Origin of the sequence: uncultured Schumannella sp. (assembly GCF_905479755.1) — a bacterium.
GTDB lineage: Bacteria > Actinomycetota > Actinomycetes > Actinomycetales > Microbacteriaceae > DCRR01.
This window is the reverse complement of the sequence record NZ_CAJQNT010000022.1, coordinates 55,468-99,536: the sequence shown is the minus strand read 5'-3', so window position 1 is coordinate 99,536 and position 44,069 is coordinate 55,468. Positions and strand designations below refer to the sequence as shown.

Below are 44,069 nucleotides of genomic sequence, written 5' to 3'. Positions count from 1 at the left end.
CCCTTCGCCGGACCGCCGCCGAGCGAGCCGTTGGCCCCCGATCTGCGCGCGCCGAGCCCGTTCATCGAGACCGAGCCGACGCAGCCCTTCACGCCCGGCTTCGATGATGTGCCGACGCAGGCATATACCCCGCCCGGGGCGGGCGCGAACACGCCCGGCTCGGCTACCGACCCCACCGAGGTCTTCGCGGTTGCCGGCGGGCCGTCGGGCGATGCGCTCGAGACACTGTTCGCCGAGGAGCAGTTCCGTGAGGTGCCGGTCGGTCCCGATCCGAACGAGGCGCCGTTTGCGCGCCGGGCGTCGAAGTCGTCGCGCGGCGCATCCGCCGACGGTGGTTCCGGCGGCGATGGCGGAGACGGCGGCGAGGCGCCGCCGGTCGCGGGTTTCGGTCGCACGCAGAAAATTCTGATGGCCGTCGCGGGCGCCCTGATCGGCATCCTCGCGCTCATCGTCTTGTTCTTCCTCGGCACGCGTCTGCCCGACCTGCTGGGGCCCGCGCCGGTGATCACGGCGAGCCCGACCCCGAGCGCGAGCGCGGACGTCGAGGAGGCGATCGGGCCGGTCGAGCCCGGCGAGTACCTCTGGAGCGAGCTGCTCGGCGGCGAGTGCCTCGAGCCGTACACCGACGCCTGGCAGACCCAGTACACGGTCGTCGACTGCGCCGAGCCGCACACCGGCCAGCTCGTGTTCCGTGGCAGCTACCAGCCGGAACCGGAGGAGGGCGACGAAGACTCCCCGGCGACGACGGCACCGCTCATTCCGTTCCCCGGCGTCGAGACGCTGCAGGCGGAGATCGACGGGCTGTGCGCCGCCAATGGCGTCGTCAACGTGGAGGCGTTCAACAACCTGCGCGACGTCACCATGCAGGGCAGCTACCCGGCGACCGCAGAGCAGTGGGCCGCAGACCCGAGCTACCGCTGCTTCGTCACGCGCAGCTCGGGGGAGCCGCTCGACGGCGACGCCGCGATTCCGATCGACACCGCCGACGAGGGTTAGGTCAGGTGCGTCAGAGTTCCGTCTCGGCGGGCATCGGGGCGACCAGTTCGTGGACGCCCGCGAGGATCTCATCGGGGCGGAACGGGTAGCGGTCGATCTCGGCCTGGTCGCTGATTCCGGTCATCACGAGCACGGTGTGCAGGCCCGCCTCGATGCCGGCCACGATGTCGGTGTCCATGCGGTCGCCGATCATCGCCGTCACCTCCGAGTGCGCGCCGATCTTGTTCATCGCGGAGCGGAACATCATGGGGTTCGGCTTGCCCACGACGTAGGGCTCGCGGCCGGTCGCCTTCGTGATGAGGGCCGAAATCGCACCCGTGGCCGGCAGGGCACCCTCGGCGGAGGGGCCGGTGGCATCCGGGTTGGTGGCGATGAAGCGGGCGCCGTTGTTGATGAAGCGGATCGCCTTGGTGATCGCCTCGAAGGAGTAGTTGCGGGTCTCGCCGACGACCACGTAGTCGGGGTTGGTCTCGGTGAGGATGAATCCGACCTCGTGGAGGGCGTTCGTCATGCCGGACTCGCCGATCACGAACGCCGTGCCGCCGGGCATCTGCTGGGCGCAGAAGTCCGCGGTGGCGAGGGCGCTCGTCCAGATCGCTTCCTCCGGAACCGAGAGCCCCGAGGCGCGGAGGCGCGCGGCCAGGTCACGCGGCGTGAAGATCGAGTTGTTGGTCAGCACCAGGAACGGTGTGCCCGCGTTCGTCCACTGTTCGATGAGTTCTTGCGCGCCGGGGAGCGCGGTGTTCTCGTGGACGAGAACCCCGTCCATGTCGGTGAGCCAGCATTCGACGTCAGCGCGATTACCCATGGCTCCAGCCTACTGAGCACCCGAGTGTGACGTTTCTCCGGAGAAAGCGTCGCGCGCGCGAGTCATGCGCAGTGAAACAGTGGGCGGCGGCGTGAAACCTCCGGAAAAACGACACACTCACTGGGCGGGCGGGAGGGGGTGGATGCGGGCATGCGGCAGGCGTGCGCGCATCACCTCGACCGCATCCGGGCTCTCATCCACGAGTAGGAACCGTCGCCCGAGCGCGTGCGCGACCGCGCCCGTCGTGCCCGAGCCGGCGAAGAAGTCGAGCACCAGATCCCCCGGCGCGCTCGAGGCCTGCACGATCCGGCGCAGGATGCCTTCCGGCTTCTGCGTCGGGTACCCGGTGCGCTCGCGCGCGTTGGTGCCGACGATGGTGTGCCACCACACGTCCGTCGGCAGCTTGCCGCGCGCCACCTTCTCGGGTGTGACGAGGCCCGGCGCCATGTACGGCTCACGGTCGACGCTCGCGTTGTCGAAAAAGTAGCGTGCCGGGTCTTTCACGTAGACGAGGATCGTGTCGTGCTTGGCCGGCCAGCGCCGGTTCGACTTCGCCCCGTAGTCGTAGGCCCAGATCAGCTCGTTGAGGAAGCACTCGCGGCCGAACAACTCGTCGAGCGCGACCTTCGCGTAGTGCGCCTCTCGGAAGTCGAGGTGCAGGTAGAGGGTGCCCTGCGCATCCAACAGCCGGTGCGCCTCGCGCAGTCGCGGCTCCAGAAACGCCCAGTAGTCGTCGAAACTGTCGCCGTAGCTGCGGCGCTCGCCGCGGGTGCTCGCGTAGCCGTTTCCCGCAAAACCGACCCGGTCGCTGCCCTCGGCCGCGCGCTCGGTGCGAATCGGCGTGTGGTGCTGCGTGCGACCGGTGTTGAACGGCGGGTCGAGGTAGATCAACCGAACGGAGGCGTCGGGAAGCAGCGCCGTCGCCGCGAGATTGTCGCCGAGCACGATCGTGTCGGGCGCGCCCGGCCCGAGAAGGGGCGGATCACCCGGCGCGGTCATGCGCTGACCTTAACAGGCGCGGGGCCTCCCGCCGATACCCTCGCAGAGTGGACGACGCGCGACCGAGTGAAGACCAGATGCCGGTGGGCGTCGGTCCGTGGCCGGGCGGGCGCGCATCCTGGCCGGAGGATCCGCGACTCGACCCGGAACTGCTCGAGCACGGCGACCGCCGCAACGTCGTCGACGAGTTCCGCTACTGGCGCATGGAGGCGATCGTCGCCGAACTCGACACGCGCCGGCACGGCTTCCACGTCGCCATCGAGAACTGGCAGCACGACCTCAACATCGGGTCGATCGTGCGGTCGGCGAACGCGTTCGGCGCCGCGGCCGTGCACATCGTCGGCAAGCGGCGCTGGAACAAGCGCGGCGCGATGGTCACCGACCGCTACCAGAGGGTCCTCCACCACGAGACGGTGGAGGCGCTCGTCGCCTGGGCAGCCGAGCACGAGGTGCCGATCATCGCCGTCGACAACGTGCCGGGTTCGGTTGATGTGATCGGCGCCGACCTGCCGATGAACGCCGTCCTGCTCTTCGGCCAGGAGGGGCCCGGCTTGAGCGCCGAGGCGCTCGCGGCGGCCGACACCACGGTGTACATCCGGCAATACGGGTCGACACGGTCGATCAACGCCGCTGCCGCGGCCGCAATCGTCATGTACGAATGGATTCGTCAGCACGGCGGTTAGCCCTCCGGGTGCTCTCGGGGCCCCGGGCGAGTACGGAGGCGAGCAGGACGGCCATCACGGCGGCGCCCGTCCACATGGCGAGCTGCCAGGCATCGACGAACGACTCCTGTGCGGCACGGACCAGAGCGTCCGCGCGCGGGCCGGCCCCGTCGGCGGCGGCGACCGCGTTCGCAAGTCCTTCACGGGCGGTGGTCGCGACGTCGCTCGGAAGTCCGTCGAGTCGGCCGTCGATGGCGCTCGCGTAGCCGGCCGAGAGGATGGCCCCGAGCAGGGCGACTCCCAGGGCCGTGCCGAATTCTCGGGTGACGTCGTTGAGCGCCGATGCGACGCCTTGGCGCTCGCGGGGCAGGGAGCTCGTGATCGCCTCGGTGGAGGGCGGCATGGCGAGACCCATGCCGAGGCCCATGGCGAGCATGCCCGGCAGGACCGCGAGGTAGCCGTCGTCGACGGATACGAGGCTCGCCATGAGGGCAAGGCCGACGCCGCCGAGAGCGATGCCGGTGGCCATAGTGCCTCGCGCTCCGATCCGCGAGGCGACCTGCGCCGCGAGCACGGAGGCGAGCATCATCAGCACGGCCATCGGCATCATGCCGAGGGTCGCCTGGAGCGCCGACCAGCCGAGGACGATCTGGAGGAAGGGGAAGAGCACCACGAAGATCCCGCCCTGCACCCCGAAGACAACCAGAAGCGACAGCGATCCGCTGGCCATGCCCCGCCCGCGGAAGAGGCGCACATCGAGCAGGGGCGCCGCCTGGCGTAGCTCCCACGCGGCGAAGACGATCACGGCACCCACCCCGCTGATCAGAGCGGCCAGGGTTGCGGGCTGGGTCCAGCCGTGGACGGGTCCCTCGTGCAGGGCGAAGACGAGCCCCGCGACGGCAATGCCGGAGGTTGCCGATCCGACGAGGTCGAACCGGTGCGCCGTGCGCTCGCGGGAGTTCGGCACCGACCGCACGATCATCACGAGCGCGACCAGAACGAGCACGACCGGAAGGGCGAAGAGCCAGCGCCAGGTGGCGACGTCGACGAGTAGCGCCGACAGGTACATGCCCACGATGCCGCCACCGCCGGCGACCCCCGTCCACACACCGATTCCCTTGGCTCGCTTGCCCTCCGGGAAGGTCGAGGTGATCACCGCCAGCGTGACCGGCATGATCATGGCGGCGCCCACGCCGGAGGCGAACCGGGAGGCGAGCATCAGCTCCGTGGAGGTGGCCAGTCCGGCCGCCGCGTTCGCGACCCCGAACACGATCAAGCCCACCAGCAGCACGGGCTTGCGGCCGATCCGATCTCCGAGCGCTCCCAGCGGCAGGAGCAGCGCGGCGAGGCTGAGGGTGTAAAGGTTGATGAACCACAGCACCGTGCTCTGCGAGGCATCGAACTCGACGGCGAGCTCGGGCTGGGCGACGTTGAGGCCGGACACTGAGGCGATGACGGCCATCAGCGCGATGCAGACCGCGATCAGGATCGCGCGACGCTGCCGGGCGTCATGAATGATCGGGTCGCCGAGGTCGACCGGCTCGTCGATGCCGTCGGCGGCGGGCATGGGGGTCGTGCTCACGTCAGTTCCTTTCGTGACCTGCGCAACGGCAGGATGATGTGGAGCCGGAGCCTGAGGGCTCCGGCGTGCTCGAGGGGCGACTCAGATCAGACGGGTCGCTCGGACGACGACGTCGTGGAGCGAGGCCGGTCCGCCTCCGCGGGCAGAGACGGTTCGCTGCGACTCCTCGGCGGTCACGACCTGCCACACCGCCGGGTTGAGTCGTCTCGTGATGGCGGCGCCGGTCACCGAGGCCGAGGCGGGCGGCTCGTCTGTGCCGTTCCCGTGGTGGAGGTGGCCCACGATCAGGAGGGTGCCGCCCGGCGAGACCCACGATGCGATCCGGTCATAGAACTCCAGCTGCGGCATCGCGGGGTGGGCGTAGTGGGTGGTCACCAGGTCGTAGGTCGCTGCGGGCTCCCACGTCGTCAGGTCGGCCTGCACCCAGCGCACCCGATCCGCGACGCCGCTGGCGCGTGCGCGCTCCGCCGCCGCCGACAAGGCCTCGTTCGAGATGTCGGCGCCGGTGACGTGCCAGCCGTGCGAGGCGAGCCAGATCGCCTCCGCTCCCGCACCGCATCCCGCGTCGAGCGCTGTGCCCGGCGCCAGGTCGGCGACCTCGCGGGTCAGGTGCGGATGGGGAGGCGCGGCCGCCATCGCCAATGGTGCGGCGTTCGGGCCGCCCCGCCAGCGCCGGGCCCAATAGTCCTGATCGAATGTGTGTGTCACCGGTCTGCTCCTCCCGCTGGCGGGCGCTCGTCGTCGCTCGGAGCAATCGTGCAGCCAGTGCGGCGAATAGGCAAAGCCTGTTGCCGAATGGCAAACTGGAGCGTATGGACGACTCCACGGATCGCACTCTCGACGCGGTGGGGCCCCGGCTCAAGCGGCTGCGGCACCGCCGACGCGTCACGCTCACCGACCTCGCCGAAGAGACGGGGATCTCGACCAGCACCTTGTCGCGCCTCGAGGCCGGGCTGCGCCGCCCCACCCTGGAACAGCTGCTTCCGCTGGCACGCGCCTACGGCGTCACGCTCGACCAGCTCGTCGATGCGCCACCGACCGGCAACCCGCGCATCAGCCTGCGGCCAGTCGCCTGCGCGGACGGCTCCACGATCCTGCCCCTGACCCGCCGGCCGGGCGGCATCCAGGCCTACAAGTTCGTCCTGCCCACCGGTCGCCACGATGCCGCGCCCGACCTTCGCACCCACGAGGGCTTCGACTGGGTGTACGTCCTCAACGGACGACTGCGGCTCGTGCTCGGCGAGCACGACCTCATCCTCGAACCGGGGGAGGCCGCGGAGTTCGATACGCGCACGCCGCACTGGTTCGCCGCCACCAGCTCGGGCCCCGTGGAGTACCTCAGCCTGATCGGCAAGCAGGGCGAGCGGGCGCACGTCCGGGTCGCCCCCCACGCCGCCAGTGCGAGATAGCGCCCGCGGTCGGCGTCGACGACCCGCCTCCCCGCAACAGATAGACTGGGGTGTAATCCCGCCCGACCGTGAGGGAGAAAAGCATGCCCGCGATCGTTCTCGTTGGCGCCCAATGGGGCGATGAAGGCAAGGGCAAGGCGACCGACCTGCTCGGCAGCCGCGTCGACTACGTCGTCAAGTTCAACGGCGGCAACAACGCCGGCCACACCGTCGTGATCGGCGACAAGAAGTACGCGCTGCACCTGCTGCCGTCGGGCATTCTGACGCCCGGCGTCACGCCCGTCATCTCCAACGGTGTCGTCGTCGACGTCGAGGTGCTCTTCGACGAACTCGGCGCGCTCTCGGCGCGCGGCGTCGACGTGTCGAAGCTGCTGGTGAGCGCCAACGCGCACGTCATCACCGGCTACCACCGCACCCTCGACAAGGTCACCGAGCGCTTCCTCGGCAAGCGCCAGATCGGCACCACGGGCCGCGGCATCGGCCCCGCCTACGCCGACAAGATCAACCGGGTCGGCATCCGCATTCAGGACCTGTTCGACGAGAACATCCTGCGCCAGAAGGTCGAGGGCGCGCTCGACCAGAAGAACCACCTGCTGGTCAAGATCTACAACCGTCGCGCGATCGGCGCGGACGAGATCGTCGACGAACTGCTGAGCTACGCCGACCGGCTGCGCCCGATGGTCGCCGACACCAGCCTGGTGCTGAATCAGGCGCTGGATGCGGGCAAGACCGTGCTGTTCGAGGGCGGCCAGGCGACGATGCTCGATGTCGACCACGGCACCTACCCCTTTGTGACGAGCTCCAACGCGACGAGCGGCGGCGCGGCCACCGGCTCGGGCGTCGCGCCCAACCGCATCGACCGCGTGATCGCGGTCGTCAAGGCGTACACGACGCGCGTCGGCGCCGGTCCGTTCCCGACTGAGCTGTTCGACGAGTCGGGCGAATTCCTGCGCGCGGCCGGCTTCGAGTTCGGCACCACCACCGGGCGCCCGCGGCGCACCGGCTGGTACGACGCGCCCATCGCGCGCTACTCGGCGCGCATCAACGGTGTCACCGACTTCGTGCTCACCAAACTCGATGTGCTGACGGGCCTGGAGACCATCCCGGTCTGTGTCGCCTACGACGTCGACGGGGTGCGCTTCGACGAGGTGCCGGTCAACCAGAGCGACTTCCACCACGCGACCCCGATCTACGAAGAGTTCCCGGGGTGGAGCGAAGACATCACCGGCGCGCGTGAGTTCTCGGACCTGCCGAAGAACGCGCAAGACTACGTGCTCGCCGTCGAGGCGATGAGCGGCTCGCGCATGTCAGCGATCGGCGTCGGCCCCGGCCGCGAAGCGATCGTCGTGCGCCACGATCTGCTCTGAATTGTTTAGCGCGCCGGCGCTCCTCCGGCGCGCACCGCTCCGCGGGCCGAGCGCGGTCGCCCCGCTTCGCTGGGTCTGTTAGCGCGCGCGTCAGTTGACGAGCGAGAAGCCGTGGAACAGCACGTCGCTGTAGCTCTTCTGCGAGAACCCGGGGTGGGCCGCGGCCATCGCGGCGACCAGGGCGGGCCCCGACTCGCCGTCGACGACATGACGGCGCCCGAACTCCTCGGCCGAGCGCACCAGCGCGAGCGCGGCGCGCATCCAGGCGACCAGGTTGCTCGGATCCGTCTCGGGCACGAAGTCGGCGATCGCGAGGTTCGCCTGGCCGACCGGCGTCGGGTGGCGCTCTTCCATCAGCACGAGAGCGACGACCGCATCCGGCAGTCCGAGGCCCTCGACCGCGTCCTCGGCGGCGACGCGCCGGCTGCGCGGATCGAACCAGTCGGTCATGTCGGGGCGCGAGCCATCCGGCGCGGCTCGTCGAGCCGTCGCCGTCGTCTCACCGTTCAGATCCCAGACCCCCATCGCTCAACGATGGTAACTCCTGGCGCGCGCAGTTCACGACGCCAGGCCGGGGGTGCAAGGATCGCCTCGTGACTGCACGTCGGCCTGAGTCCGCCCCGCTCGCGGGTCGATTCGTCGAGCTCGAGCCGATGGTGGGGGAGCATGCGCCCGAATTGTGGCGCGCTCTCGGCTCGCCCGCGGTGTTCGCGGGCGGCTACGGCGGCGGCTCGGCGGGGCTCCCCGCCAGCGAGGCCGCGTTCGCCGCGTGGAGCGCCGCGTATTACGCGGGGCCGGCGCGGCGGAACTTCGTCGTCCGCATCGCGAGCGGGCCGCACCGCGGCGAGCTGGTCGGCGCCACGACACTCGGCGACTTCGATGAGGCATCGGGCTCCGCCCACGTGGGCTGGACGGCGTACGACCCGCGCGTGTGGGCAACCCAGGTGAACCCGGAGACCAAACTCCTCTTGCTCGGGCTCGCCTTCGATCACGGCTTTGAGCGCATACGACTCCAAGCGGATGCGGTCAACGCCCGATCGCGCGCGGCGATTGAACGCCTCGGCGCCGTCTTCGAGGGCGTGGCTCGTCACGAGCGTCCCCGCGCCGACGGCACGTGGCGCGACACCGCGATCTACTCGATCCTGTCGGACGAGTGGCCAGCGGTGCGGCGGGGGCTGGAGGCGCGTCTGGCCGAGTGGGGCGAGCGTCCGGTCCTGTTCCGCACGCCGCCGACCGCGCCGACCGCGCTGCCGGGTGAGCGCGGCCCGGGCGCTTAGGCTCAAGGCATGACGCAGAACGGTGACATCGACCCGGAGGTGGTGGCCGAGCTCGCCGGGCTGCGCCAGAGCATTGACAACATCGACGCGGCCCTCGTGCATCTTCTCGCCGAACGATTCAAGGCGACGCAACAGGTCGGGCAACTGAAGGCCGAGAAGGGCCTCCCGCCCTCGGACCCGGATCGCGAACGCCGTCAGGTGGCGCGCCTGCGCGCGCTCGCCGTGGATGCCCAGCTCGATCCGGAGTTCGCCGAGAAGTGGTTCACCTTCGTGGTCGCCGAGGTCATCCACCACCACGAGCGCATCGCCTCGGCGAACGGGTCCGACGCGTCGTGACCTGGAACCCTCGCGCCCTGCCGCGGCAGGACGGGCGCACCGTCGTGGTGACCGGCGGCAACGCCGGGATCGGCTACTTCACGAGCGAGCAGCTGGCGCGAGCGGGTGCGCGGGTGGTGATCGCATCGCGCTCGCGCGAGAAGACCGAGCGGGCGATGGCCGCGCTACGTGGCCGCGTGCCGGGCGCCGAGGTCTCGTTCGTCGAGCTCGACATCGCCTCGTTCGCCTCGATCCGCCGGGCCGCGGCCGAGCTGCGTCAGCTCGGCCCGATCGCCGCGCTCATCAACAACGCCGGTCAGGTGATTCCGCCCGGGCGGCGCCGTGAGACCGCCGACGGGCTCGAACTTCTGGTCGGCGGCAACGCGATCGGGCACTTCCTGCTGACGGCCCTCGTGTTTCCGGCGCTCGAGCCGACCGGCCGCGTCGTCGGGCTCGGTAGCCTGTCGACCCGGCTCGTGAAACTCGCACCGGATGACCTGCTGTCGACGCGCACCTACCGCGGCTTCCGCGCCTACGCGTTCTCCAAGCACGCGGTGCACGGTTTCGCCTTCGAGCTCGATCGGCGACTGCGCGCGGCGGGCGATTCCCGCGCGTCGTTGCTCGCGCATCCGGGCTACGCGGTGAGCGAGTTGGCCGAGCGGGTGCCGGGCGTCAACGACCGGCAGAGCACGCCGCACCGCCTGGTCGGATTCTTGTCGGCACCGTTTGCCCAGGGCAAGGATCGCGGGGCCTGGCCGAGCGTTCGGGCGGCAATCGATCCGGATGCCCAGTCGGGCGAGTTCTACGGCCCGGGCGGAATGTCCGAGTTGAAGGGGGCGCCGCGAATCGTCGCGCCGGTGACCTCCAGCGCGTCGCCCGAGTTCGGTGCGCGCCTCTGGGCGCTCGCCGAGGAGGCGACCGGGGAGTCGTTCTCGATCTGAGCCCGAACGCCCGCGACGCGGCCCGCTAGAAACGCGCGAGCGCGCTCGTGTGAGCCTCGCGCAGCTCGTCCACCGACACCGTGAACTGGCCCTGGATCTCCAGGGTCGGTTCACTGTCGGTGACGCCGATGCGCAGCACCGGGTAGCCCCGGCCTTCGCACAGGCGCGTGAACTTGACGTCCTCTTCGCGCGGCACGGCGACGAGCACGCGGCCGGTCGACTCGCTGAACAGGGCGGTCGCCGCATCCACCTCGTCGCGCGCGATCAGGTCGTCAAGCCAGACGCGCGCGCCGACGCCGAAGCGCAGCACGCCCTCCGCGAGCGCGGTCGCGAGGCCGCCATCGCTGAGGTCGTGCGCGGCGTTGAAGAGCCCTTCGTGCGCGCCCGCGGCGAGCAACTCGCCGAGGTCTTTCTCGCGGGCGAGGTCGACCTTCGGCGGGCGCCCGCCGAGGTGGTCGTGCACGACGCCGGCCCACGCCGAGCCGTCGAGTTCGAGCGCGGTGGTGCCGAGCAGGTAGAGGTTGTCGCCGGCATCCTGCCAACCCGAGGGCACGCGGCGGGCGACGTTGTCGATCGTGCCGAGCACCGCCACGACCGGGGTCGGGTGGATCGGCACGTCCCCGGTTTGGTTGTAGAAGCTGACGTTGCCGCCGGTGACGGGGATGCCGAGCTCCAGGCATCCGTCGGCGAGGCCTTCGACCGCCTTCGAGAACTGCCACATCACTTCGGGGTTCTCGGGGCTGCCGAAGTTGAGGCAGTCGGAGACGGCGGCCGGGGTGGCGCCGGTGACGGCGACGTTGCGATACGCCTCGGCGAGGGCGAGCTGGGCGCCCTGGTACGGGTCGAGGTAGCAGTAGCGCCCGTTCGCGTCGGTGGCGACGGCGAATCCGAGCCCGGAGGTCTCGTCGACGCGGACCATGCCTGCGTCGTCGGGGTAGCTGAGCGCCGTGTTGCCCATGACGTATTTGTCGTATTGGTTCGTGATGGCGCTCGCGTCGCCCAGGTTGGCGCTGCCGAGCAGCCGCATCACCTGCGCGCGCAGCGCGTCGCCGTCGGTGGGGCGCTCAAGCCCGGAGGCGCTGTCGGCCTGCACGGCGTCGATCCAGCTCGGGTACTCGATCGGGCGGTTGTAGACAGGTCCGTCTACTGCGACCGTGCGGGGGTCAACATCGACGATGGTCTCGCCGCGCCAGGTGATGATCAGGCGGCCGGTATCGGTGACCTCGCCGAGCACGCTGGTCTCCACATCCCACTTGCTCGTCACCGCCAGAAAGCCTTCCAGCTTCTCCGGCTTCACGATCGCCATCATGCGCTCCTGGCTCTCCGACATGAGGATCTCCTCCGCCGTGAGCGACGGGTCGCGCAGCAGCACGTCGTCGAGCGAGACCTGCATGCCGCCGTCGCCGTTGCTGGCGAGCTCGCTCGTGGCGCACGAGATTCCCGCCGCCCCCAGGTCCTGGATGCCCTCCACCAGATCCTGCTGGAACAGCTCCAGGCAGCACTCGATGAGCACCTTCTCGGCGAACGGGTCGCCCACCTGCACGGCCGGGCGCTTCGTCGGGCCGCCCTCACTGAACGTGTCGGAGGCGAGGATCGAGGCTCCGCCGATGCCATCGCCGCCGGTGCGGGCCCCGAACAGCACGACCTTGTTGCCCGCGCCGCGCGCGTTCGCGAGGTGCAGGTCTTCGTGACGCAGCACGCCCACCGCGAGCGCGTTGACGAGCGGGTTCGCCTGATACACCGGGTCGAACCAGGTCTCGCCGCCGATGTTCGGCAGGCCGAGGCAGTTGGCGTAGAAGCTGATGCCGTTCACGACGCCGGGCACGACCCGCGCGGTGTCCGGGTGGTCCACGGCGCCGAAGCGCAACGCATCCATGACCGCCACCGGGCGTGCACCCATCGAGATGATGTCGCGCACGATGCCGCCGACGCCGGTCGCGGCACCCTGGAACGGCTCGATGTAGCTCGGGTGGTTGTGGCTCTCGATCTTGAAGGTGACCGCCCAGCCCTCGCCGATGTCGATGACGCCGGCGTTCTCGCCCATCCCGACCATGAGGTTCTTCGTCATCTCGGGGCTGACCTTCTGCCCGAACTGACGCAGCCACACCTTGCTCGACTTGTAGGAGCAGTGCTCGCTCCACATCACCGAATACATCGCGAGTTCGCCGCTCGTGGGGCGGCGGCCGAGGATCTGCTTGATCTCGGCGTACTCGTCGGGCTTCAGTCCGAGCGCGGCGTAGGGCTGTTCCTTCTCCGGCGTCGCCCGCGCATTGTCGACCGAGTCGACGACGGGGGATGCGGGGGTGGTCGCAGCGGTGGTGTCAGTCACGCGGCCTGGGCTCCGTTCACGGGGGAAGTTCACGCCCATCCTACCGAGCACGCGCGAAGCCGCCGCGGCTCCGACTACCGTGGAAGGACCGCCCGAAGTCTGGAGGACTATGCCCGCCGAGTGGGACCCCTGGTTGACCTTCGCGATCGTCGTCGTCGGCGTCGCGATTCTCGTCGTGATCGTGACCGCGCTGGTCACGCTGCCGTTCCGTTTCATCGGCAGGCGCGCCGGGTGGGATCCCAAGAACCTCGGGCGCATCCGGCGGCCCTTCCGGGCACTACTGCTCGCCGTCGCGCTGCTCATCATGGCGGCGTTCATGCCGCTCAGCGAAGACTGGGAGGCGTTGCGCACCTGGATCGAGCACGGGCTCCAGATCGCGATCATCGCGTGCGGCGGCTGGCTGATCGCGGGCGTCATCGGGTTCCTGTTCGCGTGGACGCTCGCGCGCTACCCCACGGATGTGCCGGACAACCGGGCGGCCCGCCGCGTGCACACCCAGGTGGCGATCCTGCGTCGCGTCGCGTTCGTGCTCATCGCGGTCGTCACCGTCGGCGCGATTCTGCTCACCTTCGACGGCGTCGAGGCCTACGGCGCGAGCCTGCTGGCCTCGGCCGGTCTCGTCAGCGTCGTCGCCGGTATCGCCGCGCAATCGGCACTGTCGAACGTGTTCGCCGGCCTTCAGCTGGCCTTCTCGGATGCGATCCGCGTCGACGACGTCGTCGTGGTCGAGGGCGAGTGGGGCCGCATCGAAGAGATCACGCTCACCTACATCGTCGTGCACATCTGGGATGACCGGCGCCTCGTGCTGCCCTCCACCTACTTCACCACGACCCCGTTCGAGAACTGGACCCGCGCCGGCACCCAGATTCTCGGCTCGGTCGAGTTCGATCTGGACTGGCGAGTGTCGCCGTCGGCGATGCGCGCCGAACTGCGGCGCATCGTCGACGCCGACCCGCTGTGGGATCAGCGCAGCGCGGTGCTGCAGATCACCGACGCGACGGCGGGCTTCGTGCGAGTCCGCATCACCGTCACGGCCGCGAACTCCGGGGCGCTCTGGGACCTGCGCTGCAACATCCGCGAGGCGATGGTGGAGTGGCTGCAGGCCAAGTCTCCGACGGGCGTTCCGCGCACGCGCGTGGAGATGGTCGAGGCGCCCAAGCGCACCACGCGCGCCAAGGCCGGGGAGGAGCACTCCGGCATGTTCAGTGGCAGCGTCGAGGGAGAGCAGCGCCAGCAGAGCTACACGCGGTCGCTGCCGGTCGTCACCGCCACCGATGCGGAAACCCCGCCGTCGAAGTAGGGTCCTGGCATGAGTCAGAAAGCGAACAAGACCCAGCCGACTGACGTGCCCCCGACCGAGTTCGTGGCCGGAGTCGCCGATGCGCGGCGCCGGGCCGATGCCGAAGAACTGCTCGAACTGTTCCACCGCGCGACCGGGGAGCACCCGGTCATGTGGGGCCCGTCGATCATCGGCTACGGCACGAAGCGGTACACGACCTCGCGCGGCCACGAAGACGACTGGATGGTTGTCGGCTTCTCACCGCGCAAGGCGGAGCTGTCGCTGTACGGCCTGCAGAACTCGTACGCCGAAACGCCGGACCCGCTCTTGGCCGAGCTCGGCCCGCACCGCACGGGCGTCGGATGCCTCTACATCAAGCGCCTGGAGCAGGTCGACCTCGACGTGCTCGAGCGCCTGGTGCGCGAGGCCTGGGCCGAGGGCGGCCGGTAGCGGCGGTTCCTCGCCCAACGCAAAGTCGGAGATCCGGCGAGTTCGTCCACGACTCGTGGATGAGGTGCGCGATTCTCCGACTTTCGGAGCCGGTGACCTAGTGCGAGCCGCCGGGCGGGCCGATCATCAGCAACGTGGTGAAGATCGCGATCAGCACCACCACGAAGATCACGACCAGCACCACGGGGCGCCGCACGAACCAGCGCACCAGACCGTCGAGGAACGTGCGGTCGCCCGAGGCATCCGGCTCGGTGCGCCACGCGCCGTCGAGCTTGCCGCGGCGATCGAGCCAGACATCCACCGGAATGGTGGCGTAGGGCACGATCGCGCTGACCACGGCGACGACGACGAGCCCCGGCTTCCAACGCCGGTCGATGCCGACCAGCAGCGAGATGCCCGCGTAGGTCAGAAACACGAAACCGTGGATGCCTCCGCCGATCGTGACCGCGATCGCCAGATCGGCGGTCGCCCGCAGGATCAGGCCGGTGATGAGCAGAGTCCAGGTAATGGCTTCCGCGATCGCGACGATGCGGAACAGCTTCTTGGGGGTCATGCGCGCGACAGGCTCGATTCGAGGACGGAGCGGAAGAAGGCGAGACCGTCGATGCCGGAGCGCATCGCGATGTCGGTATCGGGGCCGAAGCCGGGTTCGACGGCGTGCTCGGGGTGCGGCATCAGGCCGACCACGTTGCCGCGGGCATTGGTGAGACCGGCGATGTCGCGCAGCGACCCGTTGGGGTTGCCGTCGAGGTAGCGGAACGCCACCAGGCCCTCGCCCTCCAGCCGATCGAGCGTCTCGTCGTTGGCGATGTAGCCACCCTCGCCGTTCTTCAACGGGATGGTGATCTCTTGGCCGTCGGTGAACGCGTTCGTCCACGCGGTCGACGCGTTCTCCACGCGGAGCTTCTGGTCGCGGCAGATGAAGTTGCCGTGGTCGTTGTGGATCAGACCGCCCGGCAGCAGGTGTGACTCGACCAGAATCTGGAAGCCGTTGCAGATGCCGAGCACCGGCATCCCCGCGTTGGCGGCGTCGATGACCTCGGCCATGATCGGGCTGCGTGCGGCGATCGCACCGCAGCGCAGATAGTCGCCGTAGCTGAAGCCGCCGGGCAACACGATCGCGTCGACGCCGTGCAGGTCGTGCTCGCCGTGCCAGAGGGCCACCGGTTCGGCGCCGGCGAGGCGGATCGCGCGCTGCGCGTCCCGGTCGTCGAGCGAACCCGGGAAGGTGATGACGCCGACGCGCATCAGGCGGTGACCTCGTCGGCGACGGTGATCGAGACCACGTCTTCGATGACCGAGTTGGAGAGCAGCTCGTCGGCGAGTTCGCGGACGTCGGCGAGCACCGCATCCGTCACGTCGCCGTCGACGTGGAGCTCGATGCGCTTGCCGATGCGCACGCCGCTGAACTCGCCCTTGCCGAGACGGTTGAGCGTGCCCGCGACGGCCTTGCCTGCGGGGTCGAGCAGTTCGGGCTTGGGCATGACCTCGACGACGATGATGGGCACGAGCAGACTCCGGTCTCTCAGCGGGGGGAACGACCCCAGTCTACGAGGCGGTGCCCGCTCCGGGCACCGGCCAGCGCTGCTCGAGCGCCTCGAGCACCGCCGTGCGCGCCGCCGCCAGCCGGGCGAGCTCGTCGCGGGTGCGATCCGGGGTCTCGGCGGCGGCGAGCACCTCGGTCGCGCGTCGACGGATTCCGTTCACCAGCTCCGGGTGGATGCTGCGCCACGCCACCTCGCGCAGCAGCCGCAGGAGGCGCAGCGCCACCTCGAGGTCGCCCGCCCCGTATTGCCGCGGGCCGGTGATCGCGACGTCGAGCAGGGCATCCAGGTCGAGCTGCCGCCCGACCACCCGGATCACGCCGTCGTCGTCGCGCTCGACCGTGGAGGGGATCGGCCTCGACACCAGGTCGCCGAGGACGCTCGAGACGTGCCCGAGGGCGTGCACCGCCGTGGTCGGGTCGTTCACCCCCGGCGAGAGCGCCTTCACCGCCACATCGACGAGTTGGCGAAGCCCGAAACCGACATCCTGCACCGAGGTGCGCTCGTACTCGACCAGGTGTGCGCGCGCGATCGCGGCGTTGATGCGCTCGGTCGCCTCGGTGTCGTCGGGCCGGGGGCCTTCGAGGATGTCGCGCGGCCACCACGACGCGATCGGGACCCCCTCGATGAGATCCTCGCCGACGGCCGTGTCGACCGAGATCACCAAGTTCTCGCGCACCGCGAGCCCGCGAAGCGCCGTGCGATCGACGCCGACGAGGAACCCGGATCGGGTGGCGAGCGCGAGCCGGCGTCCGCGGGGTTCGATCGGCAGTTCGTGGGCGTCGTCGCCGGGGGGCTCCTCCGAAAACAGCGAGCGGATGCTGCGGGTCGTCTCCCCGTGCACGTCGCGCAGCATCGTCTCGACCCGCAGGCGCGTGGCGAGGTGCGCCAGGAACAGGGTGAGCGCGACGACCGCGACGAGCATCAGGATGAAGGTGAGGCTGACGGCGATGCGCGGGACGAATCCGGTGTCGTCGATCACGCTCTCGTCGGCGGAGCGCACCGACCGCAGCACCGTCATCGCGAACGCGAAAGTGCCGAGGAACATCGCGAGCGTCGCGTGCACACGGCGGTCGCTCGCGAACATCCGCAGGAGCCGCGGCGAGGCCTGGCTGCTCGCGAGCTGAAGGGCCACGACGGTGAGCGAGAAGGTGAGCGAGGTGACGGTGATGAGCGACCCGGAGATCGCGCTGAGCATCGCGCGCGCCGAGTCCGGGGCGCCCGCGAACAGGAGCGCGCCGAGCCATTCGGGGATGATCGGGTCGAGCACGCGGTCGAGTTCCGGGAGCGCGACCCCGAGGATCACGCCGCCGACGATCGCTGCGGTCGGGAGCGGCCAGACGCGGCTCTGGACCGCTTCGCGGAGTCGGTCCCAGCGTTGACGGAGTCGTCGGTCGCCCATGCCGCGTGAGTCTAGCCCGAGGTGCTATCCCCGACCCGGGGTCGTGACGCGAATCAGGTTCGCCCACGGGTCATCGAACTCGAGGGTGTGCCCGTCGTCGCGACCGCGCAGGCCGGCGTGCCGCATCCGCTCCTCCAGGCTGCCCAGGTCATCGGCGTCGGGGACGACGATCTCCACCCGGCCGAGTCCCAGTGTCGCTTGGCGGCGTCCGGCGCCCTTGCTGTTCCAGACGTTCATCGCCATGTGGTGGTGATAGCCGCCCGCGCTGACGAAGAGGGCGGACCCGGGCAGATCGAAGGTCTGCTCGAAGCCGAGCCGGTGCACGTAGAACTCGCGGGCGGTCTCGATGTCCCCCACCGAGAGGTGCACGTGGCCGACGACCGCCGGGGTGTCGTCCGGTCCGGCGAGGCCGCTCTCGGTCAGATGCTCCTGGAGGAATGCGTTCGGGTCGAGGAAGAGGGTGTTCATCTCGATCTGGCCGTGGACCCAGTTCCAGTCGTGGCGATCCCGATCCCAGTAGAGCTCGACGCCGTTCCCTTCGGGGTCGTTGAAGTAGAAGGCCTGGCTCACGAGGTGGTCGCTCGACCCGGTGAAGGAGCCCGGCGTCGCCCGCGCCACCGAATACACGGAGGCGGCGAGATCGGCCTGCGTCTCGAAGAGGATCGCCGTGTGGAACAGCCCCGCGTCGCGCGGGCCCGCGTGGCGCAGCTCGGGCGCATGTTCGAGGATCACGAGGGGTGTCGCCCCGCGGCCGAGCGTGGTTCGCGAGCCATGCTCGCGGAGCGTCGTCAGGCCCACGGCGTCGCGGTAGTACGTCGTCATCAGGTCGAGATTGGCGACCTTGAGGGTGACGGCACCCATGCTGGTTTCGGCGGCGAGAATGTCAGTCATGTCGGGTTCAACGTAGTTGAAGGTTCAACTATTCCGCTAGCCTGAGATCATGAGCGAAGACGACCCCCGTGCCACCGCGTGGCGCGCCCTGGTCGAGACGAGCCTGCTCCTGGGCGACGCGCTCGAACGTCAATCGCAGCGGGATGCGGGAATGCCGCACAGCTACTACGCCGCCCTCGTGGTGCTCTCCGAAGCGCCCGAGCGCACCCTGCGACTGAGCGTCCTCGCCGAGCAGGCGCGCATGAGCCGGTCCCGGCTGAGTCATGCCATTCGGAGCATGGAGAGCTCCGGATGGGTGGAACGGCGGGGCACCCCGGGCGACGGACGCGGCGCCAGCGCCCGCCTGACCGACGCCGGGGCGGGAGCGCTTCGACGAATCGGCACCCGGCAACGCGACGAGCTTCGACGGCCCGCGCTCGCCGGACTAAGCGTCGAGGAAGCCGCAGAACTGACGCGGTTGCTCTCACAGGTCAGGTCGCGCCTCTCCGGAATATGATTCCTTGTCGTCATTTCTCAAGGAGTCCGCATGGCTGAGAACGCGCCGCGACCGCGTCTGTCCCGTTTCCAACGCGCCTGGTTGGCGGTCTACTGGACCGGCTTCGGCAGCAGCAGCCTGTTCGCGCTCTGGGCCACCATCGGACTCCTGCTCGGCATCGTCGGACTCCCGCAGTGGCTGCCGACGATGTTCGGCTGGGCGGCGGCGCTGCTGGCGGCGCTCGCCGGCACCCGGCTCTCCGCGATCCGGGCGAGCGACCTCGCTTTCGTCATGGGCACCGGAACAGCTCGGGCCATCGCGCTCGGCTGGAGCTTCGTGGTCGCCGGCATCTTCTTCGGCTCGATCGTCGGCGTGCTCGCCGACATCGACAGCGACGAGCTGGTCGCGCCCATCACCGGCGTGATCGGCACGATCGGGGCGGTGGCGCTGCTGGCGATGTTCGGGCCCGGCTACAGCGAATACTGCGAGGCCCGCCACGTCACCCTCGGCTCCGAATGGTCGCGCGAGGCCCGCGGGCTCGCCCGGCGCGCCCGGCGCGCGGCCGCTCAGTCGGCGCGCAGCGACTTCTCGAAGCAGAGCGAAAAGGCCGAGTCGACGTAGTAGCCGAAGAGCGGGATCTCGCGGTAGCCGGCGCGGGCATAGAACTTCAGCGCGGCGCGCTGCTCGTGCCCGGTCTCCAGCACGACCCGGTTCCAGCCTCGCTCGCGCGCCGCCTGCTCCAACGCGGTCACGATCGCCTCGGCGATGCCCGCACCTCGCCGCTCGGGCACCACGAACATCCGCTTGATCTCGCCGTGCTCGGCGTCGATCGCGCGCAGGGCGCCGCAGCCGACCGGCTGGTCGCCCTCGAACGCGACAAGGAAGAGCGCGATGTCATCGCCGGTGGGCTTGGGACCCGGCTCGGTGTCGTTGCCGCCGTAGAGCGCGCGCACCTCCGCCTGCTGGCTTTCGCGCAGCGCATCGCCCGCGGGATCCGACCACGGCACCTCGCGAATCGTCAGCGAGGGCGCGGTCACCCCGTGATCCGGTCGGCGAGTTCGCGGTAGCGCGCCGCCGTGCGCTCGACGATGTCGCTCGGCAGCTCGGGCGGGGTGCCCGTCTTGTCCCAGTTCGCCGCGAGCCAGTCGCGCACGATCTGCTTGTCGAAGCTCTCCAGGCGCCGTTCGCCGCCCGCCGCGTAGACCTCGGCGTCCCAGTAGCGACTCGAGTCGCTCGTGAGCACCTCGTCGGCCAGCGTCAGGTCGCCGCCGTCCTCCGGGTCGAGTCCGAACTCGAACTTGGTGTCGGCGAGGATCAGGCCGTGCTGCGAGACGATCTCGGACGCGGTCGCGTAGATCTCGAGGCTGCGCGCGCGCAATTCCTCGGCCCGATCGGCGCCCACCAGCTCGACGGTCCGCTCGAAGGTGATGTTCTCATCGTGCTCGCCGAGCGGCGCCTTGAACGCCGGGGTGTAGATCGGCTCCGGCAGCCGGTCGCCCTCGGCGAGGCCCGCCGGCAGTTTCAGGCCGCACACGGTCTGCGTCTCGCGGTATTCGGCCCAGCCGCTGCCGACGAGATAACCGCGCACGACCGCCTCGATCGGCAGCATGTCGAGCTCATGCACGTGCATCGCGCGCTCGGCGATGCCCTCGGGGAGGTGCTCACCGAGCGCCGGATGCGCCGCCACCAGATGGTGCGGAACCCCCAGGCGGCGGAACCACCACATGCTGAGCTGCGTGAGCATGGCGCCCTTGCCGGGGATCGCCGGCTCCAGCACGTGATCGAAGGCGCTCACGCGGTCCGAGGCGACGACCAGGACGCGGCCGGGCTCGTCATCCTTCACGTACAGCTCGCGGACCTTGCCCGAGTAGACGTGCTTCCAGCCGAGTTCGAGCAGGCGAGGGTCGCCCGCCGCGTGGGCGCCGGGGCGCGGGTCGTCATGGGTGGGGAGTCCGGTCATGATGCGTCTTCCGATCCCGCGGGGCGCGTCACGCGCTCCGCAATGTCGCGGCGGTAGTGCCCGCCCTCGAGTCCGATTCGGCCGATCGCGTCGTAGGCGCGCTGGCGGGCCTCCACGAAACCGTGGCCGTGCGCGACGACGCCGAGCACCCGACCGCCGGTCGCGACGTGGCGCTCGTCGATGAGCGCCGTCGCGGCGTGCGCGAGGGTGACGCCCGGCACGGCCGCCGCCTCGTCGAGGCCGGTTAGCTCGCGCCCGGTGATCGGGTCTTCCGGGTAGCCCTCGCTCGCGAGCACCACGACGACCGCGGCATCGTTCGAGAACTCCGGGTAGCTCATGCCGCCCAGACCCCCGGTGGCGGCCGCGAGCAGCAGCGCCGAGAGCGGCGTCTGCAGGCGCGGCAGCACGACCTGGGTCTCCGGGTCGCCGAAGCGCGCGTTGAATTCGATCACCTTGACGCCGGAATCGGTGATGATCAGGCCGCAGTAGAGCAGCCCGACGAACGGCGTGCCCTCCGCCTCGAGCGCGCGCACGGTCGGCAGGGCGATCGTGCCGAGCACCTCGTCGACGAAGGCGGCCTCGCTACCCCAGCGATCGTTGAGCCACGGCAGCGGCGAGTACGCGCCCATGCCGCCCGTGTTCGGTCCCTCGTCGCCATCGAGCGCACGCTTGTAGTCCTGGGCGGGGCTCAGCGGCACGACATCGTGACCGTCGGAGAGGAAGAACAGCGAGACCTCGGGGCCGCTCAAGAACTCCTCGATCAGCACCGGCCCCTGTTGCAGGTAATGCAGCCCGTGGGCGAGCGCCGCCGAGTGATCGTTCGAGACGAGCACGCCCTTGCCGGCCGCGAGGCCGTCGGCCTTCACGACGTAGGGGGCGCCGAGATCGTCGAGCGAGGTCGCCAGCTCGTCGGGATCGGTCGTGCGGATCGCGCGACCGGTGGGCACCCCCGCCGCATCCATGATCCGCTTGGCGAAGGCCTTCGAGCCTTCCAGGGCCGCGGCGCGCTTGCCGGGACCGAAAACCGGAACATCGGCGGCGCGCAAAGCGTCGGCGACGCCCGCGACGAGCGGGGCCTCCGGGCCGATGATGACGAGGTCGACCTCGCTCTCGCGGGCGTACGAGGCGACGAGTTCGCCGTTCTCCGCATCGAGAGCGACGGTCTCCACCTCCGCGGCGATCCCCGCATTGCCGGGGGCCGCGATGATTTCGTGATTCGCACCTTCGCGAAGCAGAGCCGTGACGATCGCGTGTTCGCGGGCGCCCGAACCGAGGACCAGGATTCTCACCTGGCCAGGCTACCCGGCGTGCGCGATGCCTCTGAACCTGTCCAGCGAACCGGGAGATCTGGGCTGCGGTTGTTAGCGTGGAGGCATGGCGAAGGCGAAGATCGCGGCGATCGTGGGCGAAGCCTCGATCCGGAAAGAACTCCGAGGCGACGGCGACCGCGACTCGAGCGCGCTCGCGTCGCGCTATCTGCTGCAACTCCTGGCGGAGAAGGCGCCCGGGCATTCGGTCGAGGTGCGCGTGCCGCCGGTCGGTGCCGTGCAGGTGGTGGAGGGCCCCGGGCACACGCGCGGAACTCCCCCCAATGTGGTCGAAATGGATGCCGCCACCTGGATCGCGCTCGCCACCGGCGGGCTCGACTGGGATGCCGCGATCGCGGAGGCGCGTGTCGTCGCCTCGGGCACGCGCGCCGACCTGAGCGAGCTGCTGCCGATCACCTGGGAGAACCCGGCGCTCCCCGCGTGACCGAGAATGGAGGGGTGAATAGCCCCGAATTCGACAGCGCCGGTGACGAGCAGCAGGAGGTGCGCATCCGTCGCGCCCCGCGCATCGGGGTGTTCGTGTCCCTCGGAGTCGTGCTGGGCGTGATCGGGACGCTCATCGCCACGAGCCTTTTCGAGCCGGACCCGGCGATCGGCTTCACGGCGACCTTCGGGTACTTCCTGATCTACGGCGTGCCCGCGGGTGCGTTGCTCGGTTCCACCGTCGCCCTCATCCTCGACGCCGTCTCGCGCCGCCGCGCCCGTACTGCCACCGCCACCCGCACCGCGCCCCCCGCCGCCTAGCCCCTCAGCTCTCGCCGGCGAAGGCCGGGCTCTCGCCGGAGATGGCGGGGGCGGGGTTAGCTGAGCTGGTTGGCTTCGAGCCAGGCGAGGTATTCCTCGCTGACGTTGCCGGTGATGTAGTCGCCCGTGAAGCAGCTCATCTCGAGGCCCGCGATGTCGGACCCCTCGAGGATGGCCGACTGCATGTCTTCGACCTCTTGGTAGATCAGGTAGTCGGCGCCGAGCTCGGTCGCGATCTCGGGGATCTTGCGCCCGTGCGCGATCAGTTCGGCACGGGTCGGCATGTTGATGCCGTAAACGTGCGGAAAGCGCACCGGCGGCGCCGCGCTCGTGAAGGTGACCGAATTGGCGCCCGCGATGCGCGCCATGTCGACGATCTCCTTCGAGGTCGTGCCGCGCACGATCGAGTCGTCGACGATCAGCACGTTCTTGCCCTTGAATTCGGAGCTCATCGCGTTGAGCTTCTGCTTGACGCTCTTCGAGCGCTGCTCCTGCCCGGGCATGATGAAGGTGCGGCCGACGTAGCGATTCTTGTAGAAGCCTTCGCGGTATTCGATTCCGAGCTTCTGGGCGACCTGCATCGCGGCGGGGCGCGAGGAGTCCGGGATGGGCATGACGACGTCGATGTCGCCGGACGGCGTGTACTTGGCGATCGTGTCGGCGAGCCGGTCGCCGAGGCGAAGCCGCGCGTCGTAGACCGAGATGCCGTTCATGATCGAGTCGGGACGCGCGAGGTACACGTACTCGAACGAGCACGGAATCAGACGCGGATTCTTGGCGCACTGCCGCGAGAACAGTTCGCCCGAACGCGAGATGAAGATCGCCTCGCCGGGCAGCACGTCGCGCACAACCTCGTAGCCGCCGTTCTCGAGCACGAGCGACTCGCTCGCGACGACGTACTCGGTGCCGACGAGCCCGCTCGTGCGGCGCCCGAGAATGAGCGGACGGATGCCGTAGGGGTCACGAAATGCCAGCAGCCCGTGCCCGCCGATGAGTGCGATCGCGGCGTAGGAGCCTTCGACCCGCTCGTGCAGCGTCTCGATGGCGTCGAAGATCTGGTCGGGGTCGAGGTCGGTGCCGCGCACCTGCGACTGCAGCTCGTGGGCGAGCACGTTGACGAGCAGCTCGGTGTCGGAGCTGGTGTTGAGGTGCCGGCGGTCGACGCGGAACAGCTGGTCGCTGAGCTCACGCGTGTTGGTGAGGTTGCCGTTGTGCACGAGCACGATGCCGTAGGGCGCGTTCACGTAGAACGGCTGCGCCTCTTGCTCCTTCTCGGCGTCGCCGCGGGTCGCGTAGCGCACGTGCCCGAGGCCCATCGTGCCGAGCAGGGTGCGCATGTCGCGCGTGCGGTAGGCCTCACGCACCTGGCCTTTGGCCTTGTGCATGTGGATGATGCTGCCGTCGGCGGTCGCGATGCCGGTCGAGTCCTGACCGCGATGCTGCAACAGCGCAAGGCTGTCGTAGACCTGCTGGTTGACTGGGCTCGAAGAGACGATGCCGACAATGCCGCACATTCCGCGGAGTGCTCCCACTGCTGTTGGATGCCTACCCGCCACCGCGGGTGCGTCTCAGTCTCGCATAGCGCGACACGGTGTCGCGCGGCGGGGCGACTACCCTGGCTGTGTGACCGCCGCATCCACGTCGCATGGCGACGCCAGCTACGCCGCCGCCGGAGTCGACACCGCCGCGGGCGACCGTGCCGTCGAGCTGATGAAGGCGGCCGTCGGCGCCACCCATGGCCCCGAGGTGCTGGGCGGCGTCGGTGGATTCGCGGGCCTGTTCGATGTGAGCGCGCTGCGCGACTTCCGTCGCCCGCTGCTGGCGACGAGCACCGACGGCGTCGGCACGAAGATCGATATCGCGATCGCGCTCGACAAGCACGACACGATCGGGCAGGACCTGGTCGGCATGGTCGTCGATGACATCGTCGTGGTGGGCGCGAAGCCCCTGTTCATGACCGACTACATCGCCTGCGGCAAGGTCGACCCGCAGCGCATTGCGACCCTTGTCGAGGGCGTCGCGCGGGCGTGCGCCGAGACGGGCACGGCGCTGGTCGGCGGCGAGACCGCCGAACACCCGGGCCTGATGAAGCCGCACGAGTACGACATCGCGGGCGCGGCGGTGGGTGCCGTCGAGGCGGATGCGGTGCTCGGCCCGGAGCGCATCGAACACGGCGACCTGGTGGTCGCGATCGCCTCCAGCGGCCTGCACAGCAACGGCTTCTCGCTGGTGCGCCACATTCTCGCCAACGCCAAGATCGGCTACACCGACCACTCGGCCGAACTCGGCGGCACGGTCGGGGAGGTGCTCCTGGAGCCGACCCGCCTCTACACGAGCCCGCTGCTCGGAATCCTCGGCGACGTGCCGGGCGCCGTTCACGCGCTCAGTCATGTCACCGGCGGCGGGATCGCGGCCAACCTGGCCCGCGTGCTGCCGCGTGGCGCCTGGGTCGAGGTCGACCGTTCGACCTGGAGCCCCGACCCGGTGTTCCGCGTGCTCGCCGGGCTGGGTGGGCTGACGCTCGCCGAGACCGAGGGCACCTGGAATCTCGGCGTCGGCATGTTCGCGGTCGTCGCGGCGGACTCCGCCAGCTCGGTCACGCGTGCGCTGGAGGCCGCCGGGATGCCCGCCTGGGTGGCCGGTCGCGTCACGACCGGCGAGCGCGACCTCGCGGGCTTCGAGCAGGGGGCGAAGGGCGTCGACGGCGGTGCCGTGCGCCTCGTGGGCGACTTCACGAGCTAGGCATCACGGGACTTCCGCCCCTACCCGCCCGCCTCGCGGCATCCGTAGCGTCGCGGTGTGAGCAGCCGACTGGGAGACCTCGCGAACGCGGCGCTGGTCGCCGACCACGCGCACGATCGCCGCTCCGCGCACGCCGCGCACTACGCCGAGGGGTTTGCCACGCGCTGGATCTCGGTCGTGGCGGCAGCCGAGGTCATCGGGTTCTCGATTCCCGCGGTGGCGGGCACCCTGGTTGCCGCGTTCGCGGCTACGCCCTCGATCGCGCTGGCCGCGCTCGTCGCCGCCGGGGTGGCTGAGGGTGCGCTGCTCGGCACCGGCCAGATCCTGGGGTTCGGTCGCCGGGCCCGCATCCGCGCAGGGCGCTGGATCGGCGCAACGGCGGCGGGTGCCGCGATCGCCTGGGCGATCGGCATGTCGTTGAGCATCACGGGGGTGTTCGATGAGGCCCCGGGCCCGCTCACCATCGTGGTGCTGGTGCTCGGAGGGCTCGCCCTGGTGGCGACGATTCCGACGCTGCAGTGGCTGTTCGCGCTCCGCGACCGGCCCGGGAGTGCGCGCTGGATTCCGATCAGCATGGCCGCGTGGACGGCGGGCCTGATGTGGACGCTCGCGCCGTCGATCTTCATCGACGAGACCACCCCGCCGGTGGTGCTACTCGCGGCCTACCTGGGTGCGGGCACGATGATGGCGCTCACGAGCGCGATCCTCACCGCGCCCTGCGCCCGGAGCCTCGCCGAGCGCGCGCCGACGGTGTCGAGACCTACGCGGTCTTGAACTCGCCTTGGTCGTACTCGTCGTCGTCGGACGCCGAGTACTCCGGCCACTTCTCGAGGTCTTCTTCAAGCCGCGAGTTGCCGCCGAGTTCCTTTTCGAGCGCACCATAGTTGGTGTCGGGGCTGAAGTACTTCAGCTCGCGCGCCACCTTCGTGTGCTTCGCCTTTTGACGGCCGCGCCCCATGCGTGACCCCCTCTGATTCGAGTTGTGGCAATGGTGGAAAACTACCCAAAAGTCTAACACGTACCCCATTGCCCAACGTTGAGTGTCCGCCGACGCGGGCTAGTCTTGACCGCGTGACCGAGCCCACCTACGACACCTCTGTGGTCGTGATCGGCGGCGGTCAGGCGGGACTGTCGACGGCGTTCTACCTGCGCCGCCTCGGTCTCGACCCAGGGAACGACTTCGTGGTGCTCGACCGCGGCCCGGGTGCCGGTGGCGCCTGGCAGTTCCGGTGGGAGGCCCTGCGTCTCGGCTATGCGCACCGCGTCAACGACCTTCCGGGGATGGATGAGCTCGGGCTGAGTTTCGACACCGCCGATCGCCAGGCGCCCGCGAAGGACGTCGTTGCCGACTACTACGGCCGCTACGAGGAGCATTTCGGGCTCCAGGTCGTGCGGCCCGCGGATGTCACCTCGGTTACGCCCGAGCTCGACGGTCTCGCCGTGTCGTTCACGCTTCCCGGGGTGGACGGCGACGACGAGGTCGAGGAGAAGACCGTGCGTGCGCCGGTGGTGGTCAACGCGACGGGAACCTGGGGCGCGCCGTTCGTTCCCTACTACCCCGGCATGAACTCGTTCGCCGGCCGGCACCTGCACACCGCCGAGTACCGCGACGCGGAGGAGTTCCGCGACCAGGCGGTCGTGGTCGTCGGCGGCGGCACGAGTGCGATCGGATTCCTGATGGAGCTCGAGGGGATCGCCAAGTCGCTCGTCTGGGTCTCGCGTCGCCCGATCCAGTTCCTCGACTCGCAGGGCCTCGACTTGGAGGCGGGCGCCTCCGCGGTGGCGCTGCAGGATGCCGCCGCGCGCGAGGGTCGCGCCCTGCCGAGCATCGTGAGCACCACCGGGGTTCCGCGCAGCCGTCGCATTCAGGCCGGCATTGATCGCGGTCTGCTGGTGGCGCATCCGATGTTCGAGAAGATCGAACCGACGGGCGTGCGCTGGAGCAACGGCAGTTTCCGGCCGGCCGACGCGATCATCTGGTCGACCGGATTCCGCCCCGAGCTACGTCACCTCGCCCCGCTGAAGCTGCGCGAGAAGGAGGGCGGCGTGGTCGTCGGCGGCGGGGTCTCCTGGCGAAATCCGCGCGTGTTCTTCGCCGGCTACGGTCCGACGGCGAGCACGATCGGCGCGAACCGGGCCGGGCGCACGATCGCGCGGCAGGTCGTGGCGACGCTCAGCAAGCTCGGCGTCTGAGGCCCGCGCGCGCAGGCCACTGCTCGACGCGCCCGGCGCCCGCGCAGCACTACGCCAGCACGGCGAGGGTGAGCGCGAATCCCGCGCCCGCACTCGCCAACCCGAGCACGAGGTTGCCGGCAAGGCTCACGATCGCGGCGCGCACCCGGCGGCGGGAGGCCAGCTGAAGCGTCTCGACGCTCAGCGTGCTGAAGGTGGTGAGTCCGCCCGCGAAGCCGCCGAAGAGCACGAAGCGCAGCTCCGGGTCGATCTGGCCGGTCACCGCGAGCGCGAGCAGCACGCCGCCGAGGGCCGAGCCGACCACGTTGACGGTGAGCACCGCCCACGGGATGCGCGCACGCGGATGACTGAGCAGCACCGTGACCCCGTAGCGCGCGAGCGCTCCGAGCGCCCCGGCGCCGAGGGCCGCGGCGATCACCCAGGTGCTCATTCGGTCACCTGGAGGGGTGGCATCCGGCGTCGGGTTCCGATGCCCAGCCCGAGCGCGGCGGCGGCGAGGCCGAGCAGGAGCGTGGCGCCGAGGTAGGCGAGGGCGAGCCCCCACTGCGCGGTGTCGACGAGGGCGACGAAAGACACGGCGAGCGCGGAGAAGGTCGTGAAGGAGCCGAGCACTCCGGTGCGAAGCCCCGCGCGCGCCCAGACCGGGGTGGAGAACTCAAACCGGCCGACGAGCAGCCCGAGCAGGAAGGATCCGGCGACGTTCGCGAGCAGCGTCGACCACGGGAAACCGGCGTCGGCGTGCGGCAGGAGCGCGTCGAGCGCGAGGCGCAGCCCGGTGCCGAGCGCGCCCCCGAGCAGTACCGCGAGGATCGTCACGCGCGACAGCGTAGCCGCGTTGCTGTGCTCGACCCGGTCGCCCGGCCCGCGCGCTCGTATGATCGGGCCGTGCCCTCCAACGTCCGACGTCGCCGCTGGCCGTGGATTCTCGCGGCCGCGCTCGTGCTCGTCCTGGTTCCGACGGCGCTCATCGCGGTGCCGATCTTGACGCATTCGAACCAGGGGCTGGCGAACCAAGACCCCACCGAGGAGGAGTGGCCGACACGCGTCACGGCCTCGGGCGATGACGGTCGCGACCGCGCGCTCGAGGTGTCCGCGTTCGAGGCGACGGCGACCGTCGACACCTCCGCACTGGTCGCCGGCGACCGGGTGGTCGTGTCGGGCACCGGGTACGACCCGGCGCGCGGCATCTACGTGGCGATCTGTCGCATCCCGGATTCCGCGGGCGAGAAGCCGGGGCCGTGCTTGGGTGGGATTCCGACCCAGGAGCAGCAGGAGGTCGCCGAGGGCACCATCCAGTTCGCTGCGAGCAACTGGATCAACGACGACTGGGCGTGGCGGCTGTTCGGTGCGCGCTCGTTCGACGACACGACGGCGGGGAGTTTCACCGCCTACCTCGAGGTGCCGGATCCGGTGGGCGAGAACCTCGACTGCCGGGTGGAGGCGTGCGCGATCTACACCCGCAACGACCACACCGCCGCCGCGGATCGGGTGCAGGATCTGGCGATTCCGGTGGGCTTCGCCGGGTAGCGCGCCGCCTCGCCGCGCCGCGCTGGCGACACGCTTGACCTTGACGCAGCGTCAACTTGTACGGTCGACTCCATGACCACGACGACGCGCGACTGGAGCATCCAGGAGATCGCCCGACTGGCGGGCACGACGAGTCGCACCCTGCGTCACTACGACCAGGTGGGGCTCGTTCCGCCCAGCCGGATCGGGTCCAACGGCTACCGCTACTACGACGAGACCGCGCTCGTGCGGCTGCAGCGCGTGCTGCTGCTCCGCGAACTGGGCCTCGGCATTCCTGCAATCGCCGACGTGATCGCGGGACAGCGCGACGACCGCGAGGCGCTGCGCGAGCAGCTCGCCCAGCTCCGACGAGAGCAGGGGAGGCTCGCGCGGCAGATCTCAAGCGTCGAGTGGACGATCGACAACCTGGAAGGGGGTGAACAACTCATGGCAGAAGACATGTTCGATGGCTTCGACCACGCGCAGTACCGCGAAGAGGTCGAAGAGCGTTGGGGCGCCGACACCTGGGCCTCCAGCGATGCCTGGTGGCGCGGCCTCGGGGCCGAGGGCCAGGCCGTGTTTCGCGAGCAGGTGGCGACTCTGAACCGCGACTGGATCGCGGCCGCTGAGCGCGGGATCGGTTCGGACTCGGAGGAGGCGCGCGCGCTCGCCGAACGGCACGTGGAGTGGCTGGGAAGCATCCCGGGCACGCCGCGCGACGGCGACCAGGCGCCGGCGGAGTACGTGCTCGGCCTGGCCGAGATGTACGTGGCCGATCCGCGCTTCGCCGCCAACTACGGCGGCGAGAGCGGGGCGAGGTTCGTGCGCGACGCTCTCGTCGCCTACGCGGCAAACCGGCTGTCGTAGGCGGGGTCGTCCGGGATCGCGCGATAGCCGTCGTGCGCGACGACGACGATCGTGGCGATCATGCCCCACAGCGCGAGCGCGCCGAGAGCGAGGAGGAGCATCATGCGGGCACCTCCTCTCGGTGCGGCTCGAGCGGGCGGGGCAGCTCGGGCACGCGCAGCAGCGGCAGGGTGACTCCCACCATCGGGCCGATCAGCAGCGCGAAGGCGACCGTGCCGATGCCGAACTGGCCTCCGAGCATCCAGCCGACCGCCAGCACCGTCACCTCGATGCCGGTGCGCACCGCCCAGATGGGCCAGCCGGTGCGGGCGTGAACGCCCGTCATCAGGCCGTCGCGCGGGCCGGGTCCGAGGCGTGCCCCGATGTAGAGCCCGCTCGCCACGGCGAGCAGCGCGAGCCCGCCGGCGAACACGATCGCCTGCTGCCAGGGCACCGTCTGCTGCGGGACGAGCCAGAGGCCGAGCTCGGCGCTCGTGCCGATGAGGAGCACATTGAGAATCGTGCCGATACCCGGTCTCTGCCTGAGGGGGATCCAGAGCACCAGCACGAGCGCGCCGACGAGGTTCGTGACGAGCCCGAACGGCAACCCGGTCTGCCGGGCGATCCCCTGCCCGAGAACATCCCAGGGGGCGACGCCGATTCCGGCACGCGCCATGACCCCGAGCGCGACGCCGTAGAGCACGAGCCCGATGAGGAGCTGCGCCCAGCGTCGCGTCCAATTCGCGCCGTGGGCGGGGATGCGTGAGGTCATGTCGCCAGTCAAGGCCCGAATTGGACTGCAATCAAGATGCCAATTCCCGGCGACTGGCGTAAGGTGGCCGGGTGACTTCGCTTTCCGCCCGCGCGTTGGCCTCTCTCCTGCGCGGGTGGCGTGACGCCACCCGCGGCCCCGTCTATCAAGAGCTCGCCGACCGCATCCGCTTGCTCATCCTCGACGGGCGGATCCCGCTCGGCACGCGCCTGCCCGCCGAGCGCGAGCTCGCTCAGCAGCTCGCCCTCAGCCGGACGACCGTGTCGTCGGCGTACGCGAGCCTGCGCGAGGCCTCCTTCGTCGCCAGCACCCGCGGCTCGGGAAGCGTCGCGCGCCTCCCGCGGCACGACGACCTCGACGCCGACCCCGACATCCCCGTCGGCTTCGTCGACTTCGGCAAGGCGATGCTCCCGGCGGTCAACGGGGTGGCGGGCGCCGCCGAGCGCGCCGTGGCGCATCTGCCCCGCTTCCTCGGCGAATCCGGCTTCGATCCGCTCGGACTTCTCGTGGCACGGCAAGCGCTCGCCGAGCACTACACGGCGCGCGGCGTGCCGACCACCGCCGACCAGCTCATGATCACCGTCGGGGCGCAGCACGCGATCCACTTGATCGCGCGAACTCTCCTCGCGCGCGGCGACCGCGCGGTCGTCGAGGCGCCGACCTTCCCGCACGCCCTCGAGGCGATCCGCGCGGCGGGCGGTCGGCCGGTGCCGGTCCCGGTCACGACCGGCGACGGGTGGGACGCCACGACGCTGGAACAGGTGTTTCCGCGCACGAGCCCCGTGCTCGCCTACCTGCAGCCCGAGAACCACAACCCGACCGGCCGCACCATGGATGCCGACATGCGCGAGCGCGTCGCGCGCCTCGCGGCGCGACACGGCACCGTCATCGTCGCCGACGAGACGATCGCCGGACTCGGACTCGTCGGCCGCCCCACGCCTCCCCCCTTCGCCGCGACCGGTCCCGCCGTCTCGATCGGGTCGCTCGGCAAGTCGGTGTGGGGCGGGCTCCGGTTCGGCTGGATCCGCGCCGAGCGCGACTTCATTCAACGCGCCGCGCGCGAGCGCTTCACGGGCGACCTCGGCACGCCGATCCTCGATCAGCTCGTGCTGATCGAATTGCTCCCGCGCTACGAAGAGATCCTCGCCGAGCGTCGCGCCGCCCTCACCCGCGGCCGCGACCAGCTCTCGGCGCGACTGCGGGCCGCGATCCCCGAGTGGGAGGTGCCGCACACCGAGGGGGGCATCGCCAGCTGGATCAATCTCGGCGCCCCGATGAGCACGCCGCTGGCAATCGCGGCGCGGGCCGAGGGACTCATCCTCGCGGCCGGCCCGCGCTTCGGGGTCGAGGGAGGCGTGTTCGAGCGGTTCGTGCGCGTCCCGTTCACCTACCCGAGTGACGAGATCGAGCGCGGAGTCGACCGGCTCATCGCGGCGTGGTCGCGGGTGCGCCGTGCGCCCGCGCTCGCCGTCGAACCGGAGTACGCGCAGGTCGTCTGAGCACCTCCCGGCGTGAAATCATCCCCGGGGAGTACAGTGCGGGCGAACAGGCTTGTGATACTGGCTCACGTGCGCGCTGGCGTGCGCGAATGCCCGCGGTCTGCACCGCCGCGGGGACCACACACCTCAAGGAGTCCTCCCCGTGCATCTGCTTTCCGTCTTCAGCCTGCGCAACCGTGCGCTCATCGCGCTCGTCACGATCGTCATCGGACTGTTCGGCGGCATCGCGATCGCGCAGCTCAAGCAGGAACTGTTCCCCTCGATCAGCCTCCCGCAGGTCAGCATCTCGACCAGCTACCCGGGCGCGAGTCCCGCGGTCGTCGAGAACGACGTGTCGACGCCGGTTGAGGCGGCCCTGCAGGGCATCCGCGGTCTGAGCGGCACGAGCGCGACCTCCGGGTCGGGGCTCTCCCTGGTCACCGCGGAATTCGACTACGGCACCGACCTGACGACGGCCGAGCAGAAGGTGCAGCTCGCCCTCAATCGGATCGCGAACCAGCTGCCCGATGACGTCACCCCGACGGTGGCGACCTTCTCCTTCGATGACTTCCCGGTCATCCAACTCGCGGTCACGAGCGACCTCGATCAGAACCAGCTCACCAGCCGACTCGAGTCGATCGCGGTGCCCGAGTTCCAGTCCCTCGACGGGGTGAGCGAGGCCTCCGTGACCGGCGGTGCGGGCGAGCGCGTCGAAATCACCTACGACCCCGAGAAGCTCGACGACAACAACCTCACGACGCAGTCGATCGTCGACGCGCTGGGTTCGGCGGGTGTCCTGCTCGCGGTGGGTGAGATCGCCGAAGACGGCACCACCCTCACCGTCCAGTCCGGCAACCGCATCGGCTCGATCGACGAGATCCGCGCGCTCCCCGTCCTCGGCGGCTTCACCACCGAGACCGAAACAGTGCCCGGGTTCGGCGAGGTGACGACGCGCGAGGCGCAAGAGCTCACGATCGACGACCTCGCGAGCGTCGACCTCGTCGACAACCCCTCCGACTCGATCGCCCGCGTCAACGGCGAACCCTCGCTCGCGGTCGCGATCACCAAGACCGCGACCGGCAACACGGTCGACGTGTCGCACGCCGTTTCGGAGGCGCTCGAGGAGGTCGCGGCGAAGGTCGGATCGAACACCGAGTTCACCGTCGTCTTCGACCAGGCGCCGTCGATCGAGCGCTCGATCGAGACCCTCGCGACCGAGGGCATGTTGGGTCTTGCGGCCGCGATCATCGTCATCTTCGTGTTCCTGGTGTCGATCCGTTCGACCCTGGTGACCGCCATCTCGATCCCCGCCTCGCTGCTGGTGACCTTCATCGGGATGTGGGCGAGCGGCTATTCGCTCAACGTGCTCACCCTCGGCGCGATCACCATCTCGATCGGTCGCGTCGTCGACGACTCCATCGTCGTCATCGAGAACATCAAGCGGCACCTCGCCCTCGGCGACGACAAGCTGACCGCGATCAAGACCGGTGTGCGCGAGGTCGCCACGGCGATCACCGCCTCCACGATCACCACGATCGCCGTGTTCTTGCCGCTCGCCCTCGTCAGTGACATCACGGGCGAGCTGTTCCGGCCCTTCGCCGTCACCGTCACGATCGCGCTCGCCGCCTCGCTGTTCGTCGCCCTGACGATCGTGCCCGTGTTGGCCTACTGGTTCCTCGGTCGTAAGCCGCTCAGCGCGAAGGCGATCGCCAAGGCCGAGGCGGCGCAGGTGGCCGCGGCCTCCGGGGAGGACGAGCTCGAACGCCCGACTCGCCTTCAGCGCGTGTATCTGCCGGTCATCCGCTGGACGCTGCGTCGACCCGCGATCACGCTACTCGCCGCCGTGCTGGTGATGGGCGGCACGATCGCCACCGTGCCGCTGCTGCAGACCAACTTCATCGGATCCAGCGGCGCCAACACGATCACCGTCACCCAGACGATCGATGCCGGCGCCGACCTCGAGGCGAAGGATGCCGCCGCCACCACGGTGGAGCAGGCCCTGCTCGAGGTGGACGGCGTCGAGATCGTGCAGTCGGCGATCGGCGGATCCTCGGGGCTCTCGGCCTTCTTCGGCGGGGGCTCGGATGCGACCTTCTCGCTCACCACCGACGAGGACGGCGACCAGGATGAGATCACGGCCGCGGTGCGCGCCGCGATCGACGGCCTCAGCGATGTGGGCGAGGTCACGGTTGGCGGCGGCGAGAGCGCCGCGTTCGCCTCGAGCGACATCTCGATTCAGATCTCCGCCGGAGACGAGGAGGCGCTCATCGCGGCCACGACCGCGGTGCTCGACGCCGTGAACGACCTCGACGTGACCGCGGAGGCCACCAGCAACCTGGCGGCGAGCCGGCCGTTCATCTCGGTCGAGGTGGATCGGGAGGCGGCCGCCGAGTACAGCCTCAGCGAGTTCGCGGTCGGGCGCCTGGTGGCGCAGGCGATGCAGCCGGCCGCCTCGGGAGACTTCGAGCTCGACAACACGCAGGTCTCGATCTACCTCGTCGACCCCGACGAGCCCGAGACGCTCGAACAGCTGCGCGACTACGAACTGCAGACGCCGACCGGGGACACGGTGCGTCTGGACGAGATCGCCGACGTGGAGATCACCAACGGGCCGACCTCGATCACGACCGAGCGCGGGGTGCGCACCGCCGAGGTGACGGTCACCCCGAGCACGGCGGATCTCGGATCGGCGGGCGCCCTGATCACGGCCGCCGTGGCCGAGGCCGACCTGCCGGAGGGCGCCTCGGCGACCGTCGGCGGTGCCGTCGCCGACCAGCAGGAGGGCTTCGCCCAGCTGGGATTGGCCGCGTTGGCCTCCCTGTTGATCACCTACATCATCATGGTGGCGACCTTCCGCAGCCTGCGCCAGCCGCTGCTGCTGCTGGTCTCGGTGCCGTTCGCGGCGACCGGCGCGATCCTGTTGCAGCTCGCGAGTGGGGTGCCGTTCGGCATCGCCTCGATCATCGGCGTGATCATGCTGATCGGCATCGTGGTGACGAACGCCATCGTGCTCGTCGATCTCGTGAATCAGTATCGAGATCGCGGTATGAAGGTGAACGACGCGGTCGAGCACGGCTCCTCGCGTCGTCTGCGCCCGATTCTGATGACCGCGCTCGCGACGATCGTGGCGCTCATCCCGATGGCGCTCGGCATCACGGGCGAGGGTGGGTTCATCTCGCAACCGCTCGCGATCGTCGTGATCGGCGGTCTGCTGTCGTCGACGCTGCTCACCCTCGTCGTGCTGCCGACGCTCTACGCGCTCGTCGAGGGCGCCTCCGAGCGTCGCGCCGCGAAGCGCGAGGCGCGCGCGGCCGCGTCGGAGTCCGCGGGCGCGAGCTAACGGCGCTCAATCGGCGGCGAGGATCGCTTCGCCGCCGATCGTGCGCGCCAGGAAGTCGAGGATGCGCACCGAGATGTCGGCGTCGAGCAGCATGATCGCGTGGCGGTCGCCGGGCACGACGAGGAACTCGACGTCCACCCCCGCGGCGCCAAGCGCCGTCGCGAACAACTCGCCCTGCTCGGCCGGAACGAACTCGTCCTCCGAGTGCACGATGAAGACCGGTGGATCGCTGGCATCCACCGCGCTGATCGGCGAGGCGAGCGCCGCCGCCGCGCAGTCCGCGTCGGACACGCATCCCAGATAGTCGAGACGCCGCGGCGTCAGCCGCGCGTCTTCGGCGATGCCGCTCAGGTCGATGGGGGCGCTCAGTTCGACGACGGCCGCCACCCGGCCCTCCGCCGACCACGCGCCCTCGCCCGCGGTGCCGACCCAGGACGCGAGCGTGCCGCCGGCCGAGCTGCCGAACAGCGCGATCCGATCGGGGTCGAGGTCGAAGGCGGCAATCTGCGCGGGCTCGCGCACCCAGGCGAGCGCCGCGCGCACGTCGTCGGTGGCATCAGGGAAGTGCGCCGTCGGGGAGAGCCGGTAGCTGATCGAGAAGGTGGGGTATCCGGCGCCCGCCAGCCACTCGCAGGTCTCGCGGTACAGCGGCTCGTCGCGCGCGCCGCGGTACCAGCTACCTCCGTGAATGAAGACGATCGCGGGGCGCGATTCGGTCGTCACGGTCGCCGGGAGGCACGCATCCAGGGCGAGGTCCGTGCCGTCGGGCGAGGAGTAGACGAGGCCCTCCTGCACGGTGACACCGTCGACGAGGGGAAGGCCCAACGGGGCGGCGACGAGAGCCTCGGCGGTGTCGTCGGCGGGCTCGGACTCGCCCGCATCGGTGACGCATCCGGTCAGAACCGCACCGCACAGTGCCACGAGCGCGAAAGCTCTGATCGGCGGGGCGACTCGGGGCATGTTCAGGCGAGCATAGGCGAAATCCCCGTCGGTCCTGTAAGGTATCGAGGTCGGCTCTCGACAGCGGAACTCTCCGCAATGCTTCACTGTGTGTCGAATCGGGCCGGATCGTCAGCGCATCCGTTGACGAGGAATCCATTCAGGAAAACGGCCCCGGTCAGTATCGCCCGGGTTCTCACGCGGCTGCGTTCAGTCGTTGTGCACTCTGTGTGACTACAACCGGAAAAAGACATTCATGCCTCAGAAAAAGGGCGCTCCTGTGCGCGCGCCGAAATTCAAGTCCAACGCCCCCAAGTCGGGTAGCAAGAGCCCCAAGCACCGCGGCTACCGTGCCGAGGATGCCGCGGCCGGCTCCGCTCCGGCCGCCAAGAAGGCGCGCTGGAGTAGCGACGACCGCGTGGCTCGCGGCCGTGCCGCCGACCGCCCGCGTGGTGGTGAGTCCGCCCCGCGCGGCGAGCGCAGCGGTGAGCGCCCCAACTGGGAGCCCCGCCCCAAGCAGTCGCGCTTCGAGCGCGACGCCCAGCGCACCGGCCGCGGTGACCGCGATGCCCGTCCCGCCCGGGGCGACCGCGACGAGCGTCCGCGCTACGACCGCGATGAGCGTCCGGCTCGCGACGAGCGTCCGCGCTTCAACCGCGACGACCGTCCGGCGCGCAGTGACCGTGACGAGCGTCCGCGCTACAACCGTGACGACCGTCCGGCACGGAGTGACCGTGACGAGCGTCCCCGTTACAACCGCGATGACCGTCCGGCTCGGAGTGACCGTGACGAGCGTCCCCGTTACAACCGTGACGACCGTCCGGCCCGCAACGATCGTGACGAGCGTCCGCGCTACAACCGTGACGAGCGCCCCGCGCGCGATGACCGTCCGCGCCGCGACTTCGGCAACGACCGCCCGCGTCGCGACTTCAACGACGACCGTCCCCGTCGCGACTTCCGCGACGACCGCCCGGCGCGCGCCCCGCGTCAGGACGAGGCCGCGCGCTTCGTGCCGACCGACGACGTCGTGCTCGAGCGCCTCGAGGCGCAGGCCATCGTCGTCGGAGACTCCGAGGGTGTGAGCTTCGGCGACCTCGGCCTCGGCGACAACATCGTGCGCGCGCTCGCCGAACTGGGCGCGGCCTCGCCGTTCCCGATCCAGGCGGGCACGATCCCCGAGGTGCTCGCGGGTCGCGACGTGCTCGGCCGTGGCCGCACCGGCTCCGGCAAGACCATCGCCTTCGGCGCCCCGCTCGTCGAGCGCCTGCTGCGGATGCAGGCCGGCGACAGCAAGCGCCGTCAGCCGGGCCGCAAGCCCCGCGCCCTGATCCTCGCGCCGACGCGCGAGCTCGCCCTGCAGATCGACCGCACGGTGCAGCCGATCGCGCGTAGCGTCGGGCTCTTCACCACGCAGATCTACGGCGGCGTTCCGTACCAGCGTCAGCTCGGTGCCCTCGACCGCGGTGTTGACATCGTCGTGGGCACGCCCGGCCGCATCCAGGACCTGTCGTCGCAGGGTCGACTCGACCTGTCGCAGGTCGTGGTGACCGTGCTCGACGAGGCCGACCACATGTGCGAGCTCGGCTTCGCCGAGCCCGTGCAGGAGATTCTCGACCGCACGAGCGAGGGCGGCCAGAAGCTGCTGTTCTCCGCCACCCTCGACAAGGGTGTCGCCGACATCGTCGAGCGCTACCTCGTCAACCCGAGCGTCCACGAGGTCGCCGGGGAAGACCAGGCCAGCTCGACGATCGACCACCGCGTGCTCCTGCTCGACCAGCGCGACAAGCTCGCGGTGCTCGCCGAGCTCGCCGCCGGTCCCGGCAAGAAGCTCGTCTTCGCTCGCACCCGTGCGTTCGCCGAGCAGCTCGCCGACTTCCTCGACGAGGCCGGAATCGCCGCCGACGCGATCCACGGTGACCTCAACCAGTCGCGCCGTCAGCGCGCGCTGGAGAAGTTCAGCAAGGGTCGTCTGCAGGCGCTCGTCGCCACCGATGTCGCCGCGCGCGGCATCCACGTCGACGACGTCGATCTGGTCATCCAGGCGGATGCGCCCGACGAGTACAAGTCGTACCTGCACCGCTCCGGCCGCACCGGTCGCGCCGGCAAGTCCGGTGTCGTCGTGACGCTCGTGCCGCGCAGCCGCCGTCGCAAGACGGAGGACCTGCTGGACCGTGCCGAGATCACCGCCGAGTGGACTCAGGTCCGCCCGGGCGATGACGTCATCCGCGACCTCGCCGAGGGCGTCGCGATCGCCTAGTCCGCAACGACCGTGGGAGACGGGGGTGGTGCCGCACGGCGCCGCCCCCGTTTCGCGTCTCGGGCCAGCGGGTCAGCCGAGCCCGAGCGCCGTCGAGAGGTCGCGGTGCGAGCCGAGTGTGGCGGCCGCAATGAGCGCGAGCGCGAGTCCGATCCATTGCACGGGGGCGATGCGCTCGCGCAGCACAATGCCGGCGAGCAGGATCGTGCCCGCCGGGTACAACGCGATGAGCACCGACATGATGCTGAGATCGCCCAGGCGCAGCCCGATCAGGATCAACGAGTTCGCCGTGACCTCGAGCGCTCCGCACGCGATCGCGAAGGCGACACCCGCGCGCCATCCCGTGATGCGCGTCGGCGACGCGGTCGGGCGACGCCGCGCGAGGAGCGCCATTCCGACGATGACGGCGCCGAGGACGAGCACCGTCGCCAGGCGGTGGGTGACCAGCGGGTACAGCCCGGAGTCGGCGGGGGCGTGGTCGATGGAGACGAGGAACACCCCGATCAGCGCGCCGGAGCCGACGGCATAGAGGATGCCGCGAAGCTTCGGCCGCACCGCACCCTTCTCGGGAACGAAGCCGACGAGCACCACGGCGACCAGGGCGAGGGCGAGGGCGAGGTATCCGAGCATCGTCAGCCGTTCGCCCGTGGCGAGGCCCCAGGTCATCGGAATGATCGCCGAGACGACGGCGGTCAGGGGCGACAAGATGCTCATCGGCCCGATGGCGAGCGCCGCGTAGAGCAGCATGATCGCGACGCCGCCACTCACGCCCGCGATCGCACCCCACGCAAAGGCCTCCACGGAGGCCACCCCGCCGACGAGAGGCGCGATGATGAGCATGAGCACGAGGCCGGTGACCCCGGACATGAACGTCACCCGCACCGCGGCGATGCGGCGAGACCCCATTCCCCCCATGAAGTCCGCGGCGCCGAAGATGAACGCGGCGCTGACGCCGACGAGAACAGGGATCACCGCTCCACGCTATCCGCCGCGCGAGGGACCACGTGCCACCTCGCCCGTCGACCGCTCGACGTGATGGCGCCGAGGCTAGCCGAGCCCGAGCACCGCCGTCAGGTCGCGGTGCGAGCCGAGCATCGCAGCGGCCGCCACGGCGAGGGCGAGTCCCGCCCACTGCACCGGCGCGATCCGTTCGCGCAAGACGAGGGCGGCGAGCAGGATCGTGCCCGCCGGATAGAGCGCCACCAAGACCGAGACGATGCTGAGTTCGCCGAGCCGCAGGCCGAACAGGATCATCGCGTTCGCGGTGGCGTCGAGGATGCCGCAGAGGAAGGCGATCGCGAGTCCGGCACGCCAGCCGGTGCGCGCATCCATCGCCGAGTCGGGGAAACGTCGGGACCACAGAATCAGGGCGAGCACGATGATGCCGAGGACGAGCGCGCTGGTGGCGCGGTTGGCGACCAGGGGGATCAGCCCCGAGTCGTCGGGGGTCTGATCCATCAGGATGAAGAACACGCCGATCAGCGTGCCGGAGCCGATGGCGTAGACGATGCCGCGCGCCCGGGGGCGCACCGCGCCCTTTTCGGGAACGAATCCGACGAGCACCACCGCCACGAGCGCGAGCCCGAGCGCGACGTACCCGAGGAGGGTCAGCGTCTCGCCACCGACCAGACCCCAGGACATCGGCACGATCGCCGAGATCACGGCGGTCAGCGGCGACAGGATGCTCATCGGACCGATCGCGAGCGCCGCGTAGAGCAGCATGATCGCGATGCCACCGGTGAGCCCGGACAGTGCGCCCCAGAACAGTGCGCCCTGGGAGACGGCGCCGCCCACGAACGGGGCCACGATCGCCATGAGGACGAGGCCCGCGATCGCGGCGAGGAACGTCACGCGGATCGGCTGGATGCGGCGGGCGGCGAGACCGCCGAAGAAGTCGGCGGCGCCGAAGACGAGGGCGCTTGACAGGCCGACAACGACGGGAATCACCGTCCCACGCTAATGCCGAATCTCAGTCCCAGAGCACCACGCGGCGCGCGCCGAGGCGCTCCACGCGGACGGGTGTCTCGTAGAGCGTGGCGAGGTTCGGCACCGTCACGACGTCGTCGACGGTTCCGTGGCAGTGGATGCGTCCGTCTTTCATCGCGATGATCGTGTCGGCGAACTGCGCCGCGGTATTGATGTCGTGCATGACGACGACGATCGTGAGGCCGCGCGTCTGGGCCAACTCGGCGAGCAGTTTCATGAGCGCGACGGCGTGCCGGGGGTCGAGGTTGTTGAGCGGCTCGTCGAGCAGCAGGTAGTCGGTGTCTTGCGCCACCGCCATCGCCACAAAGGCGCGCTGGCGCTGACCGCCCGAGAGCTCGTCGAGGTAGCGATCGCGCAGCTCGGCGAGCTCGAGCAGGTCGAGGGCGCGTTCGATGTGCTCGAGGTCGTCGGCGCTGCGTCCGGAGCCGCCGTGCGGGAACCGCCCGAAGCCGACGAGGTCGGCGACCGTGAGGCGAATCGCCAGGTGGTTGTCTTGCCGCAGGACGGCGAGACGCTGGGCGAGGGTGCGCGTCTTGGTCGTGGCCACGTCGAGACCCCCGACCACGGCGGCGCCGGCATCCATGCGCGCGAGCCGGCCGATGAGGGTCAACAGCGTCGACTTCCCGGCACCGTTCGGACCGATGATGGCGGTCAGGCCGGCGGCGATGGCGACGCTGACGTCGTCGACGGCCACGGTGGGGCCGTGGCGTTTGCCGAGATTCTGGGTCTGGATCATCGGGCCCTCCCGGTGAGTACAAGAACGATGAACAGCACGCCGCCGAGGAACTCGATCACGATCGGCAGTTCGGTGCCGAAGCCGAGCACACGGTCGAGCACGAGTTGGCCGCCGACGAGTGCGATCGTGCCGACCGCGACGACCGCGGGGATGCTGTGCCGATGCCGGTGGCCGACGAGGCTGTAGGCGAGGTTGGCGGCGAGTAGCCCGAAGAACGCGACCGGGCCGACGAGCGCGGTCGAGGCGGCCACCATCACCGCGATCACGATCACGGTGTGCATGACGACGCGGCGATGGTCGACCCCCAGGCCGATCGCGGGCGTCTCGCCGAGGGCGAGCACGTCGAGGGAACGGCGGATCGGCCAGAGCGAGGCGAGTGCGGCCGCGACGAGGAGTCCGGTCGGCAGGAGGAGTGTGCGGTCGACCGAGGTGAACGAGGCGAACACCAGATTCTGCACGATCGCGAAGGTGTCGGGGTCGAGCAGGCGCTGCAGGAACGCGGTGATCGAGCGGAACAGGGTGCCGAGGATGAGCCCGGCGAGCACGATGACGTGCAGGTCGAGGCGGCGGCGCACGAACAGCCACCAGTAGAGCCCGACGACGGCGCCGGTCATGACGACGAGTTCGACCGCCCACGACGCCGCGGCAGGCGCGCCGGCGAGGAAGGCGGGCCCGAGGGTGAACGCGACGCCGGTCTGGATCAGCACGAACACGGCGTCGAAGCCCATGATGCCGGGCGTCAGGATGCGGTTGGCGGTGAGGGTGTGGAACAGCACCGTCGCGACTCCGATCGCGGCGGCCGCGATGATCATGCCGGTGATGGTGCGGCCGCGAAGACCGAGCGCGTACGCCGCGGCGGCCGGCATGTCGGTGACGAGGTAGAGCGCGATGCACGCGAGCGCGAGTGCGGTGAGGATTGCGAGCCACGTGACGGTGCGGCCGGGGCGCGCTCGGCGACGCTCGCGGGTCAGTAGCTCAGCCACGGGTCACCGCCCGCGTGGAGGGTGAGCGCAGCAGGATCGCGAGGAAGACGACGCTGCCGACGATCCCCATGACGACCCCGAGCGGGATCTCGTAGGGGAAGCGCACGAGGCGTCCGATGATGTCGCAGGCGAGCACCATGGCGGCGCCGATCATGGCGACGAGGGGCACCGTGCGCCGCATGTTGTCGCCGACGAGTCGGCTGGCGATGTTGGGCACGATGAGGCCGAGGAACGGGATGACGCCGGTGGTGACGGTGGTGATGCCGGTGACGAGCGCGACGATGGCGACGCCCAAGAGGAAAGTGGCGCGGGAGTTGAGGCCGAGGCCGCGGGCGGTGTCGCTGCCGAGTCCGGCGATCGTGAAGCGGTCGGCGGCGATCCAGGCGATGAGGGCGGCGGCCGCGGCGAGGTAGAGCATCTCGTAGCGACCGCGGAGGATGCTGGAGAGGTCGCCGATCGCCCAGCTGTTGAGCTCTTGAAGCAGGTCGACGCGGTAGGCGAGGAAGGTGGTGACGGCGGCGATCACGCCGGCGTACATGAGCCCGACGACGGGCACGAGCACGCTGGAACGCACCGGGATGCGGCGAGCGAGTCCCAGGAATCCGGCGACCCCGATCGCGGCTCCGATCGTGGTGACGATGGCCTTGGCCCAGATCGGCATGCCGGGCTGCAACAGGAGCACGAACAGCAGCGCGAGCGTGGCCGCGTCGCTCGCGCCGGTCGTGGACGGTTCGACGAAGCGGTTGCGCGTCAAGACCTGCATGAGCAGACCGGTGACGGCCATCGAGACGCCGACGAGGATGAGGGCGACGGTGCGCGGGATGCGGCTCGCGAAGAGCACGAGCGCGTCGAGCTCGGCCACCCCGATGAACACCGACACGACCGCAAGGGCCGCGACAAGCGCAGCCCCCGCGATCGTGAGGGTTCGGGTCCGGGGGTTCAGAGTGTCAGCCCTCGAGGCCCGCGAGCACGGCGTCCAGGACGTTGCCGACCGCCGTCAGACCGCTGATCACGAGGTACAGCTCGGAGGCCGGCAGGAAGAGGATGTTGCCCTCGGTCGCCGCGGTCGTGGCGCCGACGAGCTCGTTGTCGAGAACTTCGGCGGCGGCGCTGTCGCCGGTCGCTTCGCCGGTTGCCGCGCCGCGGTCGAGGACCAGCAGCCATTCGGGGTCGACCGAGAAGATGAACTCGTTCGAGACGACGTCACCGTGCGGCGAGCCTTCGGCGCCGGGGAGCTCGGCCGCGGGAACCGCCGAGGTGAACCCGAGGGTGTCGAAGAAGTACCCGAAGCGGGACCCTTCCGCGTAGGCGCCGTATTCGCCACCGGTCACGGCGATCAGAAGTGCTGGCCCCGCCGCGGGGGCGAGCGCCGAAACCTCGTCGACGGTGGTCTGGATGTCGGCGGACGCCGCGGCGACGGCATCCTCGGCGCCGAAGATCTCACCAAGCTGGGTGGCGCGCTCGAGGGCTGCGACCGGGTCGAAGGCACCTCCCGCGGCGGCCGTGAGGTCGATCGTCGTGGCGATCTCGGCG

Annotated in this window: 48 protein-coding genes (1 of these 48 running past the window's edge); 21 read left to right on the top strand and 27 right to left on the bottom strand. The window is 70.1% G+C overall.

The window, feature by feature from the left end; translation table 11 throughout:
- On the top strand, nt 1-996 hold a 996-nt coding region (locus tag QZ258_RS06790; protein WP_294179925.1), incomplete at its 5' end, for a hypothetical protein.
- A gap of 10 nt (nt 997-1,006) precedes the next feature.
- Here the strand turns inward: QZ258_RS06790 and QZ258_RS06785 are convergent.
- Both QZ258_RS06785 and QZ258_RS06780 read right to left on the bottom strand, forming a co-directional pair.
- Nucleotides 1,007-1,804 (bottom strand): HAD-IIA family hydrolase, encoded by a 798-nt coding sequence (locus QZ258_RS06785; RefSeq protein ID WP_294179924.1) that lies wholly within the window; start codon nt 1,802-1,804, stop codon nt 1,007-1,009.
- Nucleotides 1,805-1,921: 117 nt separating this feature from the next.
- A complete protein-coding gene (locus QZ258_RS06780; RefSeq protein ID WP_294179923.1) occupies nt 1,922-2,803 on the bottom strand; it encodes a site-specific DNA-methyltransferase in 882 nt (293 codons plus the stop codon).
- Between the two features lie 77 nt (nt 2,804-2,880).
- Here QZ258_RS06780 and QZ258_RS06775 point away from each other — a divergent pair, with 77 nt between their 5' ends.
- Nucleotides 2,881-3,486 (top strand): TrmH family RNA methyltransferase, encoded by a 606-nt coding sequence (locus tag QZ258_RS06775; RefSeq protein WP_294179931.1) that lies wholly within the window; start codon nt 2,881-2,883, stop codon nt 3,484-3,486.
- On the opposite strand, the gene QZ258_RS06770 is transcribed toward QZ258_RS06775, so the two are convergent.
- Together QZ258_RS06770 and QZ258_RS06765 are read right to left on the bottom strand one after the other, a co-directional pair.
- Entirely contained in the window at nt 3,452-5,047 is a 1,596-nt protein-coding gene (locus tag QZ258_RS06770) for an MFS transporter (RefSeq protein ID WP_294179922.1), read from the bottom strand. The genes QZ258_RS06775 and QZ258_RS06770 overlap by 35 nt on opposite strands.
- Before the next feature lie 81 nt (nt 5,048-5,128).
- Complete coding sequence (locus QZ258_RS06765) at nt 5,129-5,755, bottom strand: bifunctional 2-polyprenyl-6-hydroxyphenol methylase/3-demethylubiquinol 3-O-methyltransferase UbiG (protein WP_294179921.1); 627 nt, start codon at nt 5,753-5,755, stop codon at nt 5,129-5,131.
- A 104-nt stretch (nt 5,756-5,859) separates the two neighbouring features.
- On the opposite strand from QZ258_RS06765, the gene QZ258_RS06760 reads away from it, so the two are divergent.
- Together QZ258_RS06760 and QZ258_RS06755 are read left to right on the top strand one after the other, a co-directional pair.
- Nucleotides 5,860-6,456, top strand: coding sequence for a helix-turn-helix domain-containing protein (locus tag QZ258_RS06760; RefSeq protein WP_294179920.1), 597 nt, complete (start codon nt 5,860-5,862; stop codon nt 6,454-6,456).
- 83 nt (nt 6,457-6,539) lie between these two features.
- On the top strand, nt 6,540-7,823 hold the full coding sequence (locus tag QZ258_RS06755; RefSeq protein WP_294179919.1) for an adenylosuccinate synthase: 1,284 nt from the start codon (nt 6,540-6,542) through the stop codon (nt 7,821-7,823).
- Between the two features lie 90 nt (nt 7,824-7,913).
- Here the strand turns inward: QZ258_RS06755 and QZ258_RS06750 are convergent, their stop codons facing one another.
- The gene (locus QZ258_RS06750; protein WP_294179918.1) at nt 7,914-8,348 is read right to left on the bottom strand and encodes a hypothetical protein; all 435 of its coding nucleotides are present in this window, start codon (nt 8,346-8,348) and stop codon (nt 7,914-7,916) included.
- Nucleotides 8,349-8,416: 68 nt separating this feature from the next.
- Between QZ258_RS06750 and QZ258_RS06745 the strand changes: the two genes are divergently transcribed.
- Genes QZ258_RS06745 through QZ258_RS06735 form a run of 3 tightly spaced genes read left to right on the top strand, consistent with a single transcriptional unit; the run spans nt 8,417 to nt 10,356 of the window.
- Nucleotides 8,417-9,100 (top strand): GNAT family N-acetyltransferase, encoded by a 684-nt coding sequence (locus QZ258_RS06745; RefSeq protein WP_294179917.1) that lies wholly within the window; start codon nt 8,417-8,419, stop codon nt 9,098-9,100.
- Nucleotides 9,101-9,109: 9 nt separating this feature from the next.
- Entirely contained in the window at nt 9,110-9,436 is a 327-nt protein-coding gene (locus tag QZ258_RS06740) for a chorismate mutase (protein WP_294179916.1), read from the top strand.
- A complete protein-coding gene (locus QZ258_RS06735) occupies nt 9,433-10,356 on the top strand; it encodes an SDR family NAD(P)-dependent oxidoreductase (protein WP_294179915.1) in 924 nt (307 codons plus the stop codon). The genes QZ258_RS06740 and QZ258_RS06735 overlap by 4 nt, the downstream gene beginning before the upstream one ends.
- Before the next feature lie 25 nt (nt 10,357-10,381).
- On the opposite strand, the gene purL is transcribed toward QZ258_RS06735, so the two are convergent.
- Complete coding sequence (gene purL / locus QZ258_RS06730) at nt 10,382-12,685, bottom strand: phosphoribosylformylglycinamidine synthase subunit PurL (RefSeq protein WP_294179914.1); 2,304 nt, start codon at nt 12,683-12,685, stop codon at nt 10,382-10,384.
- A gap of 109 nt (nt 12,686-12,794) precedes the next feature.
- On the opposite strand from purL, the gene QZ258_RS06725 reads away from it, so the two are divergent.
- Nucleotides 12,795-13,985 carry a mechanosensitive ion channel family protein gene (locus tag QZ258_RS06725; protein ID WP_294179913.1) on the top strand — a complete coding sequence of 397 codons (1,191 nt, stop codon included), beginning with the start codon at nt 12,795-12,797 and terminating at the stop codon, nt 13,983-13,985.
- Between the two features lie 9 nt (nt 13,986-13,994).
- Nucleotides 13,995-14,414 carry a DUF1801 domain-containing protein gene (locus QZ258_RS06720; protein ID WP_294179912.1) on the top strand — a complete coding sequence of 140 codons (420 nt, stop codon included), beginning with the start codon at nt 13,995-13,997 and terminating at the stop codon, nt 14,412-14,414.
- A gap of 97 nt (nt 14,415-14,511) precedes the next feature.
- On the opposite strand, the gene QZ258_RS06715 is transcribed toward QZ258_RS06720, so the two are convergent.
- The 5 genes from QZ258_RS06715 to QZ258_RS06695 are packed head-to-tail and all read right to left on the bottom strand — an operon-like array spanning nt 14,512 to nt 18,251.
- On the bottom strand, nt 14,512-14,967 hold the full coding sequence (locus QZ258_RS06715; RefSeq protein ID WP_294179911.1) for a DUF3817 domain-containing protein: 456 nt from the start codon (nt 14,965-14,967) through the stop codon (nt 14,512-14,514).
- A complete protein-coding gene (gene purQ / locus QZ258_RS06710) occupies nt 14,964-15,662 on the bottom strand; it encodes a phosphoribosylformylglycinamidine synthase subunit PurQ (RefSeq protein WP_294179910.1) in 699 nt (232 codons plus the stop codon). Before purQ ends, QZ258_RS06715 begins: the two co-directional genes overlap by 4 nt.
- A complete protein-coding gene (gene purS, locus QZ258_RS06705) occupies nt 15,662-15,922 on the bottom strand; it encodes a phosphoribosylformylglycinamidine synthase subunit PurS (protein WP_294179909.1) in 261 nt (86 codons plus the stop codon). Before purS ends, purQ begins: the two co-directional genes overlap by 1 nt.
- Nucleotides 15,923-15,962: 40 nt before the next feature.
- Complete coding sequence (locus tag QZ258_RS06700; RefSeq protein ID WP_294179908.1) at nt 15,963-17,360, bottom strand: DUF2254 domain-containing protein; 1,398 nt, start codon at nt 17,358-17,360, stop codon at nt 15,963-15,965.
- A gap of 24 nt (nt 17,361-17,384) precedes the next feature.
- Complete coding sequence (locus QZ258_RS06695) at nt 17,385-18,251, bottom strand: VOC family protein (protein ID WP_294179907.1); 867 nt, start codon at nt 18,249-18,251, stop codon at nt 17,385-17,387.
- A gap of 49 nt (nt 18,252-18,300) precedes the next feature.
- Here QZ258_RS06695 and QZ258_RS06690 point away from each other — a divergent pair, with 49 nt between their 5' ends.
- Complete coding sequence (locus QZ258_RS06690; protein ID WP_294179906.1) at nt 18,301-18,747, top strand: MarR family winged helix-turn-helix transcriptional regulator; 447 nt, start codon at nt 18,301-18,303, stop codon at nt 18,745-18,747.
- Nucleotides 18,748-18,777: 30 nt separating this feature from the next.
- Complete coding sequence (locus tag QZ258_RS06685; RefSeq protein ID WP_294179905.1) at nt 18,778-19,347, top strand: hypothetical protein; 570 nt, start codon at nt 18,778-18,780, stop codon at nt 19,345-19,347.
- On the opposite strand, the gene QZ258_RS06680 is transcribed toward QZ258_RS06685, so the two are convergent.
- From QZ258_RS06680 to purD, 3 genes are read right to left on the bottom strand one after another with little or no spacing between them, the layout of a single operon-like run.
- Nucleotides 19,293-19,763 (bottom strand): GNAT family N-acetyltransferase, encoded by a 471-nt coding sequence (locus tag QZ258_RS06680; protein WP_294179904.1) that lies wholly within the window; start codon nt 19,761-19,763, stop codon nt 19,293-19,295. The two genes, QZ258_RS06685 and QZ258_RS06680, sit on opposite strands and share 55 nt — an antisense overlap.
- Nucleotides 19,760-20,623, bottom strand: a complete 864-nt coding sequence (locus QZ258_RS06675; RefSeq protein ID WP_294179930.1) for a phosphoribosylaminoimidazolesuccinocarboxamide synthase — start codon at nt 20,621-20,623, stop codon at nt 19,760-19,762. Before QZ258_RS06675 ends, QZ258_RS06680 begins: the two co-directional genes overlap by 4 nt.
- Before the next feature lie 59 nt (nt 20,624-20,682).
- Nucleotides 20,683-21,975: a phosphoribosylamine--glycine ligase gene (gene purD / locus QZ258_RS06670; RefSeq protein ID WP_294179903.1), complete on the bottom strand. Its 1,293-nt coding sequence runs from the start codon at nt 21,973-21,975 to the stop codon at nt 20,683-20,685.
- Nucleotides 21,976-22,060: 85 nt separating this feature from the next.
- Here purD and QZ258_RS06665 point away from each other — a divergent pair, with 85 nt between their 5' ends.
- Both QZ258_RS06665 and QZ258_RS06660 read left to right on the top strand, forming a co-directional pair.
- Nucleotides 22,061-22,438 (top strand): sterol carrier family protein, encoded by a 378-nt coding sequence (locus QZ258_RS06665; RefSeq protein WP_294179902.1) that lies wholly within the window; start codon nt 22,061-22,063, stop codon nt 22,436-22,438.
- A gap of 14 nt (nt 22,439-22,452) precedes the next feature.
- On the top strand, nt 22,453-22,758 hold the full coding sequence (locus tag QZ258_RS06660) for a hypothetical protein (RefSeq protein WP_294179901.1): 306 nt from the start codon (nt 22,453-22,455) through the stop codon (nt 22,756-22,758).
- A 56-nt stretch (nt 22,759-22,814) separates the two neighbouring features.
- On the opposite strand, the gene purF is transcribed toward QZ258_RS06660, so the two are convergent.
- Nucleotides 22,815-24,272, bottom strand: a complete 1,458-nt coding sequence (gene purF, locus QZ258_RS06655) for an amidophosphoribosyltransferase (protein ID WP_294179929.1) — start codon at nt 24,270-24,272, stop codon at nt 22,815-22,817.
- Between the two features lie 109 nt (nt 24,273-24,381).
- Between purF and purM the strand changes: the two genes are divergently transcribed.
- Entirely contained in the window at nt 24,382-25,500 is a 1,119-nt protein-coding gene (gene purM, locus QZ258_RS06650; RefSeq protein ID WP_294179900.1) for a phosphoribosylformylglycinamidine cyclo-ligase, read from the top strand.
- Nucleotides 25,501-25,557: 57 nt separating this feature from the next.
- Nucleotides 25,558-26,274, top strand: a complete 717-nt coding sequence (locus QZ258_RS06645; protein WP_294179899.1) for a hypothetical protein — start codon at nt 25,558-25,560, stop codon at nt 26,272-26,274.
- On the opposite strand, the gene QZ258_RS06640 is transcribed toward QZ258_RS06645, so the two are convergent.
- Nucleotides 26,261-26,458, bottom strand: a complete 198-nt coding sequence (locus tag QZ258_RS06640; RefSeq protein ID WP_294179898.1) for a DUF3073 domain-containing protein — start codon at nt 26,456-26,458, stop codon at nt 26,261-26,263. The two genes, QZ258_RS06645 and QZ258_RS06640, sit on opposite strands and share 14 nt — an antisense overlap.
- A 113-nt stretch (nt 26,459-26,571) precedes the next feature.
- Here QZ258_RS06640 and QZ258_RS06635 point away from each other — a divergent pair, with 113 nt between their 5' ends.
- Nucleotides 26,572-27,693 (top strand): FAD-dependent oxidoreductase, encoded by a 1,122-nt coding sequence (locus tag QZ258_RS06635; protein WP_294179897.1) that lies wholly within the window; start codon nt 26,572-26,574, stop codon nt 27,691-27,693.
- Nucleotides 27,694-27,742: 49 nt separating this feature from the next.
- On the opposite strand, the gene QZ258_RS06630 is transcribed toward QZ258_RS06635, so the two are convergent.
- Nucleotides 27,743-28,123 carry a CrcB family protein gene (locus tag QZ258_RS06630; RefSeq protein WP_294179896.1) on the bottom strand — a complete coding sequence of 127 codons (381 nt, stop codon included), beginning with the start codon at nt 28,121-28,123 and terminating at the stop codon, nt 27,743-27,745.
- Entirely contained in the window at nt 28,120-28,509 is a 390-nt protein-coding gene (locus QZ258_RS06625; RefSeq protein WP_294179895.1) for a CrcB family protein, read from the bottom strand. Before QZ258_RS06625 ends, QZ258_RS06630 begins: the two co-directional genes overlap by 4 nt.
- Before the next feature lie 69 nt (nt 28,510-28,578).
- Here QZ258_RS06625 and QZ258_RS06620 point away from each other — a divergent pair, with 69 nt between their 5' ends.
- A complete protein-coding gene (locus QZ258_RS06620) occupies nt 28,579-29,220 on the top strand; it encodes a hypothetical protein (protein ID WP_294179894.1) in 642 nt (213 codons plus the stop codon).
- A 72-nt stretch (nt 29,221-29,292) separates the two neighbouring features.
- Entirely contained in the window at nt 29,293-30,066 is a 774-nt protein-coding gene (locus QZ258_RS06615) for a MerR family transcriptional regulator (protein ID WP_294179893.1), read from the top strand.
- Here QZ258_RS06615 and QZ258_RS06610 read toward each other — a convergent pair.
- Together QZ258_RS06610 and QZ258_RS06605 are read right to left on the bottom strand one after the other, a co-directional pair.
- Nucleotides 30,042-30,170, bottom strand: a complete 129-nt coding sequence (locus QZ258_RS06610) for a hypothetical protein (RefSeq protein WP_294179892.1) — start codon at nt 30,168-30,170, stop codon at nt 30,042-30,044. The genes QZ258_RS06615 and QZ258_RS06610 overlap by 25 nt on opposite strands.
- The gene (locus tag QZ258_RS06605) at nt 30,167-30,817 is read right to left on the bottom strand and encodes a YitT family protein (RefSeq protein ID WP_294179891.1); all 651 of its coding nucleotides are present in this window, start codon (nt 30,815-30,817) and stop codon (nt 30,167-30,169) included. The genes QZ258_RS06610 and QZ258_RS06605 overlap by 4 nt, the downstream gene beginning before the upstream one ends.
- 71 nt (nt 30,818-30,888) lie before the next feature.
- Between QZ258_RS06605 and QZ258_RS06600 the strand changes: the two genes are divergently transcribed.
- Together QZ258_RS06600 and QZ258_RS06595 are read left to right on the top strand one after the other, a co-directional pair.
- The gene (locus QZ258_RS06600; RefSeq protein WP_294179890.1) at nt 30,889-32,316 is read left to right on the top strand and encodes a PLP-dependent aminotransferase family protein; all 1,428 of its coding nucleotides are present in this window, start codon (nt 30,889-30,891) and stop codon (nt 32,314-32,316) included.
- Between the two features lie 142 nt (nt 32,317-32,458).
- Nucleotides 32,459-35,635, top strand: a complete 3,177-nt coding sequence (locus QZ258_RS06595) for an efflux RND transporter permease subunit (RefSeq protein WP_294179889.1) — start codon at nt 32,459-32,461, stop codon at nt 35,633-35,635.
- A gap of 6 nt (nt 35,636-35,641) precedes the next feature.
- Here QZ258_RS06595 and QZ258_RS06590 read toward each other — a convergent pair whose 3' ends face one another.
- Nucleotides 35,642-36,595 carry an alpha/beta hydrolase gene (locus QZ258_RS06590; protein WP_294179888.1) on the bottom strand — a complete coding sequence of 318 codons (954 nt, stop codon included), beginning with the start codon at nt 36,593-36,595 and terminating at the stop codon, nt 35,642-35,644.
- Between the two features lie 235 nt (nt 36,596-36,830).
- Between QZ258_RS06590 and QZ258_RS06585 the strand changes: the two genes are divergently transcribed.
- Complete coding sequence (locus QZ258_RS06585; protein WP_294179887.1) at nt 36,831-38,831, top strand: DEAD/DEAH box helicase; 2,001 nt, start codon at nt 36,831-36,833, stop codon at nt 38,829-38,831.
- A 72-nt stretch (nt 38,832-38,903) separates the two neighbouring features.
- On the opposite strand, the gene QZ258_RS06580 is transcribed toward QZ258_RS06585, so the two are convergent.
- From QZ258_RS06580 to QZ258_RS06555, 6 genes are all read right to left on the bottom strand, one after another.
- Nucleotides 38,904-39,803 (bottom strand): EamA family transporter, encoded by a 900-nt coding sequence (locus QZ258_RS06580; RefSeq protein WP_294179886.1) that lies wholly within the window; start codon nt 39,801-39,803, stop codon nt 38,904-38,906.
- Between the two features lie 75 nt (nt 39,804-39,878).
- Nucleotides 39,879-40,778 carry a DMT family transporter gene (locus QZ258_RS06575; RefSeq protein ID WP_294179885.1) on the bottom strand — a complete coding sequence of 300 codons (900 nt, stop codon included), beginning with the start codon at nt 40,776-40,778 and terminating at the stop codon, nt 39,879-39,881.
- Between the two features lie 22 nt (nt 40,779-40,800).
- Nucleotides 40,801-41,553, bottom strand: a complete 753-nt coding sequence (locus QZ258_RS06570) for an ABC transporter ATP-binding protein (RefSeq protein WP_294179884.1) — start codon at nt 41,551-41,553, stop codon at nt 40,801-40,803.
- A complete protein-coding gene (locus QZ258_RS06565; RefSeq protein WP_294179883.1) occupies nt 41,550-42,536 on the bottom strand; it encodes an iron chelate uptake ABC transporter family permease subunit in 987 nt (328 codons plus the stop codon). The genes QZ258_RS06570 and QZ258_RS06565 overlap by 4 nt, the downstream gene beginning before the upstream one ends.
- Complete coding sequence (locus QZ258_RS06560; RefSeq protein WP_294179928.1) at nt 42,529-43,452, bottom strand: iron chelate uptake ABC transporter family permease subunit; 924 nt, start codon at nt 43,450-43,452, stop codon at nt 42,529-42,531. Before QZ258_RS06560 ends, QZ258_RS06565 begins: the two co-directional genes overlap by 8 nt.
- A gap of 31 nt (nt 43,453-43,483) precedes the next feature.
- Nucleotides 43,484-44,069 carry the 3' portion of a siderophore ABC transporter substrate-binding protein gene (locus QZ258_RS06555; RefSeq protein ID WP_294179882.1) on the bottom strand. 461 nt of this gene lie beyond the right edge of the window, so only the last 586 of its 1,047 coding nucleotides appear in the window; the start codon falls outside the window, past its right edge; its stop codon occupies nt 43,484-43,486.

What these genes read in the sequence shown, in the direction of transcription:
- QZ258_RS06785 (WP_294179924.1), bottom strand. Translation starts at nt 1,804, where the DNA reads ATGGGTAATCGCGCTGACGTCGAATGCTGGCTCACCGACATGGACGGG.
- QZ258_RS06780 (WP_294179923.1), bottom strand. Translation starts at nt 2,803, where the DNA reads ATGACCGCGCCGGGTGATCCGCCCCTTCTCGGGCCGGGCGCGCCCGAC.
- QZ258_RS06775 (WP_294179931.1), top strand. Translation starts at nt 2,881, where the DNA reads ATGCCGGTGGGCGTCGGTCCGTGGCCGGGCGGGCGCGCATCCTGGCCG.
- QZ258_RS06760 (WP_294179920.1), top strand. Translation starts at nt 5,860, where the DNA reads ATGGACGACTCCACGGATCGCACTCTCGACGCGGTGGGGCCCCGGCTC.
- QZ258_RS06755 (WP_294179919.1), top strand. Translation starts at nt 6,540, where the DNA reads ATGCCCGCGATCGTTCTCGTTGGCGCCCAATGGGGCGATGAAGGCAAG.
- QZ258_RS06750 (WP_294179918.1), bottom strand. Translation starts at nt 8,348, where the DNA reads ATGGGGGTCTGGGATCTGAACGGTGAGACGACGGCGACGGCTCGACGA.
- QZ258_RS06740 (WP_294179916.1), top strand. Translation starts at nt 9,110, where the DNA reads ATGACGCAGAACGGTGACATCGACCCGGAGGTGGTGGCCGAGCTCGCC.
- QZ258_RS06725 (WP_294179913.1), top strand. Translation starts at nt 12,795, where the DNA reads ATGCCCGCCGAGTGGGACCCCTGGTTGACCTTCGCGATCGTCGTCGTC.
- QZ258_RS06720 (WP_294179912.1), top strand. Translation starts at nt 13,995, where the DNA reads ATGAGTCAGAAAGCGAACAAGACCCAGCCGACTGACGTGCCCCCGACC.
- QZ258_RS06715 (WP_294179911.1), bottom strand. Translation starts at nt 14,967, where the DNA reads ATGACCCCCAAGAAGCTGTTCCGCATCGTCGCGATCGCGGAAGCCATT.
- purQ (WP_294179910.1), bottom strand. Translation starts at nt 15,662, where the DNA reads ATGCGCGTCGGCGTCATCACCTTCCCGGGTTCGCTCGACGACCGGGAC.
- QZ258_RS06700 (WP_294179908.1), bottom strand. Translation starts at nt 17,360, where the DNA reads ATGGGCGACCGACGACTCCGTCAACGCTGGGACCGACTCCGCGAAGCG.
- QZ258_RS06695 (WP_294179907.1), bottom strand. Translation starts at nt 18,251, where the DNA reads ATGACTGACATTCTCGCCGCCGAAACCAGCATGGGTGCCGTCACCCTC.
- QZ258_RS06690 (WP_294179906.1), top strand. Translation starts at nt 18,301, where the DNA reads ATGAGCGAAGACGACCCCCGTGCCACCGCGTGGCGCGCCCTGGTCGAG.
- QZ258_RS06685 (WP_294179905.1), top strand. Translation starts at nt 18,778, where the DNA reads ATGGCTGAGAACGCGCCGCGACCGCGTCTGTCCCGTTTCCAACGCGCC.
- QZ258_RS06665 (WP_294179902.1), top strand. Translation starts at nt 22,061, where the DNA reads ATGGCGAAGGCGAAGATCGCGGCGATCGTGGGCGAAGCCTCGATCCGG.
- purF (WP_294179929.1), bottom strand. Translation starts at nt 24,272, where the DNA reads ATGTGCGGCATTGTCGGCATCGTCTCTTCGAGCCCAGTCAACCAGCAG.
- QZ258_RS06640 (WP_294179898.1), bottom strand. Translation starts at nt 26,458, where the DNA reads ATGGGGCGCGGCCGTCAAAAGGCGAAGCACACGAAGGTGGCGCGCGAG.
- QZ258_RS06630 (WP_294179896.1), bottom strand. Translation starts at nt 28,123, where the DNA reads ATGAGCACCTGGGTGATCGCCGCGGCCCTCGGCGCCGGGGCGCTCGGA.
- QZ258_RS06615 (WP_294179893.1), top strand. Translation starts at nt 29,293, where the DNA reads ATGACCACGACGACGCGCGACTGGAGCATCCAGGAGATCGCCCGACTG.
- QZ258_RS06610 (WP_294179892.1), bottom strand. Translation starts at nt 30,170, where the DNA reads ATGATGCTCCTCCTCGCTCTCGGCGCGCTCGCGCTGTGGGGCATGATC.
- QZ258_RS06605 (WP_294179891.1), bottom strand. Translation starts at nt 30,817, where the DNA reads ATGACCTCACGCATCCCCGCCCACGGCGCGAATTGGACGCGACGCTGG.
- QZ258_RS06590 (WP_294179888.1), bottom strand. Translation starts at nt 36,595, where the DNA reads ATGCCCCGAGTCGCCCCGCCGATCAGAGCTTTCGCGCTCGTGGCACTG.
- QZ258_RS06585 (WP_294179887.1), top strand. Translation starts at nt 36,831, where the DNA reads ATGCCTCAGAAAAAGGGCGCTCCTGTGCGCGCGCCGAAATTCAAGTCC.
- QZ258_RS06570 (WP_294179884.1), bottom strand. Translation starts at nt 41,553, where the DNA reads ATGATCCAGACCCAGAATCTCGGCAAACGCCACGGCCCCACCGTGGCC.